Source organism: Saccharopolyspora sp. NPDC050642, from assembly GCF_040654735.1.
In the GTDB taxonomy this organism is placed as follows: Bacteria; Actinomycetota; Actinomycetes; order Mycobacteriales; family Pseudonocardiaceae; genus Saccharopolyspora; species Saccharopolyspora elongata.
Genome location: NZ_JBFAIN010000051.1, coordinates 1 through 56,120, shown reverse-complemented (window position 1 = coordinate 56,120; position 56,120 = coordinate 1). Strand labels below are relative to the sequence as shown.

Here is a 56,120-nt window from a genome sequence, read left to right as displayed (position 1 = left end):
GGGCCGGAGGTCAAGCCTGAAACCCCGAAGGGGCGGCCGCCAGGCCGGGCTTGACCTCCGGCCCGCAGCCCCCATCCTCCACCCATCGCGGGGATGGCCCCAAAACACGCCAAACCTCTAAAAGCCCCAACCCACAACCCACAAACCAAAAAAGAACAGGCCCCCGGGAACCAACCCAAGAGCCCGCCCAAAGCCAAACCTCAAACAGCCCGAGACCCAGCCCCAACCCCGAACGAAGCCGAACGCCCGGAAGCTAACCCCAGATCCTCGGTGGGAACCCGATAGGTCTCCCGCCCGGTGGCGACGGCAATGGCGTTCAGCACGCAAAGGCCGGCGGTGAACAGCGCCACGTTCACCCACCCGTCCCGGCCGCCGCCGATGGCTTCGGCGATGCTGGGCGCGAACCCGGCCAGGGCGAACCCGATCTGCGTGCCGATCGCCATGCCGGAAAGCCGCACCCGCGCCGGGAACATCTCCCCGTAGAACGCGGGCCAGATCCCGTTGGTGGCGCTGTAGACCACGCCGAACATCAGGATCCCGGTGGTGAAGATCAGCGCGTAGTCGCCGAGCGACAGCGACCACAGGTACGCCGCCATCAGCACGGCGCATCCCAGGGAGCCGCCGATGAACACCGGCTTGCGCCCGATCCGGTCCGCCAGCTTCGCCCACAGCGGGATGGCGAACAGCGCCGCGATGTTGGCCAGCACGCCGACCCACAGGATCGGCGCCTTCGCCAGGCCGACGGTGTTCACCGCGTAGCTGAGCGCGTAGACGGTGAAGATGGTGCTCACCGCGGCGATCACCGAGGCGACCACGACGCGCAGCACGCTGGCCCAGTGGTCGCGGAACAGCGGGACGAGCGGCGTCTTGGCCCGCTTCGTCTCGCCCGCGGCCACTTCGTGTTCGAAGACGGGGGTTTCGTCGAGCTTGCGGCGGATCAGCAGGCCGGCGACGACCACCGCCGCGCTGAGCCAGAACGGCAGTCGCCAGCCCCAGGTCAGCAGGTGTTGTTCGGGCAGCGCGGCCACCGGCAGGAAGACCGCGGTCGCCAGGATCTGCCCGGCTTGGGTGCCGCTGAGGGTGAAGCTGGTGTAGTACGCGCGCCGGTCCGGCGGCGCGTGCTCCAGCGTCATCGAGTTCGCGCCCGCCTGTTCGCCGGCCGCCGAGAAGCCCTGCATCAGGCGCAGCGTCACCAGCAGGGCCGGCGCGGCCACGCCGATCTGGTGGTACGTCGGCAGGCAGCCGACCAGCACCGTCGACACGCCCATCAGCAGCACCGTGGAGACCAGCACCCGCTTGCGGCCGAAGACGTCGCCGATGTGGCCCAGCACGAAGGCGCCCACCGGCCTGGCGAGGTAGCCGACGCCGAAGGTGGCGAGCGCGAGCAGCGTGCCGGTCGCGGGGGAGGAGGCCGGGAAGAAGATCTTGTTGAAGACCAGCGCGGCCGCGGTGCCGTAGATGAAGAAGTCGTAGTACTCCAGGGCGCTGCCGATCCACGCGGCGACGGCGGCCTTGCGCGGTTTGCCCTGCGTGGCGGTGGAGTGGTCCGTCACTTGTAACTCCAAGGATCCGTGCACCGTTGCTCAGACCGGCGACTTATGAACCATCTAGTTAGTCCCAAAGGGTGAAGTGTGCGGCATCACCTGTCAAGGGTGCGTTTCGAGTGGGTGTCCGCGCTGGAGATCAGCGCGCGGTGAGGTAGTCGAGCACCAGGTCGCCGAGCATCGTGCGGTAGTGGTCGCGGCGGGCCGGGTCGAGCATGTCGCGCTTGAAGATCGCCTGGAACGTGTAGCGGTTCGCGGTGCGGAAGACGCAGAACGAGCTGATCACCATGTGCACGTCCAGGGCGTCGGCGTCCGCGCGGAACTGCCCGGCCGCCTGGCCGCGCTCCAGGATGCGGCCCAGCACGTCCACCGCCGGGGTGGCCAGGCCGGGCAGCAGCTCGGACTTGGCCAGGTGCTCGGCGCGGTGGATGTTCTCGATGCTGACCAGGCGGAGGAAGTCCGGGTGCGACTCGTGGTGGTCGAAGGTCAGCTCGGCGAGCCGCCGGATCGCCTCGATCGGGTTCAGGTCGTCGACGTCGACCTCGCGCTCGATGCCGCGGATCACGGAGTACGCGTTCTCCAGCGCGGCGAGGTAGAGCTGCTCCTTGCCGCCGAAGTAGTAGTAGATCATCCGCTTGGTGGTGCTGGTGCGGGCGGCGATCTCGTCCACGCGGGCGCCGGCGTAGCCCTTGTCGGCGAATTCCGCGGTGGCCACCTCGAGGATCTCCGCGCGCGTCCGCTCGGCATCGCGGTGCCGGATCTCCCTGGTGTCGGACGTCGGTGTTGCCACGGCGCTCCCTCGCGGTTTGGGCTGGACGCCCACTGTAGTGCAGCGGCCCTTCCCGGATCGGGGCTTCCGGCCTACTATTAACTAGCTGGTTCGTTAATTAGGAGGGGCTCAGGTGCGCAACCAGGACGGCTACCTCGTCGGGCTCATCGGATCGGGCATCGGCCCGTCGCTGAGCCCGCCGCTGCACGAGCGCGAGGCCGACGAGCTCGGACTCCGCTACCTCTACCGCCGATGGGACCTGGACGTGCTGGGCAGGCCGGTGTCGGCGATAGGGGAGCTGCTGGCCGCCGCCCGCACCGCCGGCTACGACGGCCTCAACATCACGCACCCGGGCAAGCAGGCGGTGATCGAGCACCTCGACGAGCTCTCGCCGGACGCCGTCGAGCTGGGCGCCGTCAACACGGTCGTCTTCACCGGCGGTCGCGCCATCGGCCACAACACCGACTGGTCCGGCTTCGCCCGCAGCTTCAGCCGCGGCCTGCCGGACGCTCCGATGGATCGCGTGGTGCTCCTCGGAGCCGGCGGCGCCGGTGCCGCGGTGGCGCACGCGATGCTGACCTTGGGCACCGGGGTGCTCCGCGTGCTCGACGTCGACCCGCGGCGCAGCGAGGCGCTGGCCGAGTCGCTGCGTGCGCGCTTCGGCGTCGACCGCGCGGAAGCCGCCCCGCTGGGGTCCGCCGCCGAGGCGCTGGCCTGGGCGGACGGTTTCGTGCACGCCACGCCGACCGGGATGGCCGCGCACCCCGGCCTGCCGGTGCCCGCCGAGCTGCTGCGCCCCGGGCTGTGGGTGGCCGACGTCGTCTACCGGCCGCTGGAGACCGAACTCGTGCTCGCCGCGCGGGCGAACGGCTGCCGGGTCCTCGACGGTGGGGGCATGGCCGTGTTCCAGGCCGTCGACTCGTTCCGCCTGTTCACCGGCGTCGAGCCGGACGCCGCGCGGATGCTCCGCCACTTCACCGAACTCGCCGGAGGTGTGCATGCCCACGGCTGATGCCCGCAGGGTGATCGCCACCGTCTGCCTGTCCGGCACCCTGGAGGACAAGCTGGCCGCCGCCGCGGCGGCCGGGTTCGACGGCGTCGAGATCTTCGAGAACGACCTGATCGCCTCCGCCGCCTCGCCCGCCGAGATCCGGCGGCGCTGCGCCGACCTCGGGCTGACCATCGATCTCTACCAGCCGTTCCGGGATTTCGAGGCGGTCCCGCCGGACGTGCTGCGGGCCAACCTGCGGCGTGCCGAGCGCAAGTTCGACGTGATGGAGCAGCTCGGCGCCGATCTGGTGCTGGTGTGCTCGACGGTCTCGCCGGACGCGGTCGACGACGACGAACTGGCCGCCGAACAACTGCGACTGCTCGCCGAACGCGCCGCCGCGCGGGGCATGCGCGTCGCCTACGAGGCGTTGGCGTGGGGCCGGTTCGTCAACACCTACGACCACTCCTGGCGGATCGTGCGCCGCGCCGACCACCCGGCGCTCGGGTTGTGCCTGGACAGCTTCCACGTGCTGTCGCGGGGCAGCGATCCGGCGCTGATCCGCACCATCCCCGGCGAGAAGCTGTTCTTCCTGCAGCTGGCCGACGCGCCGCGGCTGGACATGGACGTGCTGCAGTGGAGCCGGCACCACCGGCTGTTCCCGGGGCAGGGTTCGTTCGACCTGCCGACCTTCGTCGGCAACGTGCTGTCCACCGGCTACGCGGGGCCGCTGTCGCTGGAGGTGTTCAACGACGTCTTCCGGCAGGCCGACCCGGGACCAGCGGCGGTGGACGCGATGCGGTCGCTGCGGCTGCTGGAGGAGCAGCTCGGGATGCCGGTCGCCGCGGCGGCACCGGAGCTCGGCGGTTGTGCCTTCGCGGAACTCGCCGTCGACGAGATCGCCTCGGCGCGGCTCGCCGACGCGCTCACGGCGCTCGGCTTCTCGCTCACCGGGAAGCACCGCAGCAAGCCGGTGCAGCTGTGGGAGCAGGGCGGCGCCCGGGTGCTGCTGAACGCCTCATCGTCCACATCGGACTCGGCGGCGATCGGTGCACTGGCGATGGAAAGCGCGGATCCCGGCCGGTCCGCGGAGCGGGCGGACGCGATGGGTGCGCCGATCCTGCCTCGCTCCCGAGGGCCTGAGGAAGCCAACCTGGCGTCGGTGGCGGCGCCGGACGGCACTGAGGTGTTCTTCTGCGACGCCGAGAGCTGGCTGTCGGACTTCCCCGGCACGGAGGCCCCGGCGGAACAGGGGCTGGGCATCACCGGAATCGACCACGTCGCGCTGACCCAGCCGTTCGACCACTTCGACGAGGCGACGCTGTTCTACCGCTCGGTCCTCGGGCTGGAGCCGGAGCCGGTCGTGGAGTACGCGGCGCCGTTCGGGATGGTGCGCAGCCGGGCGGTGCTCGACCCGTCCGGCACGGTGCGAATCGCGTTGAACGGCACCCTGGTGCGCCGCGGGGAGTGGGCGCCGGCGGTCCGGGACCCGCAGCACATCGCGTTCACCTGCGAAGACGTGCTGGCCGCGGCGCGGACCCTGCGCGAGCGGGGAGCACCGGTGCTGCGGATCCCGGACAACTACTACGACGACCTCGACGCGCGCCTGGAACTGGACCCACGCCTGCTGGCCGAGCTGCGGGCGAACTCGGTGCTCTACGACCGGGACGAGAACGGCGAGTACCTGCACCTGTTCACGGAACTGTTCGGCTCGCGGATCTTCTTCGAGCTCGTGCAGCGGATCGGCGGCTACGCCGGATACGGCGTGGCGAACGCGCCGGTCCGGATGGCCGCGCACCGCAGGCAGCGCATGGCCGGCACCGAGTCCTGACGCCGTGCGGTAGTGGCGGAGCCCGTGTGTGCTTTGTGCCGCCATAGCAACACAAAGCACACACGCGACGTTGCCTGCGGTTGGGCGATGATTGCCGGGCTTCTCTCGCGCAGACTGGGACCAATCCCGCAATGGCGCGAGAGGAGCCCGGCCTTGCTGCACCGCGATATCACCCGCCGGACCTTCTTATCGGCATCCGTGCTGGCCCTGGGCCTGGGAGCGGCAGCCCCGGCCGGTGCCTCGCCGGGCCGTTGCGGGGACCATCCCTGGTGCGTGCCCGGGCTTTCGCCCGACGAGCGCGCGAACCTGCTGCTGCGCGAGCTGACCCTGCCGGAGAAGATCTCCCTGCTCGGCGGCGACGAGCAGGGCGGCGGCGCGGGTTTTCCGGGCACCCACACCGGGACCGGGCACGGCGTCGATCGGGTCGGGCTGCCCACCGTGCGCTACGGTGACGGGCCGATCGGGGCTCGGCAGGGCAACGGCACCGCCATGCCCGCCACCATCTCGCTGGCCGCCACCTTCGATCCCGGCGCCGCGCTCCGCTACGGAGCGACCGTCGCCAACGAGATCAAGTGCAAGGGCAACGACGTCGTCTTCGGGCCGACCGTGGACATCGTGCGCACGCCGCTGGCCGGGCGGACGTTCGAAGGTTTCGGTGAGGATCCGCACCTGACGAGCCGATTGGGCGTCGCGTGGATCGACGGCGCGCACGGCGAGGGGCTGATCGTCTGCGTCAAGCACTTCGCCGCCTACAACCAGGAAGGCGTGCTCGGCGTGGTCGGTTCGCGGATGACCTACAACGCCGTCGTCGACCAGCGCACCCTTCGCGAGATCCACCTGCCGCCGTTCGAAGCCGCGGTGCGCGAGGCCGGCGCCGGGGCCGTGATGGGTTCGTACAACCGGGTCAACGGGCAGTACGCCTGCGAGAACCAGTGGCTGCTCAATGATCTGCTGAAGCACGAGTGGGGCTTTCCGGGCTACACGATCGCCGACTACGGCGCCACCCGGAACACCGCGAACTCGCTGACCAACGGCCTGGACTTCGAGCCGTGGCCCGCCTTGGCGTACTCGCCGCCGGCGATCTCCGCCGCGTTGGCGATGGGGCAGGCGAGCACCGCCGACGTCGACGACCACGTGCGGCGCATCCTGCGGACGATGTTCGCCCACGGCCTGTTCGACCGGCCGCCGTTCCCGGACGACGACGCGCTGATCGACCAGGACGGGCACCTGGCCACGGCCACGCGCATCGCGGAGCAGGGGACGACGCTGCTGGCCAACGACGGTCTGCTGCCGCTGGATGCGAATGCGTTGCGGGGCAAGAAGATCGCGTTGATCGGCGATGCGGCCGACCGGTTCGTGCAAGGCGGTGGCTCGTCGTCGGTCACGCCGTTCACGTTCGTCACTCCCCGGCAGGGCATCGAGCAGCGCGCAGGCTCGGAGATCACCGTCGCCTACCATCCCGGCCAGGTGCCGGCGGCCGCGGCCGCCGCAGCGCGCGACGCCGACGTCGCCGTCGTGTTCGCGGCCGATCTCCAGTCGGAGTTCGTGGACAAGGCCGGGCTCGACATCGACGCCGGGCTGCTGTCGTTCCCGCCGCCGGGTGTGGGGAGCCTGCTCGTCGACCAGGACGCGGTGATCGCGGCGGTGCTGGCGGCGAACCCGAACACCGTGGTGGTGCTGGAAACCGGGGGACCGGTGCTGACACCGTGGCGGCATCGGGCCCGCGCTTTGGTGCAGGCGTGGTACCCGGGCGCGGGCGGCGGTACGGCGCTGGCCCGGGTGTTGTTCGGCGACGTCGATCCGGGCGGCCGGCTGCCGGTGACCTTCCCGGAGCGGGAAGCCGACCTCCCGACCGCCGGCGACTTGCGGATGTATCCGGGCGTCGGTGAGGACGTGCACTACGAGGAAGGCGTGTTCGTCGGCTACCGGCACCTGCGCGCCTGAGAACCGGTCACACCGGTGGGGTCCAGGACGTGGTCCACAGGCGGGCGCCTTCGCCGTGGTGCAGGCGGCGCAGGAACGACAGGACTCCCGACGTGCCGGTCGACCACGGGGCGCTGGCCGCCTCCAGGGAGTTGTCCGGGAAGTCGGGCTTGGTGAAGTCACCGCCGCTGCGGGCCAGCATGTGCACCGCGATTTCTCGTGCTCCCGCCCAGAATTCCTCGTCCTCGGTGGCGATCGCCAGGTCGATCACCGCCTCGCCGATCCCGGCCAGGCCGCAGCACTGCGACACCACCCACGCTTGCGGCGCCAGGCCGAGGCAGGCTCGGGCGCCGTCCTTCGCCAGCACCCAGTACCGGTCGTCGTCCCAGTGTTGCGCCGCCGACACGAGCGCCGAGACGACGCCCGACATGCCTTGACACCACGACGCCGCCATCGGCCGCGCCGGCGGGCGCCGCAGGACCTCGATCAGCCCCGCCACCTCGTCCGCGAGCGAGGAGAACCGCCGCGCCGCCTCGGCTTCCGCCTCCGGGTGGCCGGTGTGCTGGTGGTAGGCGAGCAGGAACTGCGCGATTCCCGCGCTGCCGTGGGCGAATCCGGCTTCCAGCGCGACACCGGTGTCCGCCGCGGCCGGGACCGCGTCCTCGGTGGCGCGCGTCTCGCCGCTGAGCAGCCGCCGCGCGCATTCGTCGACTTGCGCCAGGTGTCCGGCGTCCGGTTCCAGGGCGTGCAGGACCAGGTGGCCCGCGCCGATCCCGGCGACGCCGTGGATGTAGTCGCCGCGCTCGTCGGCGGCGAGCTCGATCGGCTTGGACACCGGCAGATCCGGTGCCGCCCGGCGGGCGGTCGACAGGAAGATCTCCGTTCCCGTGCGGCCGAAGTACATCGCGGCCGGTAGCTTCGCCGGTGGCGTCGCGGCGATCGTCCAGCGCGCCAGCTCCAGCCCGGCGGCCACGCCCCGCGGATGGTGCAGCAGCTCCAGGCCCAGGCCCGCGGAACCGCTGTAGACGTTCGTCTTCGGCGGCTCCGAGCGGCCGACGTCGGTCGGCGACGCCGCCATCCGCTCCGCCGCGCCGATGCACTCCTGGATCGTGTGCTCCAGCACCGATTCGAGCAGCTCCGCGGTGAGTTCCGGCGCCGAGGGGCGGGAACCGCGCCGGGTGCGGCTACCGGCGCGGAGGTCGGCGAAGGCCGCCGTGCGCTCGGCCGGATCGAGGCTGATCAGCCCGGGCAGCAGGGCGCGCACCCCGGTCGCGTTCGGGTACAGGCGTTCCAGGCACAGCAGCGAGCGTTCGAGGTTCCGGGCCGGGTCCTGGTCGACGCCGATCGGGTTGATGCCGGTGGCGGCGAAGAACAGGGTGGCGCCCAGGGAGAAGTAGTCGTCCGCCGGTTCCGCCTGCCGGTCGGTGTGCTGGTCCGGCACGCTGTAGCCGCGGGTCCAGCCGTGCAGCTGGAAACCGTCGTAGTAGCTGTTGCCGAAGTCGATGAGCGTGCAGCGGCCGTCGTCGTCGAGCACCACGTTCTTCGGCGACAGGTCCCGGATCACCACGCCCCGCTCGTGCACCGCGGCGAGGATCTCGGCCAGCCGCGCGGCGAGCACGCCCAGGTCGCGGTCCGCGCTGGTGGCGTCGTCGAAGAACCGGGTCCGCTCGCCGACGTACCGGTTCAGGTCGAGGGTGCCGGCGTCGGTGATGACCAGGTACTCGTCCTCGCCGTGCCGGAAGTGGTCGAGCAGCCCGGGCACGCCGTCCACCCCGTCCAGGGCTTGCAGGATGCGCCGCTCGTTGCGCAGCTGCATGCGCAGGTCGATGCCGTTGATGTTCTCCCCGACGTAGGCGCGGGCCTCCTTGACCACCACCGCGCGGCCGTCGGGATCCACGGCGCGGTAGACGTTTCCGCGCGGTCCGCGCAGGACTCCCGAGGTGAGCCGGTACCGCCCGCCGAGCACGCTGGGCCGCGCGGTCGTCGGCTGCGCGGCCGGTTCCGGTTCGGGGTCCGGTTCCGGGCGGAACGGGTCGCTCGCCCACGGCGGGCAGCTGAACTCGGCGCCCGCGGCGCCCGGCTCCACCTCGCCGTCCGGGCCGATCACCACGAGTTCGAAGTCGCCGTTCTCGTCGACGCGGTACTGCGGCCGGAACGGCGCGAAGCGGTAGTACACCGGCGCGTCCGGCCGTATGCGCCGGTCGCTGGTGATCCGCGGGCCGGTCATCCCGGCGAGCGCTTCGGCCAGCAGGTTTCCCAGCCGCACCACGGTGTCCTGCGGCGGGTAGACGGTCATCGCCTTGCCGACCGTCGCCGGGTCGGCGTCGCCGGAGTTGAGCTCGTGCAGCACCCGCCGGGAGCGCGCGACCTTGAAGTCGCAGTCCCAGGCCAGCAGCAGCGGCAGCGCCCGGTCGAGCGTCTCGGCGAGCGTGCCCGGGCGCGCGGAGATGTGCAGCTTCCAGCCCTGGTCCGGCACCGCGATACCGGGTTTCCGCACGCTCACCCAGGTTTCGTCGACGGCCACCTCCCGGCCGTCGCGCTCCGCCGCCTCCGCCAGCCGATCCCGCACGGTGGTGTCCGAATCGGTCGCCGTCGTCTCCATGCTGTGCCGCTCCCTGGTCGAATCCGATTTGCGCGACGGCGGGAGGACCCGGAGGTCCTCCCGCCGCCTGATCACCCGAGGCTCAGACGAGTGTCTGACAGCAGGGCCATAAGGTGCACACCGTGCGCTTGCAGGTGTCCGCGCACCCCTGTGCGCCGTGCAGAACCTTCATGTCGCCTTCGAAGGCGACTGAGATTCCCTCGATTTCGATGATTCCGGCGTCCCGGGGTTCCAGTCCGAGTGCGGGCATCTGCCTGACTCCTTTCGCGGCTGTCGGATTTCGGCGAATCGCCGAGTTACCGTTTTTCCCGCAATTGACGGGAAACCGCCCCCCGGAATTGCTTTCCGGTAGTCGTCAGATGATCGACGGACAGCAGGGGAAGCTGCTGCACACGGTGCGCTTGCAGGTGTTCACGCACGCCTGCGCTCCGTGCAGGACCTCCTTGAGGTCGATCTCGAAGTCCACCGAAATGTCTTCGATTTCAACGGTTCCCGCGTCGCGGGGCTCCAGCAGCAAGGTGGACATGTTCGCTCCTAACTCGTCCGCCGATCTGGCGGGACGTTCTGAGGATTCCCGGTGCGACGGTGGATTGTCGTTGCACGCCAACGGGTTCGCTTCAGGCGTGAATGAAAGGTCGAGATCCGCCGGTGCTGACGCCCTCGGCGCAATCCCCAGAATTGTTGGCACAGGTCACTTCGCAGACCTAGGGCCAAACGGGGTAACAACGACAAGATTGCGGATCGGTGTCCGCTCGTCTAACTTCTCGAACGTGATGGGGCGAAGTCGTTGTGCGGCACGCCGTTCGAGCGCCGGTCGGCACCGATGAAGTGGTGGCGGCGGGAAACACCCGAACCGGTTGATCTCGTCGCGCCGTACTGGCAGGCGCACGATTCGGAGATGCTGTCCGCCGGGCTGGGCGCGATCGCGCGGCGGCTGCCCGGCTTGGTGGGCAATGCGGTCGCGGTCGCCTGGCGGGCCAGCCGGCTCGACACGGCGGCGACGCTCGGGCTGAACGTGCTCGCCGGGTTCTTCACGGCGTTCGGCCTGCTGGCCACCAACGACGTGCTGGAGTCGTTGTTCGCCGCGGGCCCGACCGCGCAGCGGGTCACCGCGGCGGTCCCTGCGCTGCTGCTGGTGGCCGGGGCCGCCGGGCTGCGCGCCGGGCTGATGGCCGTGGCGAGCTGGGCGCAGGAGCGGCTGAAACCGCAGGTCGAGCGGCTGGCCGAGACGCGGCTGTTCCGGCTGACCACGCGGGTGGAGCTGACCGCGTTCGACGACGAGGAGTTCCACAACTCCATGCAGCGGGCGCGGGACAACGGCGTGCCCGACTCGGCGACGGTCGTGGAGATGACGGTCAACGTCCTCACCGGCGCGATCGGCGTGCTCTCGGGCGCGATCACGCTCGGCCTCCTGCACACCGCGCTGATGCCGCTGCTGCTGGTCACGGCGGTGCCCGACGGGTGGGCGGCGCTGCGTTCGGCGCGGATGCGCTACGCCGCGTTCCGCCGGATCTCCACCGCGCGGCGGCGCAAGTTCATGCTCTCCGACCTGATGGCCGAGCGGCCGCCCGCGGCCGAGGTGCGGGCCTTCACGCTGCGCCGCTTCCTGCTCGCCGAGTACGACCGGATCGCCGACTACGAGCAGCGGATCGAGCTCGACGTCGCCTGGCAGCGGGCCACCACCAGGGTGTCCGGCGACCTGATGGGCGGCGTCGCGCTCGGCGCGGTGTACGCGGTGCTGGGCGCGATGCTCGCGTTCGGACTCATCCCGCTGGCGGTGGTCGGCACCGCCGTGCTGGCGATCCGGGCCAGCCAGTCGTCGCTGACGAGCCTGGTGCAGTCGGTGAACAAGCTCTACGAGGCCGGGCTCTACTTCGGCGACTACCTGGAGTTCTGCGAGCTGGCCGAGCGGCGGGTGCCGCCGGAGCGCACCTCGGCGGAACCCGGCGAATTCCGGCGCATAGCGGCGGATTCCGTGCATTTCGGGTACCCGGGCGCGGATTCGCCCGCGCTGTCCGGGGTGAGCGTCGCGGTCGAGCGCGGCGAGGTCGTCGCGCTGGTGGGGGAGAACGGTTCCGGCAAGACCACGCTGGCCAAGCTGCTGGCCGGACTGTACACACCGGACTCCGGCGCGATCCGCTGGAACGATGCGGACATCACCGGGATCGCCGGCGATGTGCTGCGGGAGCGGATCTCGGTCATCGCGCAGGACCACACCCGCTGGCCGCTGACCGCCGAGCAGAACATCGTGATGGGCCGGGAACGCGACGACGAGAAGCTGGCCGAGGCGGCCCGCGCCGCCGGGGCGGACGAGGTCGTCGCCCGGCTCGCCGACGGCTACGACACCTTGCTGGACCGCCGGTTCCACGGCGGGCACGACCTCTCCGGCGGGCAGTGGCAGCGGATCGCGATCGCCCGCGCCTTCTACCGCGACGCGGACCTGATGATCTTCGACGAGCCGACCTCGGCGCTGGACCCGCGCGCCGAGCACGCGCTGTTCGAACGCATCCGCCAGCACGCCGAGGGCCGGACGGTCGTGCTGATCTCGCACCGGCTCTCCAGCGTGCGCTACGCGGACCGGATCTACGTGCTGGACCGGGGGGAGGTCGTCGAGCAGGGCACGCACCCGGAGCTGATGTCGGTGAACGGCCGTTACGCGCAGCTCTACGAACTCCAAGCCGCCGCCTACCGCGCGGAACAACCCAGCTCGGCGTAAGGGATCTGTTCCAGGTAGGTGGGCCAAGCGGCTGCGCCGCTTCGAAGAAAAGAGGTGGCTGGATGCACTGGTTCGGGTCGGCGGCGCTCGCGGTGTGCGGCGTGCTGGCGTTCGCCGCGATCAGCAAGTTGCGCAGCGTCGGCGGGTTCGCCCGGTCCATCGCCGGGTACCGGATCTTCCCGGACCGGCTGGCCCCGGTGCTGGCGCCCGTCGTGATCGCGGCCGAGCTGCTGAGCGCGGTTCTGCTGGTCGTCCCGCCGCTGCGGGTGTGGGGCGCGGTGCTGGCCGCCGGGCTGTTCGCGGCTTTCCTGATCGGCATGATCAGCGTGCTGCGGCGCGGGATGCGGGTGGACTGCGGCTGCTTCCAGGCGGCGGAAACGATCGGCGCGGGCTCGGTCACCCGGACCGCACTGCTGTTCGTGCTGGCCGTGCTCGCCTGCCTCGCGGGTGACGCTCCGGTCGGGCCGGCGCACGTGCTGGTGGGTGCGGTGCTGGTGGCCGCGGTGTTCGGGTTGTCCGGATTGCTGAAGGTCCCGCCGCACGGCCCGGCGCGGGGTGCCGTGCTGGAGATCGGCGCCGATGTCGCCGCGTTCGCCGATGGCGGCGACCGCGTCCTCTTCGCCTACATCTCCCCGCTGTGCGGGCATTGCCGGCTGATGCTGCCGGAATTCGGCGCCGCGGCGCGGAAGTTGCCCGTGGTGCTGCTGAGCAACGGTGCGCCGGATGAGGTCCGGGACTACCTGGACCGGCAGGGCATCTCGCTGCCGCTGGTGACCGGGCCGGACGTGTTCGACGCCAACAACGTTCCGGGCCCGCCGTACGCCGTCGTCACCACCGGGTCGGGCGTGGTGCTCTCGCAGGGCGGCGCGAACCGGCCGGAGCAGCTGGCGAGCCTGCTCGCCGAAGCCGGGAATTGACCGGCGGATCCGAATCGGCCGTTTGGTCCTCTGTGGGCGGACATCGCCGAAATGGGTAGCAAGATCACCGAAATTCCACCGACGTGCGGTCGGGGCGGCGGCGCGCGGTGCCCCGCCGGTCGTAGATTGGTGTCGGCGAGCGGGCCCCGACGGGCCGCGATGCCGATCCACGGCCGGGGAGGAACACGGTGGTCCAGCAGGAGGAGACCGCGCGGCGCCGGTGGCGCGGCAAGATGCCGAGCATCACCGCCGGCGCAGTGCTCGTGGTGGCGGTGCTGTGCGTGAGCTCGGCGGTCGGCCTGGCGCTTTTCGGGAACGTGCAACCGGTGCGCAGGTTCGTCGACAACGTGCTGTTCCCGGCGCCGCCGAACATCGCGTACGGCGCGTTCCTGGCGGTGCTGGCGGCCGCGCTGAAGCGCCGCAAGCGGCTCGCGCTGTGGATCCTGATCGGCATCCTGGCCCTGCAGGTGATCGGCGACATCGTGGTGCTCGTGGTGCTGGGCGACCACATCGAGGCGCTGTGGATGGACGAGCTGGGCGCCCGCTACCACGTGCCGATCGACCACGTGTGGATCTTCAGCACCAACATCGTCGTCTCGGCGCTGGCGTTCGTGCCGCTGTGGCTTTCGCGCGGAGAGTTCTACGGCCGCGCCAAACGCGGCAGCGGCTACCAGGCGGCCCTGGTGTTCGTGCTGCTCATCGCCGCGTTCGTGGGCCTCGGATACGTCCTGGTGTCGCTGTTCCCGGGTTCGCTGCGGGGCGCGCAGGCGCGGCTGACGTGGACCGTCGAGCGGGTGCTGGGCGGCGCGGTCGACTTCGACGTCACCGGCTTCGGGCACGCGCCCGGCTGGGTCAACTTCGTCCTCGGCCTGTTCGGCACGGCAGCCCTGTTCACCGCGCTGTTCCTGCTGCTTCGCGCGCAGCGGCTGGCCGCCGCCCTGCGCCCCGAGGAGGAGCGGCAGGTCCGGCAGCTGCTCGCCGAGCATGGCGAACGCGATTCGCTGGGCTACTTCGCCACCCGCCGCGACAAGGCGGTGCTGTTCTCCGACAGCGGCAAGGCCGCGGTCACCTACCGGGTCGTCGCGGGGGTCTGCCTGGCCAGCGGCGACCCGCTGGGCGACGCGGAGGCCTGGCGGCCGGCGATCGAGAAGTGGCTGGCGATGTGCCGGGAGTACACCTGGACGCCGGCGGTGATGGGCGTCAGCGAACCCGGCGCCACGGCGTACGCCCGCGCCGGGATGAAGGTGCTGCAGCTCGGCGACGAGGCGGTGGTGCACGTCGCGGAGTTCGGCCTGGACGGCCGGGACATGCGCCCGGTGCGGCAGGCGGTGAGCCGGGTCCAGCGGGCCGGGCACACGGCGCGCATCCGGCGGCACCGGGAGGTGCCCGCGGCGGAGATGACCGAGATCGCGCGGCTGGCCGAGGACTGGCGCGACACCGAGAGCGAACGCGGCTTCTCGATGGCGCTGGGGCGGCTCGGCGACCCGCAGGACGGCGACTGCGTGCTGGTCGAAGCGGTGAGCGACCGCGGCGAACCCGTGGCGCTGCTGTCGCTGGTGCCGTGGGGCCGCAACGGGCTGTCGCTGGACCTCATGCGCCGCGACCGAGACGCGGACAACGGCGTCGTCGAGTTCATGGTCAGCTCGCTGGCGCAGGCCGCGCCGCGGCTCGGGGTGGAGCGGATCTCGCTGAACTTCGCGATGTTCCGCGCCGCCTTCGAGGAGGGCGCGCGCATCGGCGCCGGGCCGGTGCTGCGGGCCTGGCGGGGCCTGCTGCTGTTCTTCTCCCGGTGGTGGCAGCTGGAGTCGCTGTACCGGTCGAACGTCAAGTACCGGCCGCACTGGTTCCCGCGCTACGTGGCGTTCGCCGAACGGCGCGATCTGGCGCGGGTCGGCATCGCCTCGGCGATCGCGGAGGGCTTCCTGCCCGCGCCGCGGCGGAAGTCCACATCGGACGAGATGGTGGAAGTTCCGTTTCTGGAAGCGGAAAGCGGGGAGCCGCAGCGCATCGGATCGCAACAGCAGCAGGTCCGGCGGGACAAGCTGGACGCCCTGCGCGCCGCCGGCGTCGAGCCGTACCCGGTCTCGGTGCCGCGCACCGAGCGCTGCCGGGCCGTCGCCACCCGCCACCGGGACCTCCTGCCGGACGCCAGGACCGGCGAGCAGGTCTCGGTGGCCGGGCGGGTGGTGCTGCTGCGCGACCACGGCGGCGTGTGCTTCGCGACGCTGCGGGACTTCTCCGGCGACCTGCAGGTCATGCTCACCACCAAGGACTCCGGGGCCGAGCTGCAGCAGGCGTGGCGGCAGCAGGTGGACATCGGCGACCAGGTGTCGGTGACCGGCGAGGTCGTCGCCTCGCGGCGCGGCGAGGTGTCGGTGCTGGCGGCCGACTGGCGGCTGGCGGCGAAGTGCCTGCACCCGTTGCCGGACAAGCACCGCGGCCTGGTCGACCCCGAGGCCCGGGTCCGGCAGCGCCACGTGGACCTGATCATGCGCCCCGGCGCCCGCGACGCCCTGCGCGCCCGTGGCGCCGCCGTGCACGCGTTGCGGGAAACGCTGGTGCGATCGGATTTCCTCGAAGTCGAGACCCCGATGCTGCAGCCGGTGCACGGCGGCGCCAACGCGCGGCCGTTCACCACCCACAGCAACGCCTACGACATGCGCCTGTACCTGCGGATCGCGCCCGAGCTGTACCTGAAGCGGCTGTGCGTGGGCGGCGTGGAGCGGCTGTTCGAGATCGGCCGCAACTTCCGCAACGAAGGCGTGTCGCACAAGCACAACCCCGAGTTCACGATGCTGGAGGCGTACCAGGCCTTCGGCGACTACACGACGATGCGCGAGCTGTGCCGCGACCTGGTGCTCGCCGCCGCCAACGCCGCGCGCGGGGAGCCCACGGCGATCGGCCCGGACGGCGAGTTCGGCCTCGACGGCGACTGGCCGGTCGTGCCGGTCAACGACGCGGTCTCGGCGGCGCTCGGCGAGGAGATCACCGCCGACACCGGGCTGCCGCGCCTGCAGGAGCTATGCGATGCGGCGTCGGTGCCGTACGAGGAGCACTGGGAGCGCGGCGCGGTGCTGCTGGAGATGTACGAGCGGCTGGTGGAGTCGCGCACCGCCGAACCCACGTTCTACACCGACTTCCCGGCCGACGTGTCGCCGCTGACCCGGCCGCACCGGGACGATCCGCGGCTGGCGGAGCGCTGGGACCTGGTCGCGTTCGGCACCGAACTCGGCACCGGCTACTCCGAGCTGGTCGACCCGATCGAGCAGCGCCGCCGGCTCACCGAGCAGTCGCTGCACGCCGCGGGCGGCGACCCGGAGGCGATGGAGCTCGACGAGGACTTCCTCGCGGCCCTCGAGTACGCGATGCCGCCCACCGGTGGCCTGGGGCTGGGCGTGGACCGGCTGATCATGCTGCTCACCGGCGGCTCGATCCGGGAAACCCTGGCCTTCCCGCTGGTCAGGACGGACTTCGCTGGCCGGCGGTGAAGTTCTCGGCGGCGAAGGCCAGCAGGTAGGGCAGGCCGATGCGGGCCGTGCGCCAGGTGTGCCATTCGCCCGGTTCGGCGCGCACCGCGACCGTCGCGCCGCGCGCGGCGAGCTGCTCGCCGAGCCGGTTGGCGAGGTCGACGTCGGAGTGCGCGACGACGCCGGCGTGCAGCATCACCGCGAGCGGCCGCGCCACCGGCAGCGTCGGCAGGTACTCGCGCGGCGTGTTCGCCCGCAGCAGGTCGGGATGGCCGTCGAGCAGCGCCGTGCCGGGATCGTCGTAGGGTTCGGTCGCGAGGATCACCGAGTAGGTGTTCTGGTTGCGCAGCCCCAGGTTCAGCGCGCAGAACGCGCCGCCGCTCATGCCGCCGATCGCCCGGTCGCCCCGGTCGGGCAGGGTGCGGAACCGGGCGTCGATCTCCCGCGGCACGGTCGTCGTCAGGTAGGACTCCAGCTGCGGGCCGCCCGGCACGTTCAGGCATTCCCAGTCGGTGCCGGTGCCCGCGGTGGCGTCGACCGCCACGACGATCATCGGCCGCGCGGCGCGCGCGTCCGCCAGCGCCTGCAGGGTCTGCACCGCGCCACCAGGGCCGAGCCAGTCGTCCGGGCCGCCGCTGGGATAGCCGTGCACCAGGTACACCACCGGATACCGCTCGCCGGAGTGCGCCGGGTCGTCGTAACCCGGTGGCAGCAGCACCCTGGTCCGGCCGGTCGGGACGCCGAGCCCGGGATCGGGCAGCGAGACGTCGGCGACCCGCACGCCGCCCGGCACCGGGTCCGGCTCCGCCGGCGCGGCCGGTTCGGCGTCGCCGTTGCCTCCGCTGGCGAGCATCAGCAACCGCCCGAAGTCGTCGAACGACCGCACGTAGCCGACGTAGCTGTTGACGCCCGCCGCGCACGTCAGCACCGCGAGCAGAACCGGGACGATCAGGGCGATCCGGCGCATTCGCCACCGCTTGACGACCACGATCGCGGCGACGGTCAGCAGCGCGAGCGCCACCACCAGCACCACGGATTCCAGCGGGCTGCGCCCGCCCGCCTGTTCGGTGACCGAAGCGGGCAGCTGCGGTCCCGGGCCTATGCCACTCGTCAATGCCACTCGCACGGGTTCGATTATTGCCCAACGGGCGAAACCGCAGTTCTGATCGGTGTTTTCGGCACTATGGTCCGGTTTTTGCGTTTCGTGCCGGGAAAATCCCGGTACGCTGGCGAGCGTCCACTTCGGTCGGTGTCGGTTTTCTGGGAGGTTGCCGGGAATGCGGTGGATCGCCGATTTCTGCGCGGATCTCTCACTCGTCGACTGGTGGCCCCTGCGCGCGCTGCTGCTCGCCACGGCGCTGCTGTTGCTCGTGCTGCTGGTGTGGCGGTTCCGCGAACGGGCGATGCGCGCCGTGCTCATCCCGCTCGTGGTGGCGTTGTTCGCGGTGAACGCCCTGATCGGGGTGAACGCGTACTTCGGGTACTACCTGACGCTCTCCCAGGCGCTCGGCGTGGCCGGTGAGAGCACGGGCTCGCTGGCGATGCTCAACGCCCAGGCGACGCCGCCGGAGTCCGGCATGGTGGTCACCATCGACATCCCCGGGCGCGACTCGGGATTCCAGGCGCGCCCGGCGAACGTGTACCTGCCGCCCGCGTGGTTCGCCCGGCCCCGGCCGAGGCTGCCGGTGAAGTGCCTGCTGCACGGCACTCCCGGCAGCCCGGCGGACTGGCTGGACGGCGGCGAGGCGCAGCAGACCGCCGACCGCTGGGCGGCCCAGCACGGCGGCGCGGCGCCGATCGTGGTGATCCCGGACGTCAACGGCGGCGCCTTCGACGACACCGAATGCGTCGACGGCGTCCGCGGCAACGCCGAGACCTACCTGACCACCGATGTGCCCCGCTTCGTGCGCAACCGGTTCCTCGCCCGGGATCCCGGGCCGGACTGGGCGGTGGCCGGGCTCAGCGAAGGCGGCAGCTGCGCGATCATGCTGGCGTTGCGCCATCCCGGGCTGTTCGGGACGTTCGCGGACTTCGGCGGGCTGCTCGGCCCGCGCGACGGCGACACCAACGATCTCGCAGGCACCGCGGCCGCGCTGTTCGGCGGCTCGCAGCGGGAGTTCGACGCCCACGAGCCGTCCTGGCTGCTGGCCCACGGCAGGTTCCCCGGGCTGCACGGCTTCTTCGCGGTCGGCGACGACGACCCGGAGCCGCGAGCGGCCGTGCTCCGGCTCGTCGAGCTGTCCCGCCTGGCCGGGATCGACACCGAACTGGTGGTGATTCCCGGCGGCGAGCACACCTTCGACGTCTGGCGCACGGCCTTGGCCGACGCCCTGCCCTGGATATCCGGCCGCCTGAGCCCGGGCTGATCCGCCGCTAGAGATCCCGTGCGTACTTTTTGCCGCTACAACAGCACGAAGTACTCACGGGACCTGGGCGGCCGGAACGCCCGTGCAGGCCCGAAGCCCCTCGGTGAGCAGCTCGCGATCGAGGTTGCGGCCGATGAACACGACCTTGCTGCCCCGCGCGTCCCGGCCCCAGGGGTCGGCCGGGCGGAGCTCGAAGATCCGGTGGATGCCCTGCAGGACGTGGCGCCGCGCGTCGCCGCGGACCGCGACGACGCCCTTGAGCCGGTACAGGTCGTCGCCGTGCTCGGCCGTCAGCTCGGACAGCCAGGCGCGCAGCGCGGCCTCGTCGAAGTCCTCCGCCAGCTCCACGCCGACCGAGGTCACGGCCGGGTCGTGGAAGTGCTCCTGCTCGTCCAGCCAGGCCGGGTGGACGATGCGGTTGAACGCGCCGACGCCGAGGATGTCGTCGAGGTCGACCCGCGAATAGCTGGACGTGATGATCTCGGCGGTCGCGTTGATGCCGCGCAGCCGCTCCCGCAGCGCCGCCACGCCGGCCTCGTCGACCAGGTCGACCTTGTTGAGCACCAGCCGGTCGGCGAACGCGATCTGGTCGACCGCCTGGTGACCGACGCCGTCGGGCCCGGCCTCGTCGAGGTGCCGGTCGATGTGCTTGGCGTCGACCAGCGTCACGATCGCGTCCAGCGCGAAGTGCTCGCTGATCTCGTCGTCGACGTAGAAGGTCTGCGCCACCGGGTTCGGGTCGGCCAGGCCGGTCGTCTCGATCAGCACCCGGTCGATCTTCTCCTTGCGCTCCACCAGCTTCCGCAGCGTCTCGACGAGATCGGTGCGGGCCGTGCAGCAGATGCAGCACCCGTTGCTGAGCTCGAAGAACTGCTCGTCGGAGCGCAGCACCAGCGCGTCGTCGATCGGGATCTCGCCGAACTCGTTCTCGATGACCGCGATGCGGTGCCCGTGGTCGGCGGTGAGGATGTGGTTGACCAGGGTCGTCTTCCCGGCGCCGAGGAAGCCGGTCAGCACGGTCACGGGAATCTTGCTCATTGCGCTCCTCCTGTGGTGCCCAGCAGTCGGCGGGCGTTGGTGCGGGCGGATTCGGAGACCACGATGCGGTCGCCGGCGAAGTCGGGGCCGCGGGTCGCGTCCAGCCCCATCCGGGAGGTGGTGCCGCTGGGGTCCGAGGAGGGATCCAGCGGCGATCCCGGAAGTCCGTCCACCACGAACACGTCGCGGTGCGGTTGGAAGTGCGTGGCCAGGGCCCAGAGCACCTCGGCGTCGGAGGTGACGTCCACGTCGGCGTCCACGGCGACGGCCGTCTTCACGTACGGATCCCAGCCGAGCAGCCCGAGCAGCACCTGCCGGGCCTGGCCGGGGCGCGACGGGCGCAGGGCGACGTAGCAGTGGAAGTGCGTGCCCGAGGTCGGGTAGTGCACGGCGGTGACGTCGGGGAAGCGGTCCTTGAGCTTCTCGGCGAGTTCGGATTCGCGCGGGATGCGCGCCAGGTTCAGGTGATCGGCGGTGTTGCCGCCCTCGACGTCGATGAGCATCGCGTCCCGGCGGCGCAGCACGGTCTCCACGCGCAGCACGTTGTTGGTGGAGCGGTGCGAGGAATAGCCGGAGAACTCGCCGAACGGGCCTTCTTCGGCGTGCAGCTGCGGGTCGATGGTGCCTTCCAGCACGAAGTCCGCCCACGCCGGGACGCCGATGCCGTGCCGCGGCGTGCGCACCACCTCCAGCGGCTCGCCGAACAGCCCGCCCGCCACCGCGCGCTCGTCCACATCGGACGGAACGCGGGCCGAGGCGGCGAGCATGAACAGCGGGTGCCCGCCGATGACCATCGCGACCGGCATCGGCCTGCCGAGCGCGGCGTACTCGGCCAGCAGTCGCCACAGGTCGCCGCGGGAGTGCAGGCTGGTGGCGAGCTCGGTGGGGGAGTGCACCATCGACCGGTGGTAGCTCATGTTGCTCACCCCGGTGTCCGGGTCCTCGGCGATCACGATGCCGCTGGTGATGTAGGGAGCGCGGTCGGAGGCGAAGTGCCGGAGCATCGGCACCGCCGAGAGGTCCACATCGGACGATGCGATCCCGGTGACCGGACCGGAGTCCACGACGCGCGGCGCCAGCGGCCGGGAGGCGCGCGACTGGTACGCCTCGTGCAGCCCGGCGGGCTCGACGCCGAGGATGCGGGAGATCCGCCGCCGGGAGGCGAAGACGTTGCTCACCACCGGCGTCTCCACACCGTCGACCTTGTTGCACACCAGCATCTCGTCGCGGCCGCGCGCGATGAGCTCGTAGATCAGCCCGGTGACGCCCTCCTCGGCGGAAACCGGCTCGTCGATGACGAGGACGTCGTCGGGATGCTCGCGGCGGTAGTCCGCGAGGAAGGCGTGCGCGTCCTGGCGCGGGGAGAGGTTCACCGGAGGGGCTCCTAGCTGTTGGCGGGTCCTTGCCAGCGGGGGAACAGGTCGTGGTCGATGCCGAACTGGTCGAGGATCTTGCCGGTGATGTGCGCCAGGAGGTCGTCGACGGAGCCGGGCCGGTGGTAGAACGCCGGCATCGGCGGCAGCACCACCGCGCCCGCCTCGGTCGCCGCGACCATGTTGCGCAGGTGCACCAGGCTCAGCGGCGTCTCGCGGGTGACCAGCACCAGCCGGCGGCGCTCCTTCAGGCACACGTCGGCGGCGCGGGTCAGCAGGTCGTCGCTGTAGCCGTGCGCGATGCCGGCCAGCGTCTTCATCGAGCACGGCACCACGACCATGCCCATGGTGGGGAAGGATCCGGAGGCGATGCTGTCGGCGATGTCGCCGCGCTGGTGGCACACGTCGGCCAGCGCGGCGACATCGGCGGGCCGCAGCCCGGTCTCCAGCTCGATGGTGCGGTGCGCGGCGCGCGAGACGACCAGGTGCGTCTCGACCGCGCCGAGCTGCCGCAGGCTGGTGAGCAGGTGGATCGCCAGCTGCGGCGCGCTGGCGCCGGTCACGCCCACGACGAGTCGGTCACGCATGCTTGCCTTCCCGGAGGTGGAACAGGGCGTTGAGCACCACCGCGAGCACCGTTCCGGTGGCCACGCCGCTGTGCAGGAAGACCTGCGCGACGAACGGCAGCTGGTGGTAGAACTCCGGCGCGCCGGTGGGCACCAGGCCGATGCCCAGCGACACCATCACGATGATCAGGTTCCCCGACCGCTTGAAGTCCACTTTGGATAGGAGTTCGATGCCGGACACGGTCAGCGCGGCGAAGGTGACCACGGCGACGGCGCCGATCACGGGCTGCGGGATCGCCGCGACCAGTCGGCCGATCGGCTGGATCACGCCCAGCAGCACCAGGATCACGCCGCCCACGGCGACCGGGTACCGGCTGCGCACCTTCGTCAGGGCGATCAGGCCGATGTTCTGGCCGAAGGTGGTGTAGGCGAAGCCGCTGAAGATGCCGCTGAGCGCGGTCAGCAGCCCGTCCACCCGCAGCAGCCGGCTGATCTCGGCGGGCCCGACCTCGCGGCCGACCACCTGGCCGACGGCCAGGCCCTGCCCGGACGCCTCCACGGTCAGCACCAGCACGACGATCAGGAACAGCAGGATCGACGGGATGTCGAACTGCAGCGGGCCGTAGTGGAACGGCAGCGGCACGCCGATCACCGGCCCGGCACCGACCTCGGCCAGGTTCCCGGCCCCGAACAGCCAGCCGACGGCCGCCGCGACGACCAGCGCCAGCAGCAGGGAGATCTGACCCAGCAAGCCCTTCAGGAACCGCGAGAACAGCACCACCAGCAGCACCGTGAACCCGGCGAGCAGGAGGTTGCCCGGCGCGCCGTAGCCGGGCGCGTCGGGATCCTTGCCCGCGATCAGCCGCAGCCCGACGGGGATCAGCGTCAGGCCGATCAGCGTGATGACGGTGCCGGTGACCACGGCGGGGAACAGCCGCAGCAGGCTGCCGAAGAACGGCGCCAGCAGCACCCACAGGATCCCGGCCACCAGCAGCGACCCGTACACCGTCGGCAGCCCCTTGGTCTGGCCGATCAGGATCATCGGAACGATGCCGTTGGAGGCGGCGCCGACGACCAGCGGCATCCGGATGCCGAACTTCCACAGGCCCAGCGACTGCAGGACGGTGCCGATGCCGGCCAGCACCAGGTCGATGCACACGAGCGTGGCGATCTCGTCTTGGCTCAGGCCGAGCGCGGCGCCGATGACCATCGGCACCACGACCACCCCGGCGTACATCACCAGCACGTGCTGCAGGCCCAGCAGGATCGTGTGCCCCCACGGCGGCCGGTCGTCGACCCCCATGTCCGATGTGGACTGCTCCGGTTCGTTGCGCACCATGTCCGACCGTCCTCACCGCGGCCCGGCGGTGGCGGCCGCCGGCGCGTTCCGATTCAGCACCAGGTTGAGCAGGAACGCGGCGATGCCACCGGCCGCGATGCCGCTGGAGAGCACCGGCTGCAGCACGCCGGGCAGGTTCGCGTAGAACTCGGGCGCGCCCACCGGCAGCAGCCCGAAGCCGAAGGAGACGGCGACGATCAGGATGTTGCGCGCCTGGCCGAGATCGGCCTGCGCCATGATCTTCACCCCGATCGCGCCGACGGTGCCGAACATGACGACCCCGACGCCGCCGAGCACCGGCCCGGGCAGCGACGCGACGGCGGCGCCGAGCTTCGGCAGCAGCCCGATCAGCACCAGCAGCGCGCCCGCGGTGGCGACCACGAACCGGCTGAGCACTCGGGTCATGCTGACCAGCCCGACGTTCTCGCCGAAGGTGACGATGGTGAAGGAGTTGAAGACCCCGGCGAACGCGGTGCCCACGCCGTCGGCGCGCAGCGCGCGGGCCAGCTCGTCGTGGCCGATGTCGCGGCCCGCGATCTGGCCGATGGCGACGGTGTCCCCGGTGGACTCCACCATGTTGACCAGCTGGATGATGATCATCGGCAGGATCGCCGCGATGGTGAACTCGGGCAGTCCGAACGCGAACGGCTGCACCGCGCCGAACCACGACGCCTCGCCCACCGCGGAGAAGTCGGCCAGGCCCAGCGGCAGCGCCACCAGCGTGCCGGCGACCAGGGCGATCAGGATCGCGAACCGGGCCACGGCCGCCGGCGCGAACGCCTCCACCAGCACCACCAGCGCGATCGTGCCCAGGGCCATCAGCAGCCGCGTCGCCGAGGCGAAGTCGGCGGCGGCCGGGTCGGTGCCCGCGATCAGCTTCGACGTGGAGGGCAGCAGCGAGAAGCCGATGATCGCGATGATCGTGCCGGTCACGATCGGCGGGAAGAACCGCATCAGGCGGCTGAACCACGGCGCGACCACCCAGGTCAGCAGCCCGGCGACGATGGTCGCGCCGAACACCGCGGGCAGCCCGCCGTCCTTGCCGACCAGGATCGCCGGGGTGATCCCGGTGAACGTCGAACCCATCACGATCGGCAGCCGCACGCCGATGTTGAACACGCCGAGCGCCTGCAGCAGCGTGGCGAGGCCGCTGACCAGCACGTTGGCCGACACCAGCACGGCGATCTGCTCGGTGGACATGCCGATGCCGAGCCCGATCAGCAGCGGGACGGTGGCCATCCCGGAGTAGGCGACCAGCACGTGCTGCAGGCCCAGCGGCAGCAGCTGGCGCAGCGGCGGAACGGTGTCGACGGCATCGGGCGGGGCGGTGGCGCGAGGTCTGGGGCGGAAGCGCATGGTTCCTCCGTGTTCCGTCAGCGCGATTCGTGGGCTCAGCGCAGCAGGCCGGTCATCCCGGCGCGGTGCAGCAGGCGTTCGGCCCGTTCCCGGGCCTGCCGGACGGCGGACTGCTCGTCGACGCGCAGGCAATGCCCGTTCCGCTGGACGATTTCGCCGTCGACGACGGTGGCCACGACGTCGGTGCCGCGGGCCGCGTAGACCAGCGAGCTCACCACGTCGTGCAGCGGTTGCAGGTGCGGCCGGTCGAGATCGACCACGATCAGATCGGCCAGGCGGCCGGGTTCGAGCGCCCCGGCGTCGATCCCGGCGTAGCGGGCGCCGTCGCGGGTCGCCAGGTCCAGCGCGTCCTGCGCGCGCATCGCGGCCGGGTCGAGGGTGGCCAGCCGCTGGGCGAAGATGGACTGCTTCATCACCTCGAACAGGTCTTGCCGGTGCCCGCAGCTCGGCCCGTCGGTGCCCAGCGCGACGGCGACCCCGCGGGCCCGCAGCTCGGCCAGCGGCAGGGTGCCGGACGCCAGGTAGGCGTTGGACGTGGGGTTGTGCGCGATGCGCGCGCCGGCAGCGGCGACCGCGTCGAATTCGGCTTCGTCGAGCCAGATCGCGTGCGCCAGCGTGGCGCGCTCGTCGAGCAGCCCGGCCTTCGCCAGCCACTGCACCGGGCGCGCCTGGTAGGCGTCCAGGTAGCTCTGCGGATCGGATCTGCCTTCGCAGCAGTGCGCGTGCCAGCTGGTGCCGAGCTCGCCGGCTAGTTCGACGCTACGCCGGACCAGGTCCTGGTCGACGTAGGTGAGGTTGAGCGGCGCGGGCCAGATCTCGACCCGCGATCCCGCCGGCCGGTGCTGCATCGCCTCGCGGGTGATGGCGATCTCGTCGGCCGCGGAGTACCGGAACAGGGCCTCGGGCTGGCCGCGCCGCGCGGCGATCTCGGTGCGGGGACCGACGATTCCGCGCGCCACCGCGCCGCGCAGCCCGGCCTGCTCGATGACATCGGCGATGGCGAGGGTGGTCGGCAGGTCGGTGGGCGCGTAGTGGTTGTCCACCACCGTCGTCGTGCCGTGCCGCAGCGCTTCGGCCGCCGCGAGGCGGGCCGCGGCCACCGCGTCGTCGCCGTCGACCGCGATGGAGTACGGCCACATGAAGTCGCACAACCACGGCACGATCGACATGCCCTCGCCCAAACCCCTTGCCAGCGCTTGGTAAAGGTGGTTGTGCCCGTCGACGAGGCCGGGCAGCACGGCCTGACCGGTGCAGTCGAGCACCGTTTCGGCCCGCCAGGACGCCATTTCGGGCTGCGGACCAACCGCCGCGATCCGGTTGCCGGTCACGGCGACGGCGCCGGGGCGGTGGATGGTGCGGTGGTCGTCGACGGTGAGCACCGTCGCCCCGGTGAGCAGCAGGTCGCAGTGCTTCTCGTTGGTCGGAGGCATGCCGCCTCGCTTCCTGGGCGGTGCGCGACCGCCCCCATCCTGAGGAGGGATTCGCCGAACGGTTGGCCCACGACGAGGAGGTCAGGGAGGTCACCGGCGCTGGAGCGAACGGCGATGCCGTCAGGCGGGAGGCCCGTTCGCGGATAACATGTAAATCAAGGTGCATGTGTCGTGTCAACCCTTCCGGGCGACCTCGTTCGTTGGTCTAGTGCACCTTTACGTGCTCGAAACTCGGGTTTCGGGGAAATTACATGCAACTTGTTGACACGGCGCCACACCGGTGTTGCACTCGAACGCGCCGCTGTCGAAGTGCGGCGACCCGTAGGTGCGGTGAATCGCGGCCGGGGTGCGACCGATCATTACAGGAGAGATCCGTTGATCATCGACACGCACGTGCACCCGACGAACCTGGTAGACGAGGCCTGGCGGCACACCGGTGAACCGTTCACTGGCGAGCGGACCCTGAAGATGATGGACGGTCCGATGTGGATCAACGGCAAGCCGCGCCGGGTCGACATCAGCTGCATCATGCCGCCGCCGGGCAACACCGCCTGGCGGGAGGGCAACCGGGGCGGCCGCGAGGGCATCCGCGACTACCAGGCGTACGTGACCGAGCTGGTGCAGCGCTATCCGGACCGTTTCATCGGCAACTTCATCTACAACCCGCGGTTCGGGCCGGAGAACGGCGCCAAGGAGCTGGAGTTCCACATCAAGGAGCACGGCTACCGGATGCTCAAGCTGCACGCCAACATGCACGCCTACCGGCCGGACCGGGCGCTGGACTGGCTGCGGCCGGTGATGCGGGTCTGCGACCGGCTCGGCGTGATCGTGCTGATCCACACCGGCGACGGCCCGTACTCCATCCCGACGCAGTTCTACCCGATCATCAGGGAGTTCCCGGGCGTCACGTTCATCCTCGGCCACTTCGGCATCCAGACCGGCGGCGTGTACTGCTTCGAGGCGTTCTGGATGATCCAGGACTCGCACAACGTCATCGGCGAGTCCGGCTGGCTGCTGCAGTCGCGGATCGTGGAGTTCGCCAAGGAGATGAAGAAGACCAAGATGGTCTACGGCACCGACTCGCCGCCGAACGAGCCCGGCATGTGGGCGCGCGAGCTGGAGGTGCTGTGCCACGAGCCGCCGCAGGGCCTGAACCTCTCCGAGGACGACCTGGAGGGCTACCTCGGCAACAACATGGCCAAGCTGCTCGGCCTTCAGCCGACCCCGCCGCCGAAGGACAAGGCGCAAGCCGAGGCCTACCTGCGGGGAGAGGTGACGCAGGCGTCGGCGACGAACTCCCACGCCGAGGCCTACGCGGGCTACACCCCGGACTCCTGGCTCGAAGAGGGCGAACTAGACCCGGCCAGCTGACCCACGACGCACCGGCCCTGGGCTGCCCGCAGTTTCAATTGAAACTGCGGGCACCGGGGTTCCCGGGGTGAGGTTTCAATTGAAACTGCGGTGTCGCTAGGAGCTTGGGCGGAGGCGGCGGGGGGCCGCGTCGCGGGCCGTGGCCTGGCCGAGGCGGACCCGCAGCCGGGAGATGTGGCGGCGCGCCGCGGCCTCGGCCATCTCCGGGTCGCCGCTGGCCATCGCGTCCACCACCGCCCGATGCTCGTCCAGCGCGAGCCGGGGGGCTTCCGCGCCGCGCCACAGCGAGTGCAGCGCGAAGTGCGAGCGGCCGGCGATCGGTTCCAGCGCCGCCAGCAGGTGCGGGTTCTCGGCGAGTTCCCGGACCGCCCGGTGGAAGCGCATGTCCAGCTCGATCTGCGCGGCGTTGTCCGCGTCGGCGGCCAGCGCCGCCTCGTGCTCGGCGAGGATCCCGCGCAACTGCGCCAGCCCGTCGCCGTCGAGGTGCTCGGTGGCCAGCCGCGCCGCGAGGCCCTCCAGCTGCTCGCGCACCACGTAGAGCTGGCGCAGGTCGTCGATGTCCACCCGGCTGACCTCGGCGCCCCGGTGCGGGGCGTGGGTGGCCAGGCCGTCGTGGATCAGCCGCTGCACGGCCTCGCGGACCGGGCTGCGGCTGACGTCGAGCTGGCGGGCCAGCTCCGGCACGCTCAGCGAGGTGCCGGGCGGCAGCGTGTTGTCCAGGATGGCTTTCTTCAGCGCGGCGTACGTGCGGTCGGCCAGCAGGCCTTCGCCGGTCAGCGGCGCGAGACGGGGTGCCGGGGGCATCGCGGGAACCTCACTCGATAAGCGGGACGGCTCGATATTACATGCAATCATCCGGCTCGCTCGCCCCGGACACCCGGTCGGCGCGGCGCGGCGGGCCGGACGGCCGCTCTTGACAGCGTGCGATCGGCTGGGTTCACTCTGTGCGGCCAAGGGTTTTCGGCCGCGCGAGCCCGAAAACCGTTGCGGAACAAGGCCGGGTACGAGTCCCGACATGCCGTGGCGGCACACGAGCTGTGCGATGCCGGTGTCACCTGAGCCCCTGGAGGCGGCATGCGCGACAAGTCACTGCACCGACCGGACACCCGGGCCGCGGCCGGCGACGTGCGAACCCCGCACCCCAGTGCCGAGACGGAACGCGCCGCCGGGATCGGGCGGAGCACGCCGCGGCCGGACGGCGCGCTGAAGGTGACCGGCCAGTTCGCCTACTCCTCGGACCTGTGGGTGTCGGGCATGGTGTGGGCGACGACGCTGCGCAGCCCGCACGCCTCGGCCCGCATCCGGTCCATCGACGCGCGGAAGGCCCTGGCGCTGGACGGGGTGCACGCGGTGCTCACCCACGAGGACGTGCCGGGCGCGAAGACCTACGGGATGAAGGTGGCCGACCAGCCGGTGCTGGCCATCGACGAGGTCCGCTACCAGGGCGAGCCGGTCGCGTTGATCGCCGCCGACGATCCGGAGACGGCGCGACGGGCGGCGAAGCTGGTGCAGGTCGACTACGAGCTCCTGGAGCCGGTGACCGACCCGGAGCGCGCGCTGGACGGCACCGCGCGCGACGTGCACCCGGGCGGCAACCTGGTCCGGCACGTCAAGATCCGCCACGGCGATCTCGCGGCCGCGCGCGAGCGGGCCGACGTGGTGGTGACCGGCGAGTACGAGGTCGGCATGCAGGACCAGGCGTTCCTCGGCCCGGAGTCGGGCCTGGCGCTGCCCGCCGAGGACGGCGGCGTCGAGCTGTACGTGTCGTCGCAGTGGCTGCACAAGGACCTGGAGCAGATCGCGCCGTGCCTGGGGCTGCCCGCCGACAAGGTCCGCCTCACGCTGGCCGGGGTCGGTGGCGCGTTCGGCGGCCGCGAGGACCTGTCCGTGCACGTGCACGCCTGCATGCTCGCGATGCGGCTGGGCAGGCCGGTGAAGATGGTCTACAACCGCGAGGAGTCGTTCTTCGGCCACGTGCACCGCCATCCGGCGAAGATGCATTACGAGCACGGTGCCACGCGGGACGGGAAGCTGCTCTACGTCAAGGCGAAGCTCGTCATGGACGGCGGCGCGTACACCTCCACGTCGCCGGTCGTGATCGCCAACGCCTGCTACTTCGTCACCGGCGCCTACGAGGTCCCGCACGCCGAGATCGACGGCTTCGCGGTGTTCAGCAACAACCCGCCCTGCGGGGCGATGCGCGGCTTCGGCGCGGTCCAGTCCGCCTACGGCTGCGAGTCCAACATGGACAAGCTCGCCCGCGAGCTGGGCATGGACCCGCTGGAACTCCGGCTGCGCAACGCGATGACCACCGGCACCGTGCTGCCGACCGGACAGGCGGTGGACGGCCCGGCACCGGTCGCCGAACTGCTCGCGGACCTGCGGAACCGGCCGCTACCGCCGGCCGGGGCGGACCTGCTGCCGGGCGGGCTGTCCAACACCACCCGCGGCGAGGGCGTCCGCAGGGGAGTCGGCTACGCGATCGGCGTCAAGGCGATCGGCTACTCCGGCGGCGTGGACGACATCTCGACGGCGCGGGTGGCGGTGTCGGTCACCGCGGGCCGGCCCTCGGTGTCGGTGCACACCGCGGCGGCAGAGTGCGGGCAGGGCATCACCACGGTGCAGTCCCAGATCGCCGCCACCGAGCTGGGCGTCTCGCGGGTGGTGGTGCTACCCGCGGACACCAGGATCGGCGACGCAGGCTCGGCCTCGGCGTCCCGGTTGACGTGGATGTCCAGCGGCGCGGTGCAGGGCGCCTGCCGCGAGCTCGCGCGAGAGCTGTTGCGCCGTGCGGCCGAACGCACCGGCAGGCCGGCGGAATCCCTGGCGCTGCTGGACGACCACGTGGTCGATCCCGGCGGCTCGCCGCTGGTGTCCATTTCGGACATCGTCGGGGACGACGTGCTGGAGCGGGTCTTCGAGTACCACCACCGCAAGACCGAGACCATCGACCCCGAGACCGGCCAGGGCGATGCCCACATCGCCTTCGCGTTCGCCGCGCACCGCGCCGTGGTGGACGTCGACGTCGAGCTCGGCCTGGTCAAGGTGGTGGAGCTGGCCACCGCGCAGGACGTCGGCAAGGCGATGAACCCGCTGTCGGTCGAGGGGCAGATCGAGGGCGGCAGCGCGCAGGGCCTCGGCCTGGCGCTGATGGAGGAGATCCTGCTCGACGAGCAGGGCAGGGTGCGCAACCCGTCGTTCACCGACTACCTGATCCCGACCATCCTGGACGTGCCGCCGATGCCGATCTCGGTGTTCGAGTTCCCGCACCCGGATTCGCCGTACGGCCTCAACGGCGTTGGCGAGCCGCCCACCCTGTCGTCGACCCCGGCGATCGTCAACGCCCTGCGCGATGCGACCGGTCTTGCCCTCGGCCGGGTCCCGGTGCGCCCGGACGACATCGCGCTGGCGGCCCAACCCTCGTGAGCGATGGTTCCGGTTCTTACCGGAACGAGCACTCACGAACCGGTCGGGGCCCGCCCGGGGCCGGGAGCGCCGGCGAAGGCCTGCGCGATCGTCAGCCACCTGCTCGCGTCGTCGCCGACGGCGGTGATCGCCAGGTCGTCGCGGTGCCGTCGCTGCGTGACCAGCAGGCAGAAGTCCAGCGCCGGGCCGCTGACCCGGTCGGCGGCGTTCTCCGGTCCCCAGGCCCATTCCCCGCCGTCCGGGGCGCGGAGCTCCACGCGCAGCGGGACGTCCGGGACGGGCAATTCGTTGGCGGCGAAGGAAAAACCGAAGGTGCGCACGCCCAGGTGCGCGATGTGGCGCAGCCGGGCGGTGGGTTCGCGCTCGACGCCGAGGGCGTCGGCCACGTCCTGGCCATGCGCCCAGGTCTCCATGATCCGCGCGGTCGCCATCGACGCGGGCTTCATCGGCGGCCCGTACCAGACCAGGCGGCCGTCGGCCGGCGCCGCGGCCAGCGCGGCCTGCAGCCGCTCGCGGCCCGCGCGCCAGCGCGCGAGCAGCTCGCCGGGCTCGGCGCGGGCGCCTTCGGCGGCTCCGGCCTCGACCCCGATGTCCTCGGATTCCCGGCGCTGCCGGACGAACTCGTCGGGCTCGTCGATGGCCAGGTTGGACCGGTCGTCGGTCCAGGTCAGGTGCGCGATCTGGTGGGCGATGGTCCAGCCCGGCGCGGGCGTGGGCGTCGCCCAACCCGCCGCGTCCAGGTCCGCGACGAGCGAATCCAGGTCGGCGCTCTCGGCGCGCAGATCGGCCAGCAGTTCGGTGAGCATGCTCGTCCTTCAGGCGTGGAACACCGGCACGGTCTCGCCGTCGGCGTGCCGCTCGAAGCCGACTTCGAGGGCGATGCCTTCGGCGAGGTCCTCGGGCGTGACGCCGAGGATCCGCGCGTGCAGCCAGGGGCCCTCGGCGAGTTCGACGATACCGGCGACGACGTGCCCGCCGTCCGGGACGGGGACCACGGTCCAGGTCACCAAGGTGGCCCGGCCGTTCGCCGGTACCCACGCGAGTTCGGTGGAGCCGCAGGCCGGGCACTGCGGCACGTTCGGCGCGATGAGCGGCGAGCACCGCGGGCAGCGCCGGATGAGCAGTTCGCCGCGGGCGGTGCCGTCGAAGAACTCGGCGGACGCCTCGTTGCGGGCAACGGAGATCATGGGTCCTCCCGGGTCAGCTGGGGGCGTTCGGGCTGAGCACGGTCGTGGAGTGGTGCGCCAGGATGCCGCCGTTGCCGCTGACCATGACCACGTCGTTGCGCGGCGCCTGCCGCTCGCCGCCGTGGCCGCGGGCCTGGATCACCGCCTCGGAAAGCGGCGTCATGCCCCACATGTAGTAGGCGGACAGCTGGCCGCCGCCGGTGTTGACCGGCAACGTCCCGCCGGGCGCCAGCGCGCCGGAGGCGACGAACTCGCCACCCTCGCCCTTGGCGCAGAAACCGTAGTCCTCCAACGTGATCAGCACGGTGAAGGTGTAGCAGTCGTACAGTTCGAGGACGTCGACGTCGGCGATCGACGCACCGGCCATCTTCAGCGCCGCCGGGCCGGCCTGCGCCGCGCCGCTGCGCAGGCCGAACTCGCTGCCGCGCGCGGCCGGGTAGTTCGGGTGCGACTGCGCGAAGCCGAGCACGTGCACGGGCGGTTGCCGCAGGTCGGCGGCGCGGTCGGCGGAGGTCACGAGGATCGCGATGCCGCCGTTGCTGACCAGGCAGCAGTCCAGCAGTCGCAGCGGATCGGCGATCATCCGCGATTCCTGGTGGTCGGCGAGCGTGATCGGTTCCCGCATCTGCGCCAGCGGGTTCCGCGCGGCCCACGCCCGCTGCGCCACGGCGATCGCGCCGAGCTGCTCGGAGGTGGTGCCGTAGGCGTTCATGTGCCGCCGGGCGGCCTGCGCGTACATGGCGTTCACGCTGGTCAGCCCGCTGGCGCCGAGCAGGCCTTCGAAGCCGGTGGCCTTGCGCCGCCCGGTGTAGGCCGCGGCGCTGCCCTTGTCGGGCAGGCGGGGCGCGTCGGCGAACACGCACACCACGTTGTCGGCCATGCCGGCCTGCACGGCCATCGAGGCATAGGCGAGCATCGAGCCGGCCGACGAGCCGAAAGCCTGCATCTCGGTCAGCAGCCGGAGGTCGCGGACCTGGAGTTCCTGCTGCAGCGTCCAGATGTCGACGCCGCCGGATACCCCGGAGTTGGCGAGGATTCCGTCCACATCGGACAGTTGGAGGCCGGCGTCGGCGACCGCGAGGCGGACGGCGTCGGCGGCGAACTGCCCGGCGGTGCGGCCGTAGACCTTGCCCAGTTCGGTCATGCCCAGGCCGGCGATCACCGGCCGGCGTCCTGCGGAGCCCGTCAACGCTGCCTCCTCTGCGCGGCGCCCGGATCATTTCGGACCGCTTCGGTCCAAAATCACCCGGCCATGATGACCCGCCCCGCCCCGGCCGCGCAAGGCACCGGCAGCCGATGATCGGCGATGCCTCGTTCGGCGGTGCTGGTCGCGGCGCCGCGACCGTACGATCTCCGGCCTGGGGTGGGGGGAACATGGCCGAAGAACCGGAGTACGACGCGTTCCTGTCCTACAGCCACGCCCTGGACCAGCGGCTGGCGCCCGCGGTGCAGAACGAGCTGCAGAGCTTCGCCAAGCCCTGGTACCGGCGCCGCTCCCTGCGGATCTTCCGCGACCGCACGAACCTCGCGGCGGACCCGGGTCTGTGGGCGTCCATCGAGCAGGCGTTGCGGGCCAGCCGCTGGTTCATCCTGCTCGCCTCCCCGGAAGCCGCCCGGTCGCAGTGGGTGGCCCGGGAAGTCGAGTTCTGGTTGCGGGAGAAGTCCGCCGACACGCTGCTGATCGTGCTCGCCGGCGGCGAACTGGTGTGGGGCGGCGACGACATCGACTGGTCGCGCACGGACGCCCTGCCGGAGGTGCTGCGCGGCGCGTTCCACGCGGAGCCGAGGTGGGTGGACCTGAGCTGGCTCAGCGATGCCGAGCAGGTCGATCGCGCGAATCCGCGGTTCCGCGAGTGCATCGCAGACCTGGCCGCCCCGTTGCGCGACATGTCCAAGGACGAGCTGATCGGTGAGCACATCCAGCACCACCGGCGGAATCTGCGCACGGCGTGGGGTGCGGTGTCGGCGTTGGCGATGCTGCTGGTCGTCGCGCTGGTGGCGACGGCGATCGCGGTGAACCAGGGCAACCTGGCCCAGGAGCGGGCGGATGTGGCGATGACGCGGCTGCTCGCCTCGGCAGCGCGGGAGAACCTGAGCACCCGCCTCGACCTCGGCCAGCTGCTGGCGGTCGAGGCGTACCGGATGCGCCCCGGCCCGGAAACGAGCTCGGCGCTGCTGGAGGCCGTCACCGCAACACCTCAGCTGGTCGGCTACCACCCCGCCGGCAGCGAGGTCACCGCGCTCTCCAGCACCGGCGACGTGCTGGTGGCCGGCACGAAGAGCGGCCGGATCCTGCGCTGGGACCTGGCGGGCGAGCCCCGCCGGGCCGAAGACGTGACCGTGGCGGTACCGGCCCCGTTCGCCGTCGAAGCGAGCGCGGACGGCACCCGGCTGGCGGCCACGGACGGCAACGCGACGGTGGTGGTCGAGCCGAGCAGCGGTCGGCAGGTGCGGGTCGAGGCCCGGCGGGCCGTCGACCAGATCGCGCTGTCGGCGGATGGCCGCCTGCTCGCGTCGACGGAGGATGCGGGCGACATCGTGCTCCACGACGCGGCGACCGGGGCCGAACTGAGGCGGGCGCCGATCCCGTGGGAAATCGCGGACCCGGACAAGATCGCGTTCCTCGACGATCAGCGGTTGATGCTCGGTACCGTGACCGGTTCCGCCGCCTACCTGGCCCTGCAAGACCTGCGGGTGCTGGCGGAGGTCGGGGCGCGATCGCCGCAGAACCGCTTCTTCAGCGCGTATTCGCCGAACGGCGACTTCTTCGGCTTCGCGGCCAACGACCCGGTCGTCGGCGGCTTCGTCTTCGAAGGCATGCCCGCCGACGAGCGGACCGGCACCCCGCCGAAGCCGCAACGGCGCCAGGAGTTCTCGCCCCGGACCTATCCCGAGGTGCTGGCGGTCGCCGCCGGCGGTTCGGGGTTCGCGGTGGCGGTCTCCGGGCTGCTGCAGGTCTTCGGCGACCGGTTGTCGGAGGGATTCCTGGAAGTGCCGGGCAACAGCCAGCTCAACCGGCTGAGCTTCAGCGGCGACGGCCGCTACCTGGCCGGATCCACCGGGGATTCGGTGGTGCTGTGGGACTTGGACCAGACCGACCGGCTCGCGGAGCGGATCGCCGCGGACGAGCCGGACGACTACAGCTTCATCGGAAAACCGGACCTGGCGGTCGATCCGGGCGGCGAGAACGCCTTGGTGCTGCCGAAGCTGGGTGCCGAGCACCTGCGCCGGGTGGGTTTGCGCGACGGCTCGGACGAGAAGGAGTTCGCCGCGTTCGACGCGCAGCGGGCGATCTGGGTCCGGTCGGGGGAAAGCGTGCTGATGGCGAGCACCGATGGCACCGCCCGGCTCATCTCGGCCGCTGACCCGGCGGACGTCCAGGCGACCTGGGATTCGCCCGGTGGCGTCGACATGAGCGGCTCGCCGGAGCCGGCGTTGATCATGCGGGAGGTGCCGGGGGACCGGGTGGTCGTGGTGGACCAGGACGGCCGGGTGGTGGTCCGGTCCTTGCCCGACGGCGAGGTGCTGCAGGACCTCCGCGGGCCGTGGCCGCAATGGCTCAGCGCCGAAGGGGATGTCGCCAGCGCGATGGCGATATCGCCGAGTGGTGAGCACGTCGCGCTGATCGACCGCAACGTGCTCGTGGTGATCGACCTGCGCGCCGCGCGAGCGGTGCTCGTCTCCCCGGGCGGCGGCGACGACGTGGAGTTCACGCCGGCCGGCGAACTGCTGGTGCAGCGCAGCTACGGGCAGGTCGAGGTGTGGAACGTGCCGCAGGGCAGCCAGGCCCGCACCCTGGAGGCCTCGGACCTGCTCGAAGACAGCATGGCCGTCTCCGCCGACGGCAGGTACGCCGCCGGTGTGCGCGGTGACGGTCTGCTCGTGCTGCTGGACCTCGCCTCCGGTGGGCGGATCGGGCAGTTCTCCTTGCCGCAGCCCGCCTCGGGAATCACCGGCGCCGTGGGGCGCAGCACTACGATCGCCTTCACCCCCGACTCCCGCGAGCTGCTCAGCCTCACCTCCGGTGGTGAGCTGCTGCGCTGGCCGCTGGACCCGCGGGCTTGGGCCCAGCGCGCCTGCGCGGCGGCCGGCCGCGACCTGACCCCGCAGGAGTGGCGCCAGGTCACGGGCACCGAGCCGCCCGCCGATCTGCGCTGCATGCGCTGACCGGCGCGGTGCTCACCACCGGCCCGCAGCCACCGGCTCGGGCGCCGGAGCCCCGACCGGCGCGAGCAGGCCGCGGCGGGCCAACTCCGGGTGCACCCCTTCGCCGAACCAGTAGGCCTCTTCCAGGTGCGGGTAGCCGGAGAGCACGAACTCCTCGATGCCCACCGAGTGGTACTCCTCGATCAGGTCCGCGACCTCGGCGTGGCTGCCGACGAACGCGGTGCCCGCGCCGCCGCGCAGCAGCCCCACACCCGCCCAGAGCCCCGGGTGGATCTCCAGCTCCCGCGCGTCGCTGCGCAGCACGCCGCCGTGCAGGGCGGCCATGCTGCGCTGGCCGGTGGATTCGGTGGCCGCGAACTTCGCCTGGGAGGCGGCCACGTCGGCGGGGTCCATCTGGTCGACGAACTTCTGCGCGGTGGCCCAGGCCTCGGCGCTGGTGTCCCGGGTGATGATGTGCGCGCGGATGCCGAAGCGCAGGGTGCGGCCCTCCTCGGCGGCGAGCTCGCGCAGCCGCTGCACCTTCTGCGCCACCGCGCCCGGCGGCTCGCCCCAGGTCAGGTGCACGTCCGCGCGGCGCGCGGCCACCGGCAGGGCGGCGTCGGAGGAGCCGCCGAAGTACAGCGGCGGCTGCGGGTCCGGCTTCTCGAACGCGACGGCGCCGCGGATCTGGTAGTGCTCGCCGTCGAAGTCGAACGGCTCACCGGCGAAGATGCCGCGCAGCACGGCGAGGAACTCGTCGGTGCGGGCGTACCGCTGGTCGTGGTCCAGCCAGTCGCCGAAGCGCTGCTGCTCGACGGATTCGCCGCCGGTGACGATGTTCAGCAGCAGCCGCCCGCCGGAGACCCGCTGGTAGGTGGCGGCGAGCTGGGCGGCCAGGGTCGGGGTCAGCGCGCCGGGCCGGAACGCGACCAGGAACTTGATGCGCCGGGTGCGGGCGAGCAGCGCCGCGGTGGTGACCCAGGCGTCCTGGCACCAGCTGCCGGTGGGGGTGAGCATCCCGGTGAACCCGAGGTGCTCGGCGGCCTGCGCGACCTGCGCCAGGTAGTCGATGTCCGGCTGGCGCGGCGTGTCGGCGCCGGTCGGGGTGACGTGCGGTCTGTCCACGATGGACCGGCCGTCGCCGTGGGTGGGCAGGAACCAGTGCGTGGTGACGCTCATCGCTTGTTCTCCCGGTGGGTCATGCGGTGGCGAGCTGGGCGGCGAAACGGGTGTCGACGAATTCGGCGAACTCGAAGCGGCGCGGGATCTCCTTGGCCGTCACGAACGCGTCCGCGAGTTCCTGCTCCGAGCGGATCACCGCGTCGTCCAGCGCGACCGGCACGTCCGGCCCCAGTCCGGTGGCGCGCCGCGTCACCTCGATCGGCAGGCCGGTGTCCGCGGACCAGGCCTGCGCGCGCTGCTCGCGGTTGCCGTCGGCGAAGCGCTGCGCCTTGGCCAGTCGCACCAGGTAGTCGGCGATGGCGGTGTTGCGGCCCGCATCGGCCAGCGCGGCCGTGCCGGCGACCTGGAAGCTCAGGCCGTTGGCGGTGCCCTGTCCGTCGGCGATCGTCCTGGCGCCCGATTCCAGCTGGATCTGCGAGTAGTACGGGTCCCAGATCGCCCACGCGTCCACGGAGCCCTGCTTGAACGCGCCGAGCGCGTCGGAGGGCTGCAGGAACACCAGCTCGACGTCGTCGGGCGTGAGCCCGGCCGCGCGCAGCGTCAGGAGGATCTGGCCGTGCGCCGAACTGCCCTTGGCGACCGCGATCTTGCGGCCCCGGAGCTGATCGCGGCCCCGTAGCGGGGAGTCCGGCAGCACCACCAGGGCATCGCTCGCGACGTTGCCCTTCGACGCGGCGATGATCTTGATCTTCGCCCCGGCCGCGGCGGCGAACAGCGGCGGAGTGTTGCCGACGCCGCCGAGGTCGATGGCGTCCGCGGACACGGCTTCCAGCAGCGGCGGGCCGGACGGGAAGGTCGCCCACTGCACGGTGTACGGGAAGTCGTCCAGGCCGGCCGACCGCAGCAGGGAACGGGAATTGCCCTTCTGGTCGCCGACGCGCAGGGTCACCCGCGCCAGCTGCCCGGCGTCGACCGGCGCGGGCACCGGCGCCTGGGCCGGGTCGCCGCGGCCGCTCGCGCAGGCGCTGAGCAGCCCGGCGGAGGTGGCGGAAAGGGCAAGGGCAGCAAGGAATTCACGACGACGCACGGTCGATTGCTCCATCGTTGCGGGGGAAGTGGCACGCCGGCGGGCAGCGCGAAGCGGCCCGGGAAGGCGGGATCAGCGCGAAGAGCTCAGCAGGGACGACATGCGGAACTGGCCTGCCGTCGCAGATCGACGTGCAGGCGCCAGGTCAACGCGAAGTGTCCGGACACGATCACGATGCTGTCAGCCGCTTGGCGGAGGAGTCAACGACGAGCGGAAGGCTCCCACGGATCGAGAACGCCCGGCTCCCGCGGGCGTCCGGGGGCGCGGCGGTCATCGTCCGGCCACTGTGGATGATGATCGGAGTCGGCGGCTCATTCGAGCCGGATGTGCCAGGTGCGGGAGAAGAACACGATCGCGGCCAGCGCCCCGGCGGAGAGCACGCCGCCGCCCTCGCCGAGGAAGAGGCACACCACAGCAACGAGCGCCGCGAACACCACCAGCGTCATCCGCGGCGACATCAGGGCCCAGATCCGCCGCCACGCGCTGGTCTCCGTCAGGCGGCGGGCCAACTTGGGGTCGTCGCCGGCGAGCTGCTGCTCGATCTCCCTCAGGCGGCGCCGCTCGTCCCTCGGTAGCATGGCCACCTCCAACGGTTCATCCGCCTCGTTGAACAAGTATTGCAACGATGTCCTCCGCTGTGAAGGGTCCATTGGCACGGTTGCCGGTCCCTGCGGATAGCCTGTGTCCGCAGTCGTCGCGGCAGGGAGCTTCCGATGGAGATCTGGGTCAACCCGGCATGTTCGAAATGCCGTTCGGCGGTGTCGCTGCTGGACGAGGCGGGCGCGGAGTACACCGTGCGCCGGTACCTCGACGAGCCGCCGACGGCCGCGGAGCTGGCCGAGGTGCTGGACCGGCTCGGGCTGGAGCCGTGGGACATCGCCCGGACGGCCGAGCCGGTGGCGAAGGAGCTCGGCCTGAAGGCCTGGGGCCGGGAGCCGGCGGACCGGGATCGGTGGATCGAAGCGCTGGTGGCGAACCCGAAGCTCATCCAGCGCCCGATCATCACGGCCGACGACGGCACCACGGTCGTCGCCCGGACCCCGGAAGCCGTGCGATCGGTGCTGCCGGCAACCGACTGACCGGCGGAGGGGGTCGGCCCTTCCCGCCGGACGCCTCCAGCGGATACGGGAACGGGGGCGGGCGCTCGTTGCGCCCGCCCCCGTTTTGCCTGATCAGGCCGCTGTTGCGGCCGGCTCGTCGACCTGCAGGGCCAGCTCGCCGTCGGCCGCGGACACCCGCAGCCGGGCTCCCTCGGCCAGTTCGCCGTCCAGGATCAGGTCGCTGATCCGGTCGTCGACCTCCCGCTCGATCGCCCGCCGCAACGGCCGGGCCCCGAACTCGGGCCGGTAGCCGCGCTCGGCGATCCAGGCCACCGCCGCCGCGTCGAACTCGACGCCGATGCCCATCGCCTGCAGCCGGCGCACGGTCTGCTCCAGCAGCATCCGGGTGATCGTGTGCAGCTGCTCGCCGTCGAGCCGCTTGAAGACCACGATCTCGTTGATGCGGTTGAGGAATTCCGGCCGGAACGCCTCGCGCAGCCGCGGCATGATCCGCTCGTCCAGCGCCGGGTCGGCGTCCCCGGCGGTGAAGCCGATCTTGCCGCCGGCACTGGAGATGACCTCCGAGCCGAGGTTGCTCGTCATGATCAGCACCGTGTTGGTGAAGTCGACGGTGCGACCCTGGCCATCGGTCAGGCGGCCGTCGTCGAGCACCTGCAGCAGCGTGTTGAACACGTCCGGGTGCGCCTTCTCGACCTCGTCCAGCAGGATCACCGAGTACGGGTGCCGACGCACCGCCTCGGTCAGCTCACCGGCCTCGCCGTGCCCGACGTAGCCGGGGGGCGCGCCGACGAGCCGGCTGGCGGTGTGCCGCTCCTGGAACTCGCTCATGTCCAGCCGCACCATCCGCTGCTCGTCGCCGAACAGCGACTCGGCCAGCGCCTTGGCCAGCTCGGTCTTGCCGACGCCGGTCGGACCGAGGAACAGGAAGCTGCCGACCGGCCGGTCGGGGTCGCCCAGCCCGCTGCGCGACCGCCGCACCGCGCGGGCCAGCGCCCGCACCGCGTCGTCCTGGCCGACCACGCGTTCGTGCAGCTCCTGCTCCAGCCCCTGCAGCCGGACCTTCTCGGCGGCGGTCAGGCGGCTGACCGGCACCCCGGTCGCCCGCGCGACGACCTCGGCGATGTCCTCGGCCGTGACCTCCAGGACAACGGCCTCGCCGGCGTCGCCGAGCTCGCCCTGCGCCTTGCCGATCTCGTCGCGCAACGCCGAGGCCCGCTCGTAGTCCTCCGCGGCGACCGCCGCGTCCTTCTCCTGCTCCAGCCGCTCGATGCGGCTGCGCAGCTCGGCGCCGTCCGGCGCCGCCGACAGCCGCTTGCGCGCGCCGGCCTGGTCGATCAGGTCGATCGCCTTGTCCGGCAGGAACCGGTCGTTGATGTACTGGTCGGACAGCCGGGCCGCGGCCTCCACCGCGTCCTCGGTGTAGCGGACCTGGTGGTGCGCCTCGTAGTGCTCGCGCAGGCCCTGCAGGATCGAGACGGTGTCCGGCACGCTCGGCTCCGGCACCTGGACCGGCTGGAAGCGGCGTTCCAGGGCCGGGTCCTTCTCGATGTGCTTGCGGTACTCGTCCAGCGTCGTCGCGCCGACCACGTGCAGTTCGCCGCGGGCCAGCCGGGGCTTGAGCATGTTGCCCGCGTCCATCGCGCCCTCGGCGCCGCCGGCGCCGACGACGGTGTGCAGCTCGTCGATGAACACGATCAGCTCGCCGCGGTGCTGCGAGATCTCGTCGATGACCTTGGTCATCCGCTCCTCGAAGTCGCCGCGGTACCGGGTGCCGGCCAGCATCCCGGACAGGTCCAGCTGGATCACGCGCTTGCCGGTCAGCACCCGCGGCACGTTCCCGGCCGCGATGCGCTGGGCCAGGCCCTCCACGATCGCGGTCTTGCCGACGCCCGCCTCGCCGATGAGCACCGGGTTGTTCTTGGTGCGGCGGGACAGGATCTCGACGGTCTGCTCGATCTCGTCGGCCCGGCCGATCACCGGGTCCAGCTCGCCGTCGCGGGCGCGGGCGGTGAGGTCCCGGCCGTACTGGTCGAGCGTGGGCGTGTCGCTGTCCTTGGGCCGCGCCTCCTGCTCGGCGCGGGGGCGCTGGCTCGCGGCGCGCAACTGCTCGGGCCCGGCGCCTGCGGAACCGAGCAGCCGCCCGGTCTCGGAGTCCGGGCTCGCCGACATGGCGAGCAGGACGTGGTGCGGGCCGATGTAGGTGGAGCCGAGCGCGCGGGCCACCCGGTGCGCGTCGGCGAGCACCGTCCGGGCCGCCAGTGTCAGCGTCACCGGCCGGTCGCCTGCGGCTTCACCGGCAGCCGGGAGGTGCTCCTCGATCTGCGCGGCGAAGGCGTCGGTGTCCACGCCGAGCTGCGCCAGCTGCTCGCGCGTCGGGGTTTCGTGCGCAGCCGACCACAGCAGGTGCAGCGCGTCCAGGTCGGTCTGCCCGCGGTCGCGGGCGAAGCGCGCGGCCCCGCTCAGCAGCTGTTGCGCCTGCTCGGTCATCAGTTCGGTGATGTCGATCCGGCGCGAGCCGGGCGCAGCGTCGTCGGCACCGAAGAAGCGCGCGAAGTACTCGTCGAACGGGCCGCCTGCCGGTCCGAAGAACGTCGCCATTCCTAACCTCCTCGCGACGGTGTTGCTGGCTTCCGCCGCCATCTACTTGAGTCCGTTGCTATCAACCAACGTCAGTCTGGTCCGGGTAATTCCAACCAGTCCCACAAGTGGCGCGCGTCACCACTTGCCGCATCGGTTCGCGACCAATATCGTTCGACGGGAATATTTACCCGACGGAATATGCACTGATGGGGACGGATGAACGGCGAGTTGCGCGACGACGGCCGGTACGAGCTGCGCTTCGAGCGCAGGCTCGCGCATCCGCGGGAGAAGGTGTGGCGGGCGATCATCGGCCCGGCGCAGCTGCGGGCGTGGTTCGTGGAGATCCTCGACTGCGACCGGAGCCGCTTGGACTTCGCTGCCGGCGCCTAGGCGATCTCGGTCCACAGTGGATCGGAAGTCCAGGTGCCCTCGTCGAGCTGCCGGTCGATCTCGTCGCGCAGGCACGGGCATTCCTCGGCCGGGTGATCCCGGGTGCAGGTCAGGAACGGCCCCAGGCACCGCTCGGCCCTGGCCAGCCGCTCCTGCTCGGCGCGGATCGCGGCCATCCGCTGCTCCACGACCTCCTGCCAGCGCCGTTCGGGCGCATTGCCGTGCAGGATCACCGCGATCTCGTCGAGCCGGAGCATGCAGGTGTCCCGCAGGATCCGGACCAGTGCGATGCGGCGCAGCTGGCCCGCGTCGTAGCAGCGGTGCCCGGAACTGTTGCGCGCCGAACGGATCAGGCCGCGTTCCTCCCAATAGCGCAGTGCCGACACCGCCAGCCCGCACCGCTCGGCGGCCACCCCGATGGGAGTCAGGTCCTCGCTCACCCGACCATTTGACCTCAAGCCGACTTGAGCACGCATCGTGATCTTCCCTGCGGGCGCGCGCCCGCCGATCAACGGGAGGTTCCAGGTTGCTCGCGTCGGTTTTCCTCGCAACGTTCATGGCCCTGCTCGACATGAGCATCGTCAACGTCGCACTGCCCGCGATCCAGGCGGGACTGGGTGCGACGGCGACCGGCGCCCAGTGGGTCGTCGACGGCTACACGTTGTGCCTGTCGGCGTTCATGCTCACCGGCGGCGCGCTGGGGGACAGGTTCGGGCGCAAGAAGGTCTTCCTCGTCGGCCTGGGCATCTTCACCGCCGGTTCGGCCTGGTGCGCGCTCGCCCCGACGATCGAACTGCTGATCGCGGGCCGGCTGGTGCAGGGCGCGGGCGCTTCCGTGCTGACGCCGGGCGCGCTGTCCCTGCTGACCCACGCCTACCCGGACCCGGCCGCGCGGGCCCGCATGATCGGGATCTGGGGCGGCTTCAGCGGTCTGGCGACGGTGCTGGGCCCGCTGGTGGGCGGGCTGCTCACCGACCGCTTCGGCTGGCCCGCGCTGTTCCTGATCAACCTGCCGCTGGCGGTGGTCGCGCTGGTGCTGGGGTTGCGCGGCATCCGGGAATCGGCCAGCCCCGAGCACGCGGCCACCGACCCGCTCGGCCAGGTGCTGGCCGTGTTCGGCCTCGCGGGGCTGGCCTACGCGGTGATCGAGAGCGCGCAGGCTTCCTGGGGTTCGGCCGGAGTGCTGCTGCCGCTGCTGGTGGGGCTCGGCAGCCTCGCCGCGTTCATCGTCGTGGAGGCTCGCAGCCCGAATCCGATGCTGCCGGTCGGGCTGTTCCGGCAGCGGCAGTTCGCCGTCACCACCGCGGCCTCGTTCGTCATAGGCTTCGGGTCCTACGGCTGCTTCTACCTGTTCTCCCTGTTCCTGCAGCAGGTGCGGGGTGCCGGCGCGACCGCGGCCGGGTTGCAGTTCGTGCCGTACTCGCTGGCGATCGCGCTGGGCACGGTCGTGTCCGGCAGGTGGGTGGGCCGCCGCGGGCACCGGGTTCCGATGTTCGTCGGCTACACCGTGACCGGTGCCGCGCTGCTGGCGATGCTGGTCCTCCGCCCGGACACGCCGTACCTGGTCATCGGCGTGCTGTTCGCGGTGCTGGGCAGCGGGATGGGGCTGGCGATCGCCGCTACCAACGCGGCCGCGATGTCGGCCGTGGCCCCGCATCGCTCGGGCATCGCGGCAGCGACGGTCAACGCGCTGCGCCAGGCGGGCGCCGCCCTGGGCATCGCGGTCCTGGGCATGCTCGTCACCGCCCGGGGCGTCGCGGTGCTGGCCGATGACATCGGCGGACCGGCCGCGCAGCGGGCCATGGCCGGCGGCGGCGCGGACGGCCTGTTCGGCGCCGGTTTCACCGCCGGCCTGCACCTGAGCCTGGTGGTCGCGGGCGTGGCGACGCTGCTGGTCGCGGCGCTCATCGTCGCCCTGCCGCGCGCGAAGTCGCCGGAGCCCGCACCGGGCGACGAGGCGCCCGCGGCGAAGACGCCTGCGATGGGGGATTGACTTCCAGCTAGGTCGAAGTTCGAAGCTGTCCCCAGCAGATCGACGGCTTCGAAGGGGTGTGGAATGGGAACTTCGGTGGAACGCACGGTGTTCGACTCCGCCTACGAGGAGAACAGCGCTCCGTGGGTGATCGGCGAGCCGCAGCCGGCCATCGTCGGGTTGGAGCAGGCCGGGGGAATCCGGGGCGCGGTGCTCGATCCCGGCTGCGGCGCGGGGGAGCACACGATCCTGCTCACCAAGCTGGGCTACGACGTCCGCGGCGTGGACTTCTCGCGCCCGGCGATCGAGCACGCCCGGGCCAACGCCGCCGCGCAGCACGTCGCCGCCCGCTTCGACGTCGCCGATGCGCTGCAGCTCACCGGCGGGCTGTACGACACCGTCGTGGACAGCGCGCTGTTCCACGTGTTCGGTCCGGAGGACCGGGCGAAGTACGTGCACAGCCTGCACGGCGTGTGCAGGCCGGGGGCGACCGTGCACGTCCTGGCGCTGGCCGACGTCGAGCCCGGTTTCGGCCCGCGCATCCCCGAGTCGGCGATCCGCGAGGCCTTCGCCGGCGAGGGCTGGCGGCTGGAGGAGGTCCGGCTGAGCCGCTACCGGGGCGTCGCGCTGGGCGAGCGGGCCGAGGCGCTCGGCGTCGAGGACGGCGCGCTCGTCGACCTGGCCGCCTGGCTGGCCACCGCCACCCGCCTCTGAAGTCCACATTGGACCGACTGGGGGTGTGGTCCCGGCCGGGTGCGGCTGGCACACTGGTCTGATGACCGAGGATGCTGCGTGCGCGGTGGCGCACGGTGAAGTCCCGTCGGCGTCGTCCGGTGGCCGCGTGCTGGCGGCGGTGTTCGCCTCGCCGGTGGCGGAATTCCTGCTGCGCTACGGCCGGGACCTCGGTTTCCGGACGATCCTGGTCGAACCGGACGCCGAGCGGGCCGGGGCCGACGCGGTCCCGGCGGTGCCGGTGCTGGGCCCGGAGGCGGACGTCGTGGTGACCGACCACCACCGCCCGGAACTCGGCCCGCTGCTGCGCGACGTGCTCAAGCACGACGTCCGCTGGGTGGGCGTCATGGGCAACCCGCGCCACGCCGGGCCGCACGTGGCCGCGCTCCGGGAGCTCGGCGTCCCGGATGCCGAGATCGAGCGGGTGCACCGGCCGATCGGCCTGAACATCGGCTCCCGCACGCCGCCGGAGATCGCCATCGCGACCCTCGCGGGCCTGCTGGCCGACCGCAACGGCAAGCCCGGCGGCTTCGCCTTCTGAGCCGACCGGGCGCCCGGCCGGCCGGGTGAGGTGCGCGGACTCTCGCTTTTGCCGGGGCGATGTGGTTATGCTCCGGTCACCCAGCGCCGGGATCATGGCCCGGTGCCGAGTGTTCCGGGAGCCGGGCGGGAGGGGCGCGTGGTGAGCGGTATCGCGTTTCGGGAACTGTCGCCGGTGTCCTTTTTGGAGCGCGCGGCGGCGGTGTTCGCCGATCGCCCGGCGGTCGTCGACGGGACGCAGCGCTACACCTACGCGCAGTTCTGGGACCGGGCCCAGCGGCTCGCGGGAATGCTTGCCGCGCAAGGAGTTCGGCCGGGCGACCGCGTCGCGGTCCTGTCGCCCAACACGCACGTGCTGCTGGAGGCGCACTACGGGGTGCCGCTGGCCGGTGCGGTGCTGGTCGCGCTGAACACCCGCCTGGCCGCGTCCGAGATCGGCTACATCCTGGAGCACAGCGGCGCTCGGCTGGCCATTGTGGACTCCGAGTACCGGCGGGTGCTCGCCGAATCCGGCGCGGACCTCCCGGTGATCGACTCCGACCGGTACGACGAGCTCCGCGACGCCGCGGAGCCGCACCGGGTCGAGGTCGCCGACGAGCGGTCGCTGCTGTCGATCAACTACACCAGCGGGACGACCGGCCGCCCGAAGGGCGTGATGTACCACCACCGCGGCGCCTACCTGCAGGCGCTGGCGATGGCCTACCACGCGCGGCTCGACACGTCCTCGCGCTACCTGTGGACGCTGCCGATGTTCCACACCAACGGCTGGTGCTTCCCGTGGGCGGTGACGGCGGCCGGGGGCGTGCACCACTGCCTGCGCAAGGCCGATGCCGCCGGGATCTGGCGCGCGATCCGGGCCGACGGCGTCACGCACTTCTGCGCCGCGCCGACCGTGCTGGCGATGCTGGCCGACCATCCCGAGGCCGCGCGCCCGGCGCCCCGGCCGGTGCGGGTGTTCGCCGGCGGCGCCCCGCCGTGGCCCGCGCTGCTGGAGCGGATGACCGAGCTCGGCATCGACATCCGGCACCTCTACGGCCTGACCGAGACCTTCGGCCCGGCGGTGGTGTGCGAGTGGCAGCCGGAGTGGGACGAGGCGGCCGGTGACGAGCGGGCCCGGCTGGTCGCGCGGCAGGGCATCGCGAACGTGATCGCCGAGCCGCTGCGGGTGGTCGACGCCGAGGGGCGCGACGTGCCCGCCGACGGGCTGACGACCGGCGAGATCCTGCTGCGTGGCAACGATGTCATGCTCGGCTACTACCGCGACGAGGCGGCGACCGCCGCGGCCACGCTGGACGGCTGGTTCCGCAGCGGCGACCTCGGTGTCCGGCATCCGGACGGCTACGTCGAGCTGCGCGACCGGATCAAGGACGTGATCATCTCCGGCGGCGAGAACATCACGTCGATCGAGGTGGAGAACGCCCTCACCGCGCACCCGGACGTCCTGGAAGCGGCCGTGGTCGGCGCCCCGGACCCGAAGTGGGGCGAGGTCCCCATCGCCTACGTGACCCTGCGCGACGCGGCGACCGCCGCCGAGGCCGACCTGATCGACTTCGTCCGCGCGCGCATCGCGCGCTTCAAGGCGCCGAAGCGGATCGTCTTCGGCGACCTCCCCAAGACGTCCACCGGCAAGCTGCAGAAGAACGTCCTCCGCGAGCGGGCCAGGACGGCGCGGCCGTGACGGAGGAGCCGAAGCCGGACGTGCTCGGTGTCCTCGCCGGCTGGGCGGCGCGGGCCGGCCGCGACGTCGCCCGCACCGGGCTGGGCCTGGTCAGAGAGCTGCCGGGCGGCGAGGACTTCGAGCGCGGGTTCCGGACCCTGGAGCGGGCGGTCGCCGACGGGCTGCGCCAGTGGCTCGACGAGGTCGACGCCCGCCAGGAGGAGCGAGCCGCCGAGGCGCCGGCACCGCAGCGGGAACCGGACGACGAGCAGCGCGAGAAGCTGCGCGTGCTGATGGCCGAGCTGCTGGAGCGCTCGGCGATGTCCGGCCGCGAGGACGCACGCGACTACCTGCACACGAGCCTCCTGCGCCTCATCACGCCCGACGAGGCGCGCATTCTGGCGGGCCTGTCGGACGGCTCGGCGTACCCGGTGGTGCACGTCGTCGAGCGCGGCGTGATGGGCGGCGCCGTCCGGTTCGTGCTGCGCAACGGCTCGACCGTGGGCCGGGCGGTGGGCGTGGCGCTGACCGAGGAGGTGCCGCACTACCTGACCCGGCTGCACGCGCTCGGCCTGGTCGAGATCGGCCCGGCCCTGCCGGACGTGGACGACCAGTACGAGACGTTGCAGACCGATTCGCGGGTGCGCGCGGCGCTCAACTCGGCCAAGGCCACCAAGGTGCAGCGCCGCAGCGTGCGGATCTCGGCGCTGGGCACCCGGTTCTGGCAGCGGTGCGACCCCAGCGCCGGGGACGCCCCGGCATGAACGCGATCCTCCAGGACTTCGCGGCGCACTGGGCGCTCTACCTCTCGATCCCGTTCGTGGCCGCGCTCATCGGCTACGTCACCAAGGTGATCGCCATCCGGATGATGTTCTCGCCGGTGGAGTTCACCGGCATCAAGCCGTTCCTCGGCTGGCAGGGCATCGTGCCCAAGCACGCCGCGAAGATGGCCGGGATCGCCTGCGACACCCTGACCGAGCAGCTCATCAAGCCGCAGGAGGTGCTGGACCGGCTCGATCCCGAGCGCATCGTCGCCGAGGTCGAGCAGCCGCTGCGGCAGACGATCGACGAGATCGTGCGCGACGTCGCGGCCGCCTACCAGCCGGGCCTGTGGGAATCGCTGCCGCGCGGCGTGCAGCGGGCGGTGATCGCCCGCGTGCAGGCCGACGCGCCGAGGCTGCTCGCCGACGTGCTGGCCGAGATCAAGTCCGATGTGGACAACGTCTTCGACCTCAAGGACATGGTCGTCACCAGCCTGGTCCGGGACAAGGAGCTGCTCAACCGGATCTTCCTGGAGGCGGGCCACAAGGAGTTCCGGTTCATCCGCCGCTCCGGTGCGGTGTTCGGGGCGCTGATCGGCGTGGTGCAGATGTCGGCCTGGGTGCTGTTCAAGGCGCCGATCATGATGCCGCTGTTCGGCCTGTTCACCGGCTGGTTCACCGACTGGCTCGCGCTGAAGATGATCTTCCACCCGCGGCGGCCGAAGCGGTACTTCGGGCTGTTCGAGTGGCAGGGGCTGTTCCTCAAGCGCCGGGACGAGGTGGCCGAGGCCTACTGCGAGCTCATCGCCGCCGAGATCATCACCCCGCGCAACGTCATCGAGGCGGTGCTGCGCGGCCCGATGGCCGACAAGGTGCTGGCCCTGGTGCAGCGCAAGGTGGACGAGGAGCTGAGCCGCCGCACGAGCATCGCCAAACCGCTGGTCGTGCTCGCCTTCGGCGGCCGGCGCTACCAGGACCTGAAGCAGCGGATCTCCGAGCTGCTGATGACCAAGCTCCCGGAGACGATGGGGTACGTGGAGGACTACGCGGCCGACGCGATGGACATCCGCAACACCCTGGTCGCCAAGATGAAGGAGCTCGACGCCGAGGAGTTCGAGGAACTGCTGCGCCCCGCCTTCCGCGAGGAGGAGTGGATCCTCATCGCCACCGGCGCGGCCCTGGGCTTCGTCGTCGGCGAAGCCCAGGTCCTAGTCCTGGAACAGCTCGCTTCCTGAGGATGGCTCGTCGGCCAGGGCGTCGAGGACGGCCTGGCCGTACTTGGCGAGCTTCTGCTCGCCGACCCCGCTGATCCCGGCGAGTTCGTCCAGAGTGGACGGTTGGGCCGCCGCGATCTGGCGGAGCGTCGAGTCGTGGAAGATGATGAACGGCGCCTTGTTCTCCTCGCGCGCGGTGGCCGCGCGCCAGGCCCGCAGTCGCTGGAAGACCGGCTCCGCCTCCGGCGGCATGTCCTGCGCGGCCTGCTTTGCAGTCTTGGACTTTGCGGTCGACGCGGCGGCGCGCTTGGGCTCGGTGCGCAGCAGCACCTGCCGCGGGTCCTCGCGGCGCAGGACCTCGCCGCTGGACTCGGTGAGCACCAGCGTCCCGTAGTCGCCTTCCACGGAGAGCAGGCGCTGGGCCAGCAGCTGGCGGATCACGCCGCGCCATTCGTTGTCGCTCAGGTCGGCGCCGACGCCGAACACGCTCAGCGAGTCGTGCCGGAACTGCTCGACCTTCGGGGTCTTCTTGCCGCGCAGGATGTCGATGACCTGGCCCGCCCCGAACTTCTGGTTGCGCTCGCGGTCCAGCCGCACCACGGTCGACAGCAGCTTCTGCGCGGCGACCGTGCCGTCCCACGATTCCGGCGGTGCTAGGCAGGTGTCGCAGTTCTGGCAGGCCATCGCGGCGTCCTGGCCGAAGTAGGCGAGCAGCTGCGTGCGGCGGCACTCGACGGTCTCGCACAACGCCAGCATCGCGTCCAGGTGCCGGGACAGCGTCCGGCGATGCGCGTCGTCGCCCTCGGAGAGCTCGATCAGCTTGCGCTGCTGCACCACGTCCTGCAGGCCGTAGGCCATCCAGGCCGTCGACGGCTGCCCGTCGCGGCCCGCGCGGCCGGTCTCCTGGTAGTAGCCCTCGACCGACTTCGGCAGGTCGAGGTGCGCGACGAAGCGCACGTCGGGCTTGTCGATGCCCATGCCGAAGGCGATGGTGGCGACCATGACCAGGCCGTCCTCGCGCAGGAAGCGGGACTGGTGCGCGGCGCGGACCTCCTTGTCCAGGCCTGCGTGGTAGGGCAGCGCGTCGATCCCGTTGGCCACCAGGAACTCCGCGGTCCGCTCCACCTCGGCGCGGGAGAGCCGGTACACGATGCCCGCGTCCCCGGCGTGCTCGGTGCGCAGCAGCTGCAGCAGCTGCTTCCGCGGATCGTTCTTCGGCGCGATCCGGTACTGGATGTTCGGGCGGTCGAAGTCGGCGACGAAGTGCCGGGCCCCGGTCAATTCCAGCCGGGTCGCGATCTCGCGGCGGGTCGCCTGGGTGGCGGTGGCGGTCAGCGCGATGCGCGGCACCTCGGGCCAGCGCTCGTGCAGCACCGAAAGCGCCAGGTAGTCGGGCCGGAAGTCGTGGCCCCACTGCGCCACGCAGTGCGCCTCGTCGATGGCGAACACCGAGACCTCGCCGCGGCCGAGCAGGTCCAGCGTCGAATCCAGCCGCAGCCGCTCCGGCGCCAGGTAGAGCAGGTCGAGCTCGCCGGAGGCGAACGCGGCCTCGGTCTGGCGGCGCTGCTCGTAGTTCTGCGTCGAGTTGAGGAAGCCCGCCCGCACGCCGAGCTCGTTGAGCGCGTCCACCTGGTCCTGCATCAGGGCGATCAGCGGCGACACGACGACGCCCACGCCCGGCCGCACCAGTGACGGGATCTGGTAGCAGAGCGACTTGCCGCCGCCGGTGGGCATCAGCACCAGCGCATCGCCGCCGCCGATCACGTGGTCGACGATCTCCTGCTGGGAACCGCGGAAGGAGTCGTAACCGAACACGCGCTGCAAGACCTGCTGGGCGTCGGACACCTCAAGACCAGGGGAAGCCACGGCGCGCATCTTAGATCCTGTCTCCGACTCGTTTTGCGTAGCGGTGTGGGTGGCGGAACCTCAGGTGCCTTCTCGCTGTGGGATCCCCGACTCATGAATGACCAATTCACCACGTCGGGGCTGTCCTCGCGAGAAGACCCCTGAGAACCCGCGGCGGTGCCGGTTGCGAGGGTGGGCTAAGCGGCTGCGCCGCTTCAAAGACAAAGACAAGTCAGTTCTAGCAGCACCCATGACCGAGCCCGGGCCCCTGCGTTCCGACATGCGGCGGCGTGTCGGGCCGCCTGTGATGTGCGTCCCGTCGGGGCGGCCGGGCCTTCGGCGGGAACAACTCGCAGGGCAGAATCGTTCGTGGAAATAGTTGAATCTCGTACTAAATGATCGGGATCTGGCCAGCGAGGGAGTTCACATGCAGTTCGGGATCTTCACGGTCGGTGACGTCACCACCGACCCGACCAACGGCCGCACGCCCTCCGAGGCCGAGCGGATCAAGGCCATGGTGCGGATCGCGCTCAAGGCGGAGGAGATCGGACTCGACGTCTTCGCCACCGGCGAGCACCACAACCCGCCCTTCGTGCCGTCCTCGCCGACGACCATGCTCGGCTACGTCGCGGCCCGGACCGAGCGGCTGATCCTGTCCACCTCGACCACGCTGATCACCACGAACGACCCGGTGAAGATCGCCGAGGACTTCGCGATGCTGCAGCACCTCGCCGACGGTCGCGTCGACCTGATGATGGGCCGCGGCAACACCGGCCCGGTGTACCCGTGGTTCGGCCAGGACATCCGCCAGGGCATCCCGCTGGCCGTCGAGAACTACGACCTGCTGCGCCGGTTGTGGCGGGAGGACGTGGTCGACTGGGAGGGCAGGTTCCGCACGCCGCTGCAGTCGTTCACCTCGACCCCGCGGCCGCTGGACGGCGTCCCGCCGTTCGTCTGGCACGGCTCCATCCGCAGCCCGGAGATCGCCGAGCAGGCCGCCTACTACGGCGACGGCTTCTTCCACAACAACATCTTCTGGCCCAAGGAGCACACCCAGCGGATGGTCGACCTGTACCGGCGGCGGTTCGAGCACTATGGGCACGGCGCGGCGGACCAGGCGATCGTCGGCCTCGGCGGCCAGGTGTTCATGCGCAAGAACTCCCAGGACGCGGTCCGCGAGTTCCGGCCGTACTTTGACCACGCGCCGGTGTACGGCGGCGGGCCGACGCTGGAGGAGTTCACCGAGCAGACGCCGCTGACGGTCGGCAGCCCGCAGGAGGTCATCGACCGGACGCTGGGCTTCCGCGAGTACGTCGGCGACTACCAGCGCCAGCTGTTCCTGATGGACCACGCCGGGCTGCCGCTGAAGACCGTCCTGGAGCAGCTCGACCTGCTCGGCGAGGAGGTCGTCCCGGTGCTGCGCAAGGAATTCGAGTCGATGCGGCCCGCGCACGTGCCGGACGCCCCGACGCACGCGTCGCTGCTGGCCGCGAAGGAAGCGAAGAAGGCGGAGGTGACGAAGTGAGCGAGCGGAACCTGGTCGTGATCTCGGCGGGCCTGAGCCAGCCGTCGTCCACCCGGCTGCTGGCCGACCGGCTCGCCGCGGCGACCGGCCGCGCGTTGGCGCAGCCGCCGGACATCGAGGTCGTCGAGCTGCGCGACCACGCCAAGGAGGTGGCGAACAACCTGGTCACCGGCTTTCCCGGCGCGGAGCTGCGGAAGGTGCTCGACCGGGTGGCCGCGGCCGACGGCCTGATCGCGGTGACGCCGATCTTCCAGGCGTCCTACAGCGGGCTGTTCAAGTCGTTCTTCGACGTGGTGGAGACCGATTCGCTGGTCGGCAAGCCGGTGCTGATCGGTGCCACCGGCGGATCGCCGCGCCACTCGCTGGCGCTGGAACACGCGATGCGCCCGATGTTCAGCTACCTGCGGGCGGTGGTGGTGCCGACCGCGGTGTACGCGGCGTCGGAGGACTGGGGTTCGGCGGGCGACGGAGCGGCGCTGGCCGACCGCGTCGATCGCGCGGCGGGCGAGTTCGCGGCCCTCGTCGACCACCGCCCGGCACCCGCCCGTGCCGACGCGTTCGAAGAACCGGTCCCCTTCGAACAACTCCTGTCCCAGAACCGGAACTAGCCGGTGAGGTCGTCGGACCGGCCCGCGGCGAGCCGGGACCACTGCGCCGTGGGCCGACCGTCGGTCCGGAACTGCTCGCCGGCGGTCGCGTAGGGCTGCGGCCAGCCCTCCGGCGAGTCCTCCCAGGTCTCCTGCCTGCCGTAGGTGGTGAGATCGAGCAGGTGGTAGCTGGTGGCGCCGGCCTCGACGCCTCGGCTGGTCGTCCAGTACGTCTCGAACACCCGGTCGCCGTCGCGCAGGTAGCAGAGGTAGCCGCCGAAGCCGCGCCCGGCGAGCAACGCGTCTCCCGAATCGCGGGCCGAGTACCAGGGCATCTCCCAGCCCATGAAGTCCCGGTACCGGGCGCTCTCGTCGTACGGGCCCTGGCAGAACGTCGCGTAGGTGACGTCGCGGCTGTGCAGGTAGGACAGCTCGCGCGCGTGCCCGGTGAAGAACGTGCAGCCCTCGCACTGCTCGGCGGCGGGCTTGCCGTCGTGCCACATGTGCAGGTAGACGATCAGTTGCCGACGTCCCTCGAACACGTCGACCAGGGGCACCTCGCCCTGCGCCCCGACCAGCGGGATCTGCGCGTCCACCTCGACCATCGGCAGCCGCCGCCGGGCGGCCGCGATCGCGTCGCCCTCGCGGGTGTGTGCCTTCTCCCGGGCCCGCAACCGGTCGATCTCCGCCTGCCAGGAAGCCCGATCGGCGATCTGGGGCAACGGGTGCGTGCTGTTCGCTTCCATCGGTTTCCCTCTCCGGTCGCGCGCTCGGTGGCCTCGGCAGTGATGACCTGCCGGCGGGCCGAAACTCATCGCGCCTTCCGGGTGCCCCCGGCACCCCGCCGTCACGCGCCGCGGACCTCGACTCGCGACGACGCCCCGCCTCCCAACTGCCCTCCGAACTCGATGTGCTTGTACCAAGGCGAGAACTACAGCGGAACCCCGGAGTACTTGCCGATCGATTGGGCGGGTGACGGCATGAATTGCCAGGTCGCCGAGTCCGTCTTCCGTTCGGTCTACAACCGGTCCGTCCAGACCCAGATCGTGTTCCAGACGGGTGATTGCCGGGGAAACCGCGTGGAGATCAAGGGCGGGACGGGCGTGCGCGACTTCAGCTACGGCGGGCAATCGTACATTCACAGTTGACCGCTGTCGGTGGTGCGCTTCCGCTTGCGCCGCTGGATAACGTGGCAGGTATGAGCGAGCGGATTCCCCGGGACGAGCCGGCCGGTTCGGCCGATGTCATCGCGCGGCTGCGCGACGAGGGCGTCGAGCTGGTCGAGATGTCCTTTGTGGACAACGCCGGGATCGTGCGGGTGAAATCGGTTCCGCTGGAACGGTTGTCGGCCGCGGCCCGGTTCGGCGTCGGGGCCTCGCCGTGCTTCGAGACGTTCACCTTCGACGATGTGATGGTGCCGGGCCGCTACCTCGGTGGGCCGGACGGCGACCTGCGGCTGGTGCCCGACCTCGGGCGCTTGGTGCACCTGGCGGCGTTGCCGGGCTGGGCGTGGGCGCCCGCCGACAAGTTCGGCCAGGACGGGCAGCGGTTCGTCGCCTGCCAGCGCGCGTTCGCCGCGCGCCAGGCGCGGGCCGCCGCCGAGGCGGGGCTGACCGTCCTCGCCGCCTTCGAACACGAATGGGCGCTGGGGGAGCCCGGCACCGACGAGTTCGTCCCGGCGTTCACCGGCCCCGCCTACGGTCAGGTGCGGCTGGAGGCGACGGCGGACTACGCGCTCGGACTCGTCTCCGCGCTGCGCGAGCAGGGGCTCGAAGTGCAGCAGTTCCACCCCGAATACGCGCTCGGGCAGGTCGAACTGTCGGTGGCCGCGAAGGATCCGCTCGGCGCGGCCGACGATGCCCTGCTGGTGCGGCACACCGTGCGCGCGGTCTCGCGCCGCCACGGCTGGCGGGCCAGCTTCGCGCCTTGTCTCGTGCCCGGCGGCGCGGGCTCAGGCGGGCACCTGCACCTGTCCGTGCACGACTCGGACGGCAACCTCTTCGCGGGCGGCCCGGGACGCTACGGCTTGCAGCCACCCGGCGAGGCGTTCCTGGCCGGTGTGTTGCGAGAACTTCCCGCGCTGCAAGCGATCGGCGGCGGCAACCCGGCGAGCTTCCTGCGGCTGGAGCCGTCCCGGTGGGCCGGGGTGTGGCAGGTGTGGGGCCGGGAGGCGCGGGAGGCCGCGATGCGGCTGATCACCGGGACGATCGGCACCGAACGGTGGGCCGCCAACGCCGAGGTGAAGTGCTTCGACGCCACCGCGAACCCGTACCTGGCGGTCGGCGCGGTGCTGGCGGCGGGCCTCGCGGGCGTGCGCGAGGAGCTGCGACTGCCCGCGGAGATCACCGGCGACCCGGCGGCGCTGACCGACGACGAGCGCGCGGCGGCGGGAATCCACCGCCTGCCGACGAACGCGGCCGAGGCGGCTGATGCATTGGAGTCCTCCGGAGTGCTGGCCGAAGCCCTGGGCAAGGAACTGCACGACGCGATGCTCACGGTTCGCCGAGCGGAAGCGCAACGATGCGCGGACGCCACGCCCGAGCAGCTCGCCGCCCGCACCCGCTGGTGCTGGTGATCGGGTCGTCCGCAATTTCCATTGAAATCGAAGGTTCGATTTCAATGGAAATTGCTCGGTGACCACGGCGCGCGCGGGGCCGGAAGTGATCTCGAACTGCCGCCCGGTGGCGGGAAC

44 protein-coding genes are annotated in these 56,120 nt (G+C 71.5%); 22 read left to right on the top strand and 22 right to left on the bottom strand.

From position 1 onward, the window contains the following. Window positions 1-200 precede the first annotated feature (200 nt). Both AB0H93_RS40165 and AB0H93_RS40160 read right to left on the bottom strand, forming a co-directional pair. On the bottom strand, window positions 201-1,553 hold the full coding sequence (locus tag AB0H93_RS40165; RefSeq protein WP_358581198.1) for an MFS transporter: 1,353 nt from the start codon (window positions 1,551-1,553) through the stop codon (window positions 201-203). A gap of 130 nt (window positions 1,554-1,683) precedes the next feature. Beyond that, window positions 1,684-2,334 carry a TetR/AcrR family transcriptional regulator gene (locus AB0H93_RS40160; protein ID WP_358581195.1) on the bottom strand — a complete coding sequence of 217 codons (651 nt, stop codon included), beginning with the start codon at window positions 2,332-2,334 and terminating at the stop codon, window positions 1,684-1,686. A 112-nt stretch (window positions 2,335-2,446) separates the two neighbouring features. Here AB0H93_RS40160 and AB0H93_RS40155 point away from each other — a divergent pair, with 112 nt between their 5' ends. From AB0H93_RS40155 to AB0H93_RS40145, 3 genes are all read left to right on the top strand, one after another. Next, window positions 2,447-3,325 (top strand): shikimate dehydrogenase, encoded by an 879-nt coding sequence (locus AB0H93_RS40155; RefSeq protein WP_358581192.1) that lies wholly within the window; start codon window positions 2,447-2,449, stop codon window positions 3,323-3,325. After that, window positions 3,312-5,132, top strand: coding sequence for a TIM barrel protein (locus tag AB0H93_RS40150; RefSeq protein ID WP_358581189.1), 1,821 nt, complete (start codon window positions 3,312-3,314; stop codon window positions 5,130-5,132). The genes AB0H93_RS40155 and AB0H93_RS40150 overlap by 14 nt, the downstream gene beginning before the upstream one ends. Window positions 5,133-5,285: 153 nt before the next feature. Next, window positions 5,286-7,076, top strand: a complete 1,791-nt coding sequence (locus AB0H93_RS40145) for a glycoside hydrolase family 3 C-terminal domain-containing protein (protein ID WP_358581187.1) — start codon at window positions 5,286-5,288, stop codon at window positions 7,074-7,076. A 7-nt stretch (window positions 7,077-7,083) separates the two neighbouring features. Here the strand turns inward: AB0H93_RS40145 and lanL are convergent, their stop codons facing one another. Further along, window positions 7,084-9,657: a class IV lanthionine synthetase LanL gene (gene lanL / locus AB0H93_RS40140; protein WP_358581185.1), complete on the bottom strand. Its 2,574-nt coding sequence runs from the start codon at window positions 9,655-9,657 to the stop codon at window positions 7,084-7,086. A gap of 355 nt (window positions 9,658-10,012) precedes the next feature. Continuing rightward, window positions 10,013-10,183, bottom strand: coding sequence for a hypothetical protein (locus AB0H93_RS40135; RefSeq protein ID WP_165968588.1), 171 nt, complete (start codon window positions 10,181-10,183; stop codon window positions 10,013-10,015). Window positions 10,184-10,480: 297 nt separating this feature from the next. Here AB0H93_RS40135 and AB0H93_RS40130 point away from each other — a divergent pair, with 297 nt between their 5' ends. The 3 genes from AB0H93_RS40130 (at window position 10,481) to lysX (ending at window position 16,778) form a co-directional block, all read left to right on the top strand. Beyond that, window positions 10,481-12,373 (top strand): ABC transporter ATP-binding protein, encoded by a 1,893-nt coding sequence (locus tag AB0H93_RS40130; RefSeq protein ID WP_358581181.1) that lies wholly within the window; start codon window positions 10,481-10,483, stop codon window positions 12,371-12,373. A gap of 62 nt (window positions 12,374-12,435) precedes the next feature. Further along, window positions 12,436-13,290: a MauE/DoxX family redox-associated membrane protein gene (locus tag AB0H93_RS40125; protein WP_358581178.1), complete on the top strand. Its 855-nt coding sequence runs from the start codon at window positions 12,436-12,438 to the stop codon at window positions 13,288-13,290. A 188-nt stretch (window positions 13,291-13,478) separates the two neighbouring features. Next, complete coding sequence (lysX, locus tag AB0H93_RS40120) at window positions 13,479-16,778, top strand: bifunctional lysylphosphatidylglycerol synthetase/lysine--tRNA ligase LysX (RefSeq protein ID WP_358581176.1); 3,300 nt, start codon at window positions 13,479-13,481, stop codon at window positions 16,776-16,778. On the opposite strand, the gene AB0H93_RS40115 is transcribed toward lysX, so the two are convergent. Next, window positions 16,750-17,877: an alpha/beta hydrolase-fold protein gene (locus AB0H93_RS40115; RefSeq protein WP_358581173.1), complete on the bottom strand. Its 1,128-nt coding sequence runs from the start codon at window positions 17,875-17,877 to the stop codon at window positions 16,750-16,752. The genes lysX and AB0H93_RS40115 overlap by 29 nt on opposite strands. 157 nt (window positions 17,878-18,034) lie before the next feature. Between AB0H93_RS40115 and AB0H93_RS40110 the strand changes: the two genes are divergently transcribed. After that, window positions 18,035-19,123 (top strand): alpha/beta hydrolase-fold protein, encoded by a 1,089-nt coding sequence (locus AB0H93_RS40110; protein WP_358581170.1) that lies wholly within the window; start codon window positions 18,035-18,037, stop codon window positions 19,121-19,123. Window positions 19,124-19,177: 54 nt separating this feature from the next. Here AB0H93_RS40110 and AB0H93_RS40105 read toward each other — a convergent pair whose 3' ends face one another. From AB0H93_RS40105 to AB0H93_RS40080, 6 genes are all read right to left on the bottom strand, one after another. Continuing rightward, complete coding sequence (locus AB0H93_RS40105) at window positions 19,178-20,161, bottom strand: GTP-binding protein (RefSeq protein ID WP_358581168.1); 984 nt, start codon at window positions 20,159-20,161, stop codon at window positions 19,178-19,180. Next, a complete protein-coding gene (locus tag AB0H93_RS40100; RefSeq protein WP_358581165.1) occupies window positions 20,158-21,534 on the bottom strand; it encodes a UbiD family decarboxylase in 1,377 nt (458 codons plus the stop codon). The genes AB0H93_RS40105 and AB0H93_RS40100 overlap by 4 nt, the downstream gene beginning before the upstream one ends. Window positions 21,535-21,545: 11 nt before the next feature. Then, complete coding sequence (locus tag AB0H93_RS40095; RefSeq protein WP_358581162.1) at window positions 21,546-22,121, bottom strand: UbiX family flavin prenyltransferase; 576 nt, start codon at window positions 22,119-22,121, stop codon at window positions 21,546-21,548. Next, window positions 22,114-23,439, bottom strand: a complete 1,326-nt coding sequence (locus AB0H93_RS40090) for a nucleobase:cation symporter-2 family protein (RefSeq protein ID WP_358581159.1) — start codon at window positions 23,437-23,439, stop codon at window positions 22,114-22,116. Before AB0H93_RS40090 ends, AB0H93_RS40095 begins: the two co-directional genes overlap by 8 nt. 12 nt (window positions 23,440-23,451) lie before the next feature. Next, window positions 23,452-24,723 (bottom strand): nucleobase:cation symporter-2 family protein, encoded by a 1,272-nt coding sequence (locus tag AB0H93_RS40085; RefSeq protein WP_358581204.1) that lies wholly within the window; start codon window positions 24,721-24,723, stop codon window positions 23,452-23,454. Between the two features lie 107 nt (window positions 24,724-24,830). Beyond that, on the bottom strand, window positions 24,831-26,225 hold the full coding sequence (locus AB0H93_RS40080) for an amidohydrolase family protein (RefSeq protein ID WP_358581156.1): 1,395 nt from the start codon (window positions 26,223-26,225) through the stop codon (window positions 24,831-24,833). Window positions 26,226-26,600: 375 nt separating this feature from the next. Here AB0H93_RS40080 and AB0H93_RS40075 point away from each other — a divergent pair, with 375 nt between their 5' ends. Next, entirely contained in the window at window positions 26,601-27,596 is a 996-nt protein-coding gene (locus tag AB0H93_RS40075; RefSeq protein ID WP_132488921.1) for an amidohydrolase family protein, read from the top strand. A gap of 96 nt (window positions 27,597-27,692) precedes the next feature. On the opposite strand, the gene AB0H93_RS40070 is transcribed toward AB0H93_RS40075, so the two are convergent. After that, window positions 27,693-28,400 (bottom strand): GntR family transcriptional regulator, encoded by a 708-nt coding sequence (locus tag AB0H93_RS40070; RefSeq protein WP_358581154.1) that lies wholly within the window; start codon window positions 28,398-28,400, stop codon window positions 27,693-27,695. A 270-nt stretch (window positions 28,401-28,670) separates the two neighbouring features. Between AB0H93_RS40070 and pucD the strand changes: the two genes are divergently transcribed. Next, window positions 28,671-31,022 (top strand): xanthine dehydrogenase subunit D, encoded by a 2,352-nt coding sequence (gene pucD / locus AB0H93_RS40065; protein WP_358581152.1) that lies wholly within the window; start codon window positions 28,671-28,673, stop codon window positions 31,020-31,022. A 32-nt stretch (window positions 31,023-31,054) separates the two neighbouring features. Here the strand turns inward: pucD and AB0H93_RS40060 are convergent, their stop codons facing one another. Genes AB0H93_RS40060 through AB0H93_RS40050 form a run of 3 tightly spaced genes read right to left on the bottom strand, consistent with a single transcriptional unit; the run spans window position 31,055 to window position 33,398 of the window. Beyond that, on the bottom strand, window positions 31,055-31,828 hold the full coding sequence (locus tag AB0H93_RS40060; protein ID WP_358581149.1) for a TIGR03084 family metal-binding protein: 774 nt from the start codon (window positions 31,826-31,828) through the stop codon (window positions 31,055-31,057). 9 nt (window positions 31,829-31,837) lie between these two features. Further along, the gene (locus AB0H93_RS40055) at window positions 31,838-32,209 is read right to left on the bottom strand and encodes an OB-fold domain-containing protein (protein ID WP_358581146.1); all 372 of its coding nucleotides are present in this window, start codon (window positions 32,207-32,209) and stop codon (window positions 31,838-31,840) included. 13 nt (window positions 32,210-32,222) lie between these two features. Further along, on the bottom strand, window positions 32,223-33,398 hold the full coding sequence (locus AB0H93_RS40050) for a thiolase family protein (protein ID WP_358581143.1): 1,176 nt from the start codon (window positions 33,396-33,398) through the stop codon (window positions 32,223-32,225). A gap of 185 nt (window positions 33,399-33,583) precedes the next feature. Between AB0H93_RS40050 and AB0H93_RS40045 the strand changes: the two genes are divergently transcribed. Continuing rightward, the gene (locus AB0H93_RS40045; RefSeq protein WP_358581140.1) at window positions 33,584-36,376 is read left to right on the top strand and encodes a TIR domain-containing protein; all 2,793 of its coding nucleotides are present in this window, start codon (window positions 33,584-33,586) and stop codon (window positions 36,374-36,376) included. A gap of 12 nt (window positions 36,377-36,388) precedes the next feature. On the opposite strand, the gene AB0H93_RS40040 is transcribed toward AB0H93_RS40045, so the two are convergent. The 3 genes from AB0H93_RS40040 to AB0H93_RS40030 form a co-directional block, all read right to left on the bottom strand. Beyond that, the gene (locus AB0H93_RS40040) at window positions 36,389-37,534 is read right to left on the bottom strand and encodes an LLM class flavin-dependent oxidoreductase (RefSeq protein ID WP_358581138.1); all 1,146 of its coding nucleotides are present in this window, start codon (window positions 37,532-37,534) and stop codon (window positions 36,389-36,391) included. Between the two features lie 19 nt (window positions 37,535-37,553). Beyond that, window positions 37,554-38,462 (bottom strand): ABC transporter substrate-binding protein, encoded by a 909-nt coding sequence (locus AB0H93_RS40035; protein ID WP_358581202.1) that lies wholly within the window; start codon window positions 38,460-38,462, stop codon window positions 37,554-37,556. A 413-nt stretch (window positions 38,463-38,875) separates the two neighbouring features. Next, window positions 38,876-39,142, bottom strand: a complete 267-nt coding sequence (locus AB0H93_RS40030; RefSeq protein WP_358581136.1) for a DUF3040 domain-containing protein — start codon at window positions 39,140-39,142, stop codon at window positions 38,876-38,878. A 135-nt stretch (window positions 39,143-39,277) separates the two neighbouring features. Between AB0H93_RS40030 and AB0H93_RS40025 the strand changes: the two genes are divergently transcribed. Next, complete coding sequence (locus tag AB0H93_RS40025) at window positions 39,278-39,643, top strand: arsenate reductase family protein (protein ID WP_358581134.1); 366 nt, start codon at window positions 39,278-39,280, stop codon at window positions 39,641-39,643. Window positions 39,644-39,736: 93 nt separating this feature from the next. On the opposite strand, the gene AB0H93_RS40020 is transcribed toward AB0H93_RS40025, so the two are convergent. After that, window positions 39,737-42,223 (bottom strand): ATP-dependent Clp protease ATP-binding subunit, encoded by a 2,487-nt coding sequence (locus tag AB0H93_RS40020; protein WP_358581132.1) that lies wholly within the window; start codon window positions 42,221-42,223, stop codon window positions 39,737-39,739. A 198-nt stretch (window positions 42,224-42,421) separates the two neighbouring features. On the opposite strand from AB0H93_RS40020, the gene AB0H93_RS40015 reads away from it, so the two are divergent. Further along, on the top strand, window positions 42,422-42,595 hold the full coding sequence (locus AB0H93_RS40015) for a hypothetical protein (protein WP_358581130.1): 174 nt from the start codon (window positions 42,422-42,424) through the stop codon (window positions 42,593-42,595). On the opposite strand, the gene AB0H93_RS40010 is transcribed toward AB0H93_RS40015, so the two are convergent. Further along, on the bottom strand, window positions 42,592-43,035 hold the full coding sequence (locus AB0H93_RS40010; RefSeq protein ID WP_358581127.1) for a MerR family transcriptional regulator: 444 nt from the start codon (window positions 43,033-43,035) through the stop codon (window positions 42,592-42,594). The genes AB0H93_RS40015 and AB0H93_RS40010 overlap by 4 nt on opposite strands. 86 nt (window positions 43,036-43,121) lie before the next feature. Between AB0H93_RS40010 and AB0H93_RS40005 the strand changes: the two genes are divergently transcribed. The 6 genes from AB0H93_RS40005 to AB0H93_RS39980 all read left to right on the top strand — a co-directional run bounded on the left by AB0H93_RS40005 (window position 43,122) and on the right by AB0H93_RS39980 (window position 49,492). After that, window positions 43,122-44,588, top strand: a complete 1,467-nt coding sequence (locus AB0H93_RS40005) for a DHA2 family efflux MFS transporter permease subunit (protein ID WP_358581125.1) — start codon at window positions 43,122-43,124, stop codon at window positions 44,586-44,588. Window positions 44,589-44,651: 63 nt separating this feature from the next. Further along, window positions 44,652-45,281 (top strand): class I SAM-dependent methyltransferase, encoded by a 630-nt coding sequence (locus AB0H93_RS40000; protein ID WP_358581122.1) that lies wholly within the window; start codon window positions 44,652-44,654, stop codon window positions 45,279-45,281. 61 nt (window positions 45,282-45,342) lie between these two features. After that, a complete protein-coding gene (locus AB0H93_RS39995) occupies window positions 45,343-45,840 on the top strand; it encodes an XdhC family protein (protein WP_358581119.1) in 498 nt (165 codons plus the stop codon). Between the two features lie 141 nt (window positions 45,841-45,981). Next, window positions 45,982-47,517: an acyl--CoA ligase family protein gene (locus AB0H93_RS39990; RefSeq protein ID WP_358581117.1), complete on the top strand. Its 1,536-nt coding sequence runs from the start codon at window positions 45,982-45,984 to the stop codon at window positions 47,515-47,517. After that, window positions 47,514-48,260, top strand: a complete 747-nt coding sequence (locus AB0H93_RS39985; RefSeq protein WP_358581115.1) for an Abi-alpha family protein — start codon at window positions 47,514-47,516, stop codon at window positions 48,258-48,260. Before AB0H93_RS39990 ends, AB0H93_RS39985 begins: the two co-directional genes overlap by 4 nt. Next, window positions 48,257-49,492 (top strand): DUF445 domain-containing protein, encoded by a 1,236-nt coding sequence (locus AB0H93_RS39980; RefSeq protein ID WP_358581113.1) that lies wholly within the window; start codon window positions 48,257-48,259, stop codon window positions 49,490-49,492. Before AB0H93_RS39985 ends, AB0H93_RS39980 begins: the two co-directional genes overlap by 4 nt. Here AB0H93_RS39980 and recQ read toward each other — a convergent pair. Next, entirely contained in the window at window positions 49,466-51,346 is a 1,881-nt protein-coding gene (gene recQ, locus AB0H93_RS39975) for a DNA helicase RecQ (protein ID WP_358581111.1), read from the bottom strand. The two genes, AB0H93_RS39980 and recQ, sit on opposite strands and share 27 nt — an antisense overlap. Window positions 51,347-51,743: 397 nt before the next feature. On the opposite strand from recQ, the gene AB0H93_RS39970 reads away from it, so the two are divergent. Both AB0H93_RS39970 and AB0H93_RS39965 read left to right on the top strand, forming a co-directional pair. Then, entirely contained in the window at window positions 51,744-52,841 is a 1,098-nt protein-coding gene (locus AB0H93_RS39970) for an LLM class flavin-dependent oxidoreductase (RefSeq protein ID WP_358581109.1), read from the top strand. Continuing rightward, window positions 52,838-53,449 carry an FMN reductase gene (locus AB0H93_RS39965; protein ID WP_132488957.1) on the top strand — a complete coding sequence of 204 codons (612 nt, stop codon included), beginning with the start codon at window positions 52,838-52,840 and terminating at the stop codon, window positions 53,447-53,449. The genes AB0H93_RS39970 and AB0H93_RS39965 overlap by 4 nt, the downstream gene beginning before the upstream one ends. Here AB0H93_RS39965 and AB0H93_RS39960 read toward each other — a convergent pair. Then, window positions 53,446-54,174, bottom strand: coding sequence for a DUF899 family protein (locus AB0H93_RS39960; protein WP_358581107.1), 729 nt, complete (start codon window positions 54,172-54,174; stop codon window positions 53,446-53,448). The genes AB0H93_RS39965 and AB0H93_RS39960 overlap by 4 nt on opposite strands. A gap of 42 nt (window positions 54,175-54,216) precedes the next feature. Here AB0H93_RS39960 and AB0H93_RS39955 point away from each other — a divergent pair, with 42 nt between their 5' ends. After that, a complete protein-coding gene (locus AB0H93_RS39955; RefSeq protein ID WP_358581200.1) occupies window positions 54,217-54,576 on the top strand; it encodes a peptidase inhibitor family I36 protein in 360 nt (119 codons plus the stop codon). Window positions 54,577-54,626: 50 nt separating this feature from the next. Next, complete coding sequence (locus AB0H93_RS39950) at window positions 54,627-56,003, top strand: glutamine synthetase family protein (RefSeq protein ID WP_358581105.1); 1,377 nt, start codon at window positions 54,627-54,629, stop codon at window positions 56,001-56,003. Window positions 56,004-56,120 lie beyond the last annotated feature (117 nt).

Coding starts and splice junctions, on each gene's coding strand:
- AB0H93_RS40045 (WP_358581140.1), top strand. CDS start 33,584: ATGGCCGAAGAACCGGAGTACGACGCGTTCCTGTCCTACAGCCACGCC.
- AB0H93_RS40150 (WP_358581189.1), top strand. CDS start 3,312: ATGCCCACGGCTGATGCCCGCAGGGTGATCGCCACCGTCTGCCTGTCC.
- AB0H93_RS39980 (WP_358581113.1), top strand. CDS start 48,257: ATGAACGCGATCCTCCAGGACTTCGCGGCGCACTGGGCGCTCTACCTC.
- AB0H93_RS40000 (WP_358581122.1), top strand. CDS start 44,652: ATGGGAACTTCGGTGGAACGCACGGTGTTCGACTCCGCCTACGAGGAG.
- AB0H93_RS40125 (WP_358581178.1), top strand. CDS start 12,436: ATGCACTGGTTCGGGTCGGCGGCGCTCGCGGTGTGCGGCGTGCTGGCG.
- AB0H93_RS40080 (WP_358581156.1), bottom strand. CDS start 26,225: ATGCCTCCGACCAACGAGAAGCACTGCGACCTGCTGCTCACCGGGGCG.
- AB0H93_RS40040 (WP_358581138.1), bottom strand. CDS start 37,534: ATGAGCGTCACCACGCACTGGTTCCTGCCCACCCACGGCGACGGCCGG.
- AB0H93_RS40130 (WP_358581181.1), top strand. CDS start 10,481: ATGAAGTGGTGGCGGCGGGAAACACCCGAACCGGTTGATCTCGTCGCG.
- AB0H93_RS39960 (WP_358581107.1), bottom strand. CDS start 54,174: ATGGAAGCGAACAGCACGCACCCGTTGCCCCAGATCGCCGATCGGGCT.
- recQ (WP_358581111.1), bottom strand. CDS start 51,346: ATGCGCGCCGTGGCTTCCCCTGGTCTTGAGGTGTCCGACGCCCAGCAG.
- AB0H93_RS40055 (WP_358581146.1), bottom strand. CDS start 32,209: ATGATCTCCGTTGCCCGCAACGAGGCGTCCGCCGAGTTCTTCGACGGC.
- AB0H93_RS40015 (WP_358581130.1), top strand. CDS start 42,422: ATGAACGGCGAGTTGCGCGACGACGGCCGGTACGAGCTGCGCTTCGAG.
- AB0H93_RS39995 (WP_358581119.1), top strand. CDS start 45,343: ATGACCGAGGATGCTGCGTGCGCGGTGGCGCACGGTGAAGTCCCGTCG.
- lanL (WP_358581185.1), bottom strand. CDS start 9,657: ATGGAGACGACGGCGACCGATTCGGACACCACCGTGCGGGATCGGCTG.
- AB0H93_RS39955 (WP_358581200.1), top strand. CDS start 54,217: ATGACCTGCCGGCGGGCCGAAACTCATCGCGCCTTCCGGGTGCCCCCG.
- AB0H93_RS40030 (WP_358581136.1), bottom strand. CDS start 39,142: ATGCTACCGAGGGACGAGCGGCGCCGCCTGAGGGAGATCGAGCAGCAG.
- AB0H93_RS39950 (WP_358581105.1), top strand. CDS start 54,627: ATGAGCGAGCGGATTCCCCGGGACGAGCCGGCCGGTTCGGCCGATGTC.
- AB0H93_RS40060 (WP_358581149.1), bottom strand. CDS start 31,828: ATGCTCACCGAACTGCTGGCCGATCTGCGCGCCGAGAGCGCCGACCTG.
- AB0H93_RS40025 (WP_358581134.1), top strand. CDS start 39,278: ATGGAGATCTGGGTCAACCCGGCATGTTCGAAATGCCGTTCGGCGGTG.
- AB0H93_RS39970 (WP_358581109.1), top strand. CDS start 51,744: ATGCAGTTCGGGATCTTCACGGTCGGTGACGTCACCACCGACCCGACC.
- AB0H93_RS40090 (WP_358581159.1), bottom strand. CDS start 23,439: ATGGTGCGCAACGAACCGGAGCAGTCCACATCGGACATGGGGGTCGAC.
- AB0H93_RS40135 (WP_165968588.1), bottom strand. CDS start 10,183: ATGTCCACCTTGCTGCTGGAGCCCCGCGACGCGGGAACCGTTGAAATC.
- AB0H93_RS40095 (WP_358581162.1), bottom strand. CDS start 22,121: ATGCGTGACCGACTCGTCGTGGGCGTGACCGGCGCCAGCGCGCCGCAG.
- AB0H93_RS40110 (WP_358581170.1), top strand. CDS start 18,035: ATGCGGTGGATCGCCGATTTCTGCGCGGATCTCTCACTCGTCGACTGG.
- AB0H93_RS40020 (WP_358581132.1), bottom strand. CDS start 42,223: ATGGCGACGTTCTTCGGACCGGCAGGCGGCCCGTTCGACGAGTACTTC.
- pucD (WP_358581152.1), top strand. CDS start 28,671: ATGCGCGACAAGTCACTGCACCGACCGGACACCCGGGCCGCGGCCGGC.
- AB0H93_RS40070 (WP_358581154.1), bottom strand. CDS start 28,400: ATGCCCCCGGCACCCCGTCTCGCGCCGCTGACCGGCGAAGGCCTGCTG.
- AB0H93_RS40105 (WP_358581168.1), bottom strand. CDS start 20,161: ATGAGCAAGATTCCCGTGACCGTGCTGACCGGCTTCCTCGGCGCCGGG.